Consider the following 47,149-nt stretch of genomic DNA (forward strand, 5'->3'; position numbering starts at 1 on the left):
CCGTTGAGGGTAGTAATTTCCTTGCCTGTAGCCGCATTCCAGAGTTTCACGGTATAGTCAGCACTAGCAGAAGCGATGGTCTTGCCATCGGGGCTGAATGCTGCGCTCCAGACGTCATTGCTATGCCCTTCTAAGCGATTCTGCTCTTGCATATTGTAAATTGCTTGCCTTAGTGCGACTACAGCTTGGTTGTTAGCCGTTTGTTCTAAATTGACATCTTTCCTAAGTGTTCTACCTGAAAGTTGTCTGTTTGACTGTATAGCTGCAATTAAAGCCTCAATTTGCTTGTTAGATACTAGCGAAGATTCAGAACTTTGCGCCAGAGCGATCGCAGTTTGTTCTACTGCTTCCTTGGCTTTGTTGTGGGCATTGTACCATTGATAACCCGCAAAGATAGCTACTCCAGCTAACACCATACTAAACGAAGTTACAACTCGATTTTGCCGCCGTGCTGCTGCCAACTTTTCTTGTTGGCGTTGTTTCTCTTCTCGCTCAAGGCGATTTCTTAATTCTTGACTCTCCTGAATGTACTCCTCTGCCATCCCATTCAGCATTTGCCAATCGCCAAATTTAGTTAAATATGCTTCTGCTACTGCTAATCTGTCATCTTTCCTAAGAAACCCTGGCTTTTTATCATTCCTCTGCCATTCTTGGGCTTCCGCTTCCATCTGACGCTCAATGACAATTCCCACCTTATATTCCTCTTTCCACTCCCGCAACATTTGCCAGTGGCGGATTAAGGCTTCGTGGACAACATCTAAAATTACATCCTGGGAATCCGGCTCATCCGTCTTTGTAATTAATCGTGCATCTTTATCCGCTAACTTCTCGCTCACCTGTTGCAACAGTTCCAAGGAATGATGGGAATTAACCAATTCGCCCAAACGCACGCGCCGCCGTACATCTGTGGTTTCTCCCATTTGCGTCAATTCGAGAAAAATCCGCCGCGCCACAGTTTTTTCTGTTGCTGAAAGACTTTCGTAAACTGCATCAGCGCGTTTTTGTAGCGTTCCTTCAACCCCGCCTAAATCCTGATAAGTTTTCAGGCTGAGAACCTCATCGCCGTTGCTTTCTGGTTGGCTACCAGAAAACTCGTCTCAAAATCCTGAAGATATTGCCAAAGATTGCTATTATGCTTTATCCAAAGATACTTATTGGCAACCAGAAAAAGGTACTTTTTTAGATGGAAAAGTTTTTGAAATATGGTGTCCAGAAAATGAAAATTACAGCCTACAGAAAGCAACAAATGCTCTAAATAGTCACGAACATCATGTGATTATTGCTATTTATCCTAATCGAGAGAGTGCAGAACAAGCTGCGGAATTTTATAAAGATTGGATGGGATTATTTTGTTATCGAAATAAGATTTGGTGGGCTTATTGCCAAAGTCGTTTAGTCAAAGAATCTCTGCTCAATCATTATAAACAGATTGAAGCAAATAGAAAAATTACCAATCAAAGTAATTCTAGGCAAGAAAAGCATAATATTACCATCTCTCGCCAGATTTTAAATAATATTGATAACATTCTCCAACAATATACAATCGATTTACTCAACCTCTCTTTTCAAAAACAAATTATTGAAATTAATTTATCTAATTATCAACTTCGCTTGGCTTTAATTAAAGAAAAAGCAGGTCAAAATAATCAGTTAGATTTTTTAGAAAAATTTAGCGGACTAGCCAACAAAAAATATTTACTACAAATTACCAAAGATATCGAAAATATGCAGCTTGGCTTGCAACTTTTAGAAGATACAATTAACGCTACTCGCAGTCGCATAGAAGTCGAAAAATCTGAACGAGAGCATAACTTCCAAGAACTTGTAGCTGTTGCGGGTGCAGGTATAGCAACCGTATCTCTGCTAAAAGAACCCGTAAAAGATTGTAAAGAGATTTTTAAGCAAGTTCAGCCCTTTTGCAAAGAATACCCTTTCAGTTTCAGTCTAATAGTTGGAATTATTGTTAGTTTTGTGGTTTGGAGGCTAAGAAAACGATTGCGATAAGCGAAGCTTAAGCCTTGAGGTTTTTTGGTTGCGATCGCATTTCGTAATTCAGTATGAGATATATAGACAGTTATTGGCAGAACTTGAGGCGGCTCAAATTAGTACGTTTATTTGAATTACCTGTCACTGCTTTAAGTGAATATGCCCTATGTCCCAAACGGTTTGCATATCGGTTTATACAAGGTCATCCAGGGATTGGCTCAGGTGTTGGAAGGGCAAGGCGAGTCGGAACTTTGGCACACTTGGCTTTGGAACGGGATATCCGCGACTTAGAAACACTAGCAGGATTTGACATTAGTTTGCCAAAAGAATATGTTGATGAGGCTTTGCAGCTAGCACAGCGATTCGATCAGGTGGCAGATTTTGCCTTGTTTCAAAAAGGGCAGTGGGAGTTGCCTATAAATTTGAATATTGGGCGCTTGACCTTTAACGGTATTGTTGATTTGTTAGGAGAAGACTGGGTTCTAGATTTCAAAACTGACCAAGAAATAGACCCACAACATCATCGCTTTCAGCTTTGGGCTTATGCACAAGCAACAGGAAGCACTAATGCTCACATAGCTTACCTGCGGCATGATTATTTGCACTCATTTAGCATTGAAGAATTGCAAAACACTGGTCAAGACGCAGAAATTTTAGTTCAACAGATTTGGGATGGAAATTTCCTGGCTAATTCTTCCCACACTAATTGCGGCTTTTGTGCCTATCAGGAAATTTGTGACGAACGTTATCAAGAAACTGGTGAGACAGCAGATACAGAAAGCCAAGATAAGGAAGACAGCGAGGATGAAAATTCTTCTTCATGATCAAAGTTATCGTCTGAGGTGAAGACGCAGCTTGAACAACCAAATATTGCTGAATATGAATTAATATCCACAAAAATTAGCAGCTACTTTCCCCAAGTGGTAGAAATGTACTATTGGCTGATTATAGTTCCATGTGATGCCTGCGGTGGGCAATGCGATCGCACTCAAAAAATCAACTTTCAAGAAATTGCCGAATTTAGTAATAATAGATACATCAATGTCAACTTAGAATTAAGTCGAGAGTTACTAGAGTTGACACAACGGCAGCGTTCTAAACGACCAGTTCAGGTCGCGCCTGCTCATTTCACCCCGTCTTTGCAGTTCGTTTTTTCATTATTTTGCGTAAGTCCTGTTTCTTTAGCAGGCACTGGAGATAATCGATAACTTGCTCAGAAGACAGATGGCTCATACAGGGGTGGTCTGGCACAAGACAGGACTTATTGCTAAAACTATGCTCCTGACACAAGGTACATTTGAAGGTTGAAAGCGCTAGATGTACGTGAGGTTGTCTTGGTTTCCACAAATGTATTGGACTGGCTCCATCGCCGTCAACATCATTACCAAACAGAGCAATTGTATGGCATCCCACCGCAGATGCAATATGCAATGGCCCTGCATCCACTGAGATGAAGGCTTTGGTTTGAAGAAATGCACCTGCCAATTCTAACAGAGATGTCTGACCTCTGAGATCAATCAAAGCAGTAGTTTGTAACAACTCGTCCTCTATAGAACCTGCATTGTACAGCGTTTTCTGTATTTTTGGCGCACTGCCCACTAAACCGACACTCAGTCCTTGTGCCGCACACCACTGGATAACTTGCTGCCAAGCATGAATCGGCCAGAGTTTAGCTGGTCGGGTGGCTGTCACATGAATTAGCACATCGGGTACAGGAAAATTAGGTTGTTGACTGGGCAGTTCTAGCTTGAAAAAGTCGGTTTCAACATAGGCTAAACGACAGAAGATTTCCCCAATGTAGTTGCTCTGAATCACGCCTTGATGCCTTTCGACCAATTCAGAACTATTCCAATCTTGATCCTGTAGCAGACGTTGAATTGAATTCGCATTTTCACCTCCATCAAGCTTTTTCTGAAAGTCTCGTGTCAGGGCTGCTCCTGTCACATACAGGGGACGTAGGGCAGTTGTCATCACTAGGTTGATGGGGCTGAATTCATCACAATTAATCGCTAAATCGTAAGAGCCTGCAACTTGTTGCCGTTGATGCACTACTTGCGCTAACTGCGTTAAGATATCATCGCGATCGCTATACAGAGAAAAGCGCCAATCAATGTAGGGACAATAGAGTTCAAAATCTTGGGTTACGTCACTGCCAAAAAAATCCAACGTGCAATCTGGATATTTTTCTTTCAGACCTCGCAGCAAGGGGGTAGTTACTACATAATTGCCAACCTTGCTGGAGCCGAATACGGCAAGATGGGGATGGGGGCGTAAGGATTGATCGACAAAGACTTGCATATTAGGGATTTCTTATAAATTTTTCAAGTTATTTTTAGATGATGCCTGATAACAACTTTCCCAATATTCTCTTAGTTTTATCAATTTGTGATTAGTTTACTGGGTCGATTAAAAGAGTTAAGTTGTTCAAGAATAAATTCCAAGCAGTCTTCAAGAACTTCCTTGTTTTTCTCACCAATAATAACTAGATTCTGATTTTGAGGATAAGACCATCGACGCAGATGGGCAATGCTAAATCCTTCCTGTTTCTCTTCTTCTAAAGAAGCTTTTCTCACAGCATCCCATAAAACCAGTGTTGGTTTCTGAAATGCAGTGGCAATATGAGAAGGGCCAGTATCAAATCCTACATATAAATCACTTGCCCAAATCAGAGCCATTGCTTGTCTGATGGTTGTTTTTGGTGTAAAGATAGAAAACGTCTTTTGCTCAAAGTCATTATTTCCAATATGTAAAAAACTTACTTGATTTTTCAAGTAATCGACTAATTCCAGCCAATTATCTAAGTGCCAAGGTGAGTCTTTAGTACTCGATGAAGTTCCATAAGGACAGATACAAACAACGGGACGTTTGAGGTGAGCAAGGGTCTTTAATCCCCACTGCATTTCTTCGTGAGATAAAAATAAAGAACCCCTTAATTGACGAGGGCGCAGTCCATGAGCAAAACAGATATTTTCTATGATGTGACGGCTTTGGCAAAAATTATCTGACTCAATGGTTAGTTCTACCATGATGTTCGGGTCTATCTCATCGGCATTGATAATTTTCTCAATATATGGGTTATTCTCCCAGATTGAATAGCCTTTTTCTTGAGCCTTTTCATTGTAGTTCAAAGGAGCAGTCAATAATTTTATAAGTCGCCCTTTGTTTAAAGACAATGCTTCAACTAATGGCGTATAACAGATACAACTTCCTATTCCGAGATAACTAGGTATTGCCAAGTCACAATTATATTTTTCAGTATAATATTTTGATGCAACTAATGGTTCTGAATCTCGAAATCGTGGATAGAAGATAGATTGACTTGTGCTGTTGTTATTGAACATATTTGGTTATTTTGTATTTAAGGTGTTCAATTTTTAGTAAAAAGGCAGTTTTTGATTTTGCGATCGCAACAATTGAGCATACTCTGTTTAGCGCATTCAGCCACCCAGCGACTAGGAGCCACAATCGTTAAGTTGGAGTGTTGATATGCCCAATTCTTTAACTTCCACTCTAGAGATGTGGCATCTCGTTCAATCGCAGGTAACGCATTCGGATAAGGACATTTTCCACAACCAGTTTGCCATTTTGAACAGTCGTTTTCCACATCCTGTCTGCCATCGCTGACAATCATAACTATAAGCACAATGTCCAGTAAAACTCCACATATCATGAAGTGTCCAAATACAAGGTTTATCTTTTGTTAGCAAAGGGAGAGCTAAATAAGATAAAAAATCTCCATTAATATTATGTAAATGCAGCAGGGATGAACGCCGAAAAACATCTTTATTTTTAAGGAAAAAAGCCGATAAATTAGCAGCATATTCCAATTCTAATTTCTTAAAAAGTTTACTAGATAAATTCTCGAAAAAATATCTCTTTTGAGAGAACGGTAGATAGCGATTTAGATTTTGATCTGGACTAGACTTCTCCAAATATTTATTGAGAACTGTTGATTCAACCCCTAATTTTATCAAGGCTTGATGCAGGCGATCTGTAGATATAAAAGCACCACCAGTCCCTGCTGAATTATGAAGATGTAATACACTAATTGAATTATGTGAATTATGATTCATTCTTCCGACTTCTTTGATGACTAAAAATCATGCGTTCTGTGAAATCTGGTAAGCTTGCCCACAAATTGCGATCGCTCAAAACAGTATTGAGTTCGGAACTACCAATGACAACTTTCTCTGATTGTTTCCAATGGGACATCAAACCTGCATATATAATATCGGGGTTGGCAGCTACTAAGATGCTTGCTAAGTTATGTAATTTATCGCCGGAAGCTCCTACTTTGAGTTTTGCTGGCAACATGGCATCCATAGCCGTAAAACCTCGATCCCAAGTCTGCCACACCAATTTTGTGGGGTTAAAAAACGAACCGCAGAGGCGCAGAGAGCGCAGAGAAAAAGAAAAGAGAATGAGTATAAAAATGAGTTTACCCGACAAAGTTAATATGATGAAGTGCTAGTTTGGTTACTTCTACCCCTATAGGTTAAGAATTTGCTGGTACAACTGAATGTACCGTTGGGCTTGCACCTCTAACGAGTACTCTTCAACCGCAACCTTGCGGCAATTTTGATTCATACGATCGCGTAAATTAACGTCTTCTAATAGTTGGACAATCCCATTACAGAAATCATCAGTATCTTCAGGTTTTGCTAAATAGCCAGTGATACCAGGACGGACATAATCTGGAACGCCACCAACATTGAAAGCAACTGTCGGCGTACAACAAGCTGCTGCCTCCAGACCGACTAACCCACAAACATCAGCACGGGTTGGAAACAGAAATAAATCGGCGGCAGAATAGGCAACCGCTTTCAGGCGATCGCTGCTGATATAGCCAAGGTGCAGTACTTCTATTTCTGCGAGATTTGAGATTGCCTTCGCTTGATCTCCAAAAGTCAGCAACACGATTTCAGCTTTGAGTGATTTAGGTATGCGAGAAAGGGCTTTGAGCAATAGATCGCTACCTTTACGCCGATTGGTCAAGTCTTGTGCTCCAAATATGAGAACTTTTTTATGCTGGGGAATTCCCAGTTCAGATTGACACTGCTGATGATCGAGTGGTTGATAGGCTACTGTATCAATTCCGTAAGGAATGTGATGAATAGGGAAACAATTGAGCATACTCTGTTTAGCGCATTCAGCCACCCAGCGACTAGGAGCCACAATCGTTAAGTTGGAGTGTTGATATGCCCAATTCTTTAACTTCCACTCTAGAGATGTGGCATCTCGTTCAATCGCAGGTAACGCATTCGGATAAGGACATTTTCCACAACCAGTTTGCCATTTTGAACAGTCGTAACTGTAGGCACAGTGTCCCGTGAAACTCCACATATCATGTAGCGTACAGACACCAGGTTTATCTCTCGTCAATGAGGGAAGCATGAGATAGGAAAAATAATCATCATGAATTGTGTGAAAGTTGAGTAAAGAAGCATTCTGATAACAGGCTTCATGTTTAAGAGCAGCAATTGAGGGATTGGCAACGAAATTCAAGCCAACTCGTGTTGTAATTGAGTTCGCTAAATCGACAAACTGATTGTTTCTTTGGACAATCTCTACCGTATTTTTCAAATCTTTAGCTTTTTCCCGAAACACTCCCTCAATCTCATCTTTATAGGCAAAGAAAGATTGAATACCGGCTCTGGATAAACCTTGATGCAAATTGTAGGCAGCAATAAATGCGCCACCTAAGCCAAAGCAGTTATTAATATGAAGTATATTGAGAGAATTCATTTTACTTTGTCTCCAGTGCCTATTAAAAAGTTCTCAATATCTCAGCTTGCTCAATGCAAAACTCTAGTTTTTTTGCAAGTTCCTGTACATGGGGATGATGAAACATTGACAAATGATCCCCGCCTACCCAGTGCAAATTTACTTTATCTGCTTGCATTTCCCAACCTAAAGTTGGATTATTCAAAGTAGCAGGAGCATCCTCTCTAGCTCTAATGAGAGTAACTGCACCTGGATATGCTTGAGAAAAATATTTTACTGAAGCTTGGTCATGGCTTTTATTAACTTCTAAAAGACGCTTCATTCTATCTAAACCAAAATTGGGAGGAAGACGGTTTGCTTCTTTTACTTGCTCAAAAATGTAAATGATTCGCTCATTTACCTCCATTTGGCGTAGCTTTTCTATTGGAAACTCCACCCCAAATAACTCAAAGGACAAACCAATTAACAAATTTACATCATCTTGAGGTACTTGTCCTGAGCGAATGTAAGTGTCTATCAATCCCAAAAAGGCAGTTTTTTGACCTTGAGATCGCAACAATTGAGCCATCTCAAAAGCCACTAACCCACCAAAACACCAACCCATCAACAAATAAGGACCCTCCGGCTGAACCCCCCGTATAGCTTCTAGATACTGCACCGCCATCTCCTCTACCGTTTCTTGAGGCGTTTGTCCCTCCTCAAAACCCTTTGCATCCAGTCCGTAAAGCGGACGCTCAGTATCCATACAACTAATTAAATCCTTATAAGCCAAGAGATTAGCACCACCTGGATGGATTAAAAACAAAGGAGGTTTAGTACCTTGGGGCTGAATTTTCACAAGGACAGACCAAGAGTGAGAATCAGTTTTTTGATTAAGAATTTCTGCAAATTGCTCAACAGTTGCGCTTTGAAAAATACTACTTAGTGGTAAATTTTTGCCGAATTTTTGTTGAATTCGATTCATCAAAGCGAAGGCTAAAAGGGAATGACCACCTAGTTCAAAAAAATTATTTTTAATCCCGACCACAGGTACATCTAGCACTTCTGCCCAAATTTTTGCTATCTGTCGTTCTAGTTCGTTACGGGGAGCAACAAAACCGTTATCCTGACTAATATTTTTTGTTGGTTTAGGGAGAGCGCGATAATCTATTTTTCCATTAGAAGTTAGAGGTAAAGAATCTAGTTGAATCCATGTTGTAGGTATCATGTAGTTTGGTAGCTTTTGGCAAAGAAATTCACCCATACTGCTAGTTAATAAATTTTCATCAGCAGTAATATAAGCTACGAGGCGCTTGTCACTTGGCTGATCTTCTTGAAGAGTAACAGCCGTCATGCAGATTAAAGGATGTTGAGCGATCGCAGCTTCAATTTCTCCTAATTCAATTCGGAAACCGCGAATTTTTACCTGTTTGTCAATCCGACCAATAAATTCTAAATTTCCATTTAATCGATAGCGTACTAAGTCACCAGTTTTGTAAAGTTTAGTATCTTGGGTGCTATTTGAGAAAGGATTGGGGATAAATTTTTCTTGGGTTAAATCAGGACAGTTGAGGTAGCCTTTAGCCAAAGAGACACCAGCAATATGCAATTCCCCGGGAATGCCAATGGGAACTGGTTGTAAATATTTGTCTAGGACATAAACTTGAGTATTCCCTATCGGTCGCCCAATCGGGACTTCCCAGTCTGTTGGTTCTACAGATGTGGAGTCTGGGAAAGGATAGATGGTAGTCACAATGGTGGCTTCTGTAGGCCCATAAGTATTGACTAATTTAGGTGGGTTTTTTAAGCTTTTTAAACTCAGATACCATCTTTTTAAATTCTCTGTTAGTGCTTGCTCTCCACCAATAATTACTAATCGCAAACATGAGGGAATTCTGGAATCAGATGCTTGCAAATCAGCAGTTAAGTAATGCCAGTAAGCTGTTGGTAAGTCTAACACTGTTAATTGCCAATCTTGACAACATTGCCAAAATTGATGACTAGAGCTTAACAAATCCTCTGTCCGCAATACTAAAGTTGCACCAGTAGTTAGACAGGGATAGATTTCTTCAGCAGCAGTATCAAAACTGATAGAAGCAAACTGCAAAATCCGGTCTTGCTGATGAATGCCATATTCCTTGATGGCTTGTGATGTAAAGTTAACTAAAGACTGATGAGCGATCGCAGTTCCTTTCGGTTGACCTGTAGAACCAGAGGTATAAATAATATAAGCTAAATCATAAGTAGACACCGCACTCACCAAATTTTGCTTATTTTGATTCGCGCTCGAATCCCAGTCTCTATCTAAACAAACGACCTGCATCCTGTCTGGGGAGTTATCCCTCTGTTTCAAAACATCTGGTAATTTAGCCAATAACTTTTGTTGAGTCAGGAGTATAAGTACTTGCGTATCTTGCAAAATATAAGCTACCCGTTCTGTCGGTAATTGTGGATCTAAAGGAACATAAGCACCACCAGCTTTGAGAATTCCCAAAATGCCAATTATCATCTCAATCGAACGTTCAATGCAGATACCCACCAGTGTTCCTGGTTCTACACCCGCAGTTTGTAAGTAGTGTGCCAACAAATTTGCCTTTTCGTTCAATTCCCGATAAGTAATTTGTTGATTCTGGAATTCTACAGCTATAGCATTTGGTGTTTTGTCTACTTGTTCTTCCCACAAATGATGAATACATTTAGTGTGGGGATAATCAGTTTGAGTAGTATTCCAGGTAGTGAGTAACTGCTTTTCCTTTGCTGTCAGCAACGGTAATTTATTGATGGACTGTTGAACATTAGTTACAATACCCGCCAATAACACCTGATAATGTTCTGTCATTTGGGATATTGCCTCGGTCGTAAACATAGCCCCGTTGTATGACCACATCCCTTTTAAACCTGTGTCAGTCTCTATTATGGTTAAAGATAAATCAAATCTCCCCGTTGGCGTTAATGGAGCTAATGATTTTATCTGTAATCCAGGTAGTTTCCATTCACTAGAGCTTGCATGTAGCCAATCAAACATCACTTGGAACAGAGGACTGTGGTTAATATTTCGCTCTGGGTGTAAAGCTTCTACCACCTTTTCAAAAGGTGTATCCTGGTGTTCATAAGCTTCTAGGATAGTGCGGCGTGCCTGACTTAAAATCTCCCCAAATGTAATATTACCTGCTAATTTGACTCGCAGCACTAAGAGATTGACAAAAAAGCCAATTAATGAATGAGTTTCTTTATATTGACGATTGGCAATTGGGAAACCAATAGTAATATCTTCTTGATTGCTGTAGCGATATAGTAAAGTAGCAAAAGCAGCGAATAGCAGCATAAAAGGAGTAACCTCTTGACTGCGGCTCAGTTGCTCCAAAGGCTTAGTTAAGTTAGGGTTAATTTCAAAAACATAGCAGCAGTCTTGGAAGTTTTGGGAATGATGCGATCGCGCTATGGGCAGAGTTAGTTCTGGTGTAATTCCTGCTAACTTTTGCCGCCAATAGCTCAGTTCTTCTTCCAATCTTTCACCCTTAAACCACTGTCTTTCCCAAACTGCAAAGTCAATATATTGGAGTGGTAATTCGGGTATTGGGGATGGCAGTTTTTGCAAATAAGCACCATACAGCACAGATAACTCTTGCATTAAGATTCCCATAGACCAAGCATCAAAGATAATGTGATGCATATTTAGCAAGAGTACATGGGTTTGGGCATCCAGATGTACTAAGGTGAGACGTAACAAGGGTTCGTGTGCTAAGTCAAATGGTTTACTAGCATCTTTGTTGAGCAAAAATTTAACTTCAATAGCTTGTTCATCAGCAGTTAAGCCTTCTAAGTTAATAATTGGTAATGTTATTTTTTGGGGAGAGTGAATAACTTGGACTGGTGCGCCATTTACCGCTTGCAAGTTAGTTCTGAGAACTTCGTGTCGCCGCAATAGTTCAGTAATTGTTTGCTCTAAAGCTGTGATATTTAAGTCGCCAGTTAATTGATAAGCATTAGGTACACTATAGGCGGTGTTACCTGTATCAAGTTGTTCTAGAAACCATAGTCTAGCTTGAGCAAAGGAAAGAGGTAAATTTTCTGTTCGCTTAACTGGACAAAGCGGTTGGATTTGATTTTGCTGCAACCAAGTAACAATATCTGCTTTGCGGTTAGCTAGTTGTGTTTTGATTTCTGGTGTCAGCGCTCCCTTGGGAGCATTACAATGCAGCCGTCCATCTGCTAAAGAAATATAAATATCTAAACGTTTGAGGTGTCTTAAAAATTCTTGGGTACTTTTCATTGGTAAGAATTTGAGAGTCGAAGGTTAGGAGTCAGAAGTTAGAATTTATAAAATGAATTCCTCGCGATCGCTAGACTCTAAAACCGGATTTTTCATTAAGTGTTTATCTCTACCAATTTTATTAACTAAACTAGCAGCCATCTCTGCTACTGTTGGGGTTTCAAATAAACTCGCCAAAGACAATTTGACTGCTAGACGTTCCCTGAGTTGGGCAATAATTTGTGTTCCTAGTAAGGAATCTCCGCCCAAATCTAGGAAGCGATCGCCTACACCAACTGCTGCAATACCTAAAAATTGTTGCCATACTTGAGCGATCGCTGATTCTAAAGGATTACGAGGTGCAACATAAGGATTGCTAAGTTGAGGACGTGGATAAGCGTTTGCATTAGTGTTTTCTAATGTGGCATCATTTTGAAAAGCAACTGTTTGAGAAAATTTATTTTCTTGCTTAATTGATGTTTCTAAATTGACAGTTGAAACCAATACCTGAGTCAACCCATAACCAAGAATTCGGCTAAAAACATCAACCCCTTCGCTAGGTAACAACCATTTTTGCACATTGCGTTGTAACAAGTTCTTTAAGCCATTGGTGGAACCAACAGCAGAGGTATCCTCTGTATGGGACACTGCCTTAGCTGCCATACCCACTTCCTGCCAAGCATCCCAGTTAATCGCAATTGTGTTTGTACCTTGGTTAGTTTTATAGTGAGCGAAGGCATCTAAAAAAGCATTAGCAGCACAATAGTCTACTTGTCCAAATACTGCTTGAACGGAGTTGAGTGATGAACACAGAATCAGCCAATCTAACTTGATATCCTGAAGCACTTGATCTAAAACAAGAGTACCTTTGATTTTCGGTGCAAAAATCTCTTCCGTCATCGACCGGGTTTTAAGTTGAATTATTCCCCCAGCCGGAACACCAGCAGCATGGATAACACCATGAATATCACCAAAGTGGGTTAAGGAATTTGCGATCGCCTTGTGCATCTGTTCGTGATTTGCCACATCAGCAGCAATCACTAAAACCTCAGCCCCCAATGCCTCCATTTCTTGGATTTTTTGAATTTTTCGGCTGTTAATATCTTGCTCATCGTAAGTTAACAGCCATTGTTCCCACTCAGAACGGGCAGGAAACTCAGAACGTGCAATCAGAATTAGTTTTGCTTGTACTGTTTTGGCTAAGTATTCAGCTAGGGACAAGCCAATACCACCCATACCACCAGTAATTAAATAGACACCGCCTCTTTTTAAAGGTAATGTGGTTGCTTGGGGCGTTTCCAAGCGAACAGATTCAAAGGTACGTACCCAACGATAATTTCCCCGATAAGCAATCACCTGATCTTCTGACTCAGACTGTAATTCTTTTAACAGTTGCTCAACGAGTTTAGCTTTTTGCCAAGGTGCAGGCGGTAGTACAATGTCAATACTACGAGAAGTGATATTTGGGTATTCCTGGGGAATAACGTTAATCGGCCCGATCAGGGTAGCTTTTTCTGGAGACAACCATCCTTCCGAGGCGATTTCCCACATATTATTGGAAATAACCGTAAGTTGGCAATCGTCGGTAAAGTTTATTTGTCCTAATGCTTGAGCAAGATATAGCAGACTATAAAAACCTAAATTTTGCGCTTCTTCTACCCATAAAGGATGTTCAGTAAGAGGCGTTTCCCTAACACTCCAACAATGAACCAGTTCCTTAGGAATGAATTGTAAAGCTTGAAGTTCAGTCAAAAGGCGATCGTAGTCATCGCGCTGTTGAGGATTAAGGGTATAAATTCCATCACCTTTTTTAAGAAAGGATTCCCCAGGCTTGACAATTATCACTTTTTGCCCAGCTTCCGCAAGTCTGTAAGCCAGTTGTTCTCCAAAACCAGATTCATCAGCAAAAAACAACCAACATTCTGTTACCTGTTTTGTTGATATAGGCAAAATAGAACGTTTCCAAGATGGAATATAAAACCAGTCGGCAATATCTGTTTTTTTCGCCGACAAGGATTCATCAAGTGTCTGAATAGTTGTTATTGGGTGCAGATGGTTTTGATTGTTTGTAATTGCCTCAATCCAATAACGCTGGCGCTCGAAAGGATAGGTTGGCAATGGCAAGCGATGGCGGTTTTGGTTTGCGTAAAAACCAAACCAATCTATCTCAACTCCCGCTAACCACAGTTGCCCTAAAGTGGTTAACAAGAAATCCATATCTGAGCGGACTTCTTGAGGATGACGCAGAGATGTTAGCACAACTTGGGATACTGCTGTATTGAAATGCCGTTTAGCAAAGGTGCTTAATGTCCTTCCTGGCCCCACTTCTAAGAGCAGGTGGTCAGATTTCAACAATAAATCAATCCCACAAGAAAATTGCACGGGAGAGCGTAAATGTTGACTCCAATAGTCAGGGTTAGTTGCCTGCTCTGCTGTAATCCATGTACCTGTAAGGTTAGAAATGTAGGGGATGGATGGCACATTTAAAGTGACTTTTTGCACAGCTTTAGCAAACAATTCTAAAATGGGTTCCATCATCTGAGAATGGAACGCATGGGAAGTGTGCAAGTAACGAGATTCAATTCCTTGAGATAGCAACTGATTTTCCAAGGCAGCAATTGCTGACTTGGTGCCGGAAATTACACAACGGGATGGTTCGTTAATAGCAGCTAAACTAATTTCTCTGCCCAAGAAAGGTTCAATCTCTATAGCAGATAGAGGCACAGACAGCATCGCTCCAGGGGGTAGTTGCTGCATCATGCGTCCACGTATGGCTACCAGAGACAAGGCATCTTCAAGGGAGAAAACCCCGGCTAAACAGGCGGCGACGTATTCACCTATACTGTGACCAATGAAACCTTGAGGACTGACTCCCCAGGATTCCCAGAGTTTAGCTAAAGCATACTCGATGGTAAATAGGGCTGGTTGAGTAATTCCAGTCTGTTGCAGTTGTTTTGTTGCTTCCTCAGTTTGCTCTAGCCTGGGGTAAAGAATATCACGTAAATTCAGCCCTAATTCTGGTTGGAGTAATTCTGCACAGTAATCAAATTGTTCACGAAAAATGGTTTCAGTCTCATAGATTCCCCGTGCCATGTTCACATATTGGGAACCCTGACCAGAAAACATGAAGATAACTGAAGGAGACGAAGATTTTGCCTGACCTGTAAAAACCTGTTCTGATTCTGAACGCACCAAAATCCGCCGATGTTCAAAAGCTTGACGACCGACACTTAGGGTATATGCCACATCAGCTAAATTTAATTCAGGATGTTGCTTCAGGTGGGCTGAGAGATTGTTGGTTGCTGTTTCTAAGGCAGAACTCGTTTTTGCAGATAAGACTAATAACTGTACTGGTCTTGTTTCTGGTGAACTGGTTTCTAAAATAGGGGCTTCTTCCAGTACAACATGGGCGTTTGTTCCGCCAATGCCAAAAGAACTAACTCCAGCCCGTCTCTTAATTCCATCGGTTTTCCATTCAGACAACTGAGTGTTGACATAGAAGGGAGTGTTGGCAAAATCAATTTTCGGATTGGGAGTCTCAAAGTTTAAACTTGGAGGGATTTGTTGATGCTTCAGCGCCAAAACTGTCTTGATTAAACCTGCGACACCAGCTGCGGTATCTAGATGTCCCATATTTGTTTTCAGGGAACCGATCGCACAAAAACCTTTTCGCTGGCTATTTTGGCGAAAAGCTTGAGTTAAAGCAGCGATTTCAATGGGGTCGCCCAAAGTTGTACCTGTACCATGAGTTTCCACATAGGTGATGGTTTCCACATCTATACCAGCGATCGCCTGCGCCTCAGCAATGACATCTGCTTGACCTTTAACACTAGGAGCTGTAAACCCGATCTTGTTCGTGCCATCGTTATTAATGGCAGAACCTTTAATGATGGCGTGAATATAATCTCTATCAGCGATCGCATCTTTTGCTCGCTTCAGCATGACAATACCCACACCATTGCCCCGAAAAGTTCCTTGTGCTTTGGCATCAAAAGCGCGACAGTGACCGTCAGGGGATGCAATCATCTCCTCTTGATATAAATAACCTATCTTCTGGGGAACGGCGATCGCAACACCACCAGCTAAAGCCATGTCACACTCGCCATTCACCAAGCTTTGGCAAGCCATATGAACTGCAACTAACGAAGTTGAACAAGCCGTCTGAATATTGACTGCGGGCCCGGTAAGATTTAGTTTGTAGGCTACCCTAGTTGGTAAAAAATCTTTTTCATTTGCCAGCGATAATTGATAAGTACTAACTGACTGGTTGAGTTCCTGATTGGGGTAAAGATTTTTGAGTAGATAACGGCTTTCAATCAGTCCAGCATAAACTCCGATTGACCCAGTATAAGTTTGGGGGTTATAGCCAGCTTGTTCTACAGTTTCCCAAGCACATTCCAAAAAAAGGCGTTGTTGCGGATCAAGTATCTCAGCCTCTTTCGGATTAATGCCAAAGAAATTAGCATCAAATAACTCAATGTCATCAAGTACAGCACTAGCCCTAACATAGTTGGGGTTTTGCAACAGTTCTGGCTGAACTCCATTCATCAGCAATTCTTGCTCAGATAACCAAGAAATAGTTTCGATACCATCTCGCAAATTTTCCCAAAAGGCATCTATATTTTTCGCACCTGGGAAACGCCCAGACATGGCAATAATGGCGATATCTGATTCTGAAATTTCATCTGTAGAAAAATTCATCATCTCAACTCTTAAATTCTTTAAAAAAAATTTGAAATCTTGAATTTTGGCTTGATAAAATCCAATACAGTTCAGTTAAGCATTTCTTCCTTCTCTTCCTTTGCGTTCTTCTCTACGAGACGCTACGCGAATGCGGTTCGTTAAAAAATTTGAATTTGATAAAGAGTTAAGCCTTGACTGAACTGTATTGTAATAAAGTCTCCAAAATCGAATTACCCTTTTTTCTGCGATCGATACTGTTGTCTAATATTCCTTTGTGGGTTTTGAGAAACTTGATTGCTACGAATTTCCGATCGCTCTGGAGCTAATTTCTCAGTATCTGCTTTTGGTGATAGCTGTCCGTTTAAATATTGCCCCAATGCCCTCACCGTTGGATACTGAAACATCTCTATTATTGATAATTCTTTAGTAAAGATAGTTTGCAGTTGCTCCCGCACCTGAACTAATCGTAAAGAATTTCCACCCAGGTCAAAGAAATTATCATCCAGGGCAACTTTTTCTATTTGCAGGTTTTTTTGCCAAACATCAGCAATGAGTTGTTCTGCCTTGGTTTGTGGCATTTCCAACGAAGATGTTCTCACAACTGAGTTGGGGCTGGGAAGAGCGCGACGATCTACTTTACCATTAGGTGTGAGTGGCAAGGCATCAAGGATTAAAAATGCCTGGGGCATCATGTAATTGGGTAGCTTCTGTTGGATAAATTCGCGTACTTGGGGTATCAGCTTCTGAACTAACTTGCCCCGCAAGGGATTGTTTGTATAGTGATTCCAGGGTTTGGAAGTGATTGTTTGGGTATGCCAATTTGGCTTTGTTACCTCGCTGCGAGAAAACACAACATCATAACAACCCTCTTGGCTGGCATTCCACCAACTTACGTGCATAGTATAAGCAACTTGTTCGCTCAGTTCCCAAAACTGCTCAGGATCGACACCTGCTGCTGGTAGTTGCATCAGTTGCTGTTGCAGTTGTCCTACTGTCTTAGCGGCGGGGGGATTTTGTAACCATTCACGCAATTGTACTGAGTGCTGCACCCGGCTGTTAGGAATATGCCGGATTCCTAACATTTCTGGCTGCTCCTGCAACAACCTTTGATGTATCTTTGCTAAAGTCAGGTTGTCTAGCTGCCAGTCTAACCAGGAAATTGCTGTTGTTAGGGCTGATTTACCTAAATGCAGTGTGACATCGTAACGAAATTGGGTTAGCTCATTGTGATAGTGACCACGCTTGAGTTGAATTTCTATCTGGGTTATCTGAGGAAAGTGTTGTTGTAGGGCTAAAAAGAAAGCGGGAGCGATAACCAGTTCCTCTTCTGCTGGCACACTTTGATGCACCTTCTGCTGCCATTGCTCAACAGTTAGTTCCTTAGAAGCTCTAGATAACTGAACTAAGGCGTGGTAAGCATCCAGTAACGGTAAGCTGCGGACATCGCCGATAAAGATAGTGCCGCGATCGCCAATTGCCGTCATCGCTCCTTTTATAACCCGGAGGAGATAGTCTGCACTAGGGAAATACTGCACCACTGAGTTAATAATTACAGTGTCAAATTGACCATTGACAATTCCCTCGAAGTCATCAGCAAGCTTATACAGCAATTTTACCCGTTCTAAACCCGGAACCACTTGTTTAATTTGCTCAATATGCTGGAGTGCTGGTTGAGAATAATCAATTCCCCAATACTCTTGGCAGTGGGGCGCAATGCGGCATAGCAGCAGTCCTGTACCACAACCAATTTCCAATACTCGTTGAGGAGAAAAAGCTAGAATTCTGTCTACTGTGTTATTTACCCACTCGCGCATTTCTGATGCTGGAATAGGTTTCCCAGTATAACTATTGTCCCAACCAATGATATTGAAGGTTAAGTCATCAGATGCTGCTGACAGACTATCATTTTGTTCGTAGACTTTTTGCCAAGTACTAATCTGTTCGTTTTCCCATTGGTTCATTTCCCCTGATATAGTTTCACCTTTGAGATTGACGACTAAATAAGCCACAAGGCGTTTGTCACTAGGAGCAGTTTCTCTGGCAATGACTATACTTTCCTGCACCAAGGGATATTGATTCAACGCGGCTTCGATTTCTCCCAATTCAATGCGGAAGCCCCGAATTTTCACTTGGTTATCAATCCGACCAAGAAATTCCAAATTACCATCAGGTCGATAGCGAACTAAGTCTCCTGTTTTGTAAAGGCGATCTCCTTCTATCTGTTGACTCTTGAATAGATTGGGGATAAATTTCTCTTGGGTTAAGTCTGGGCGGTTAAGATAACCCTGCGCCAGACCTGCACCACCAATATGAAGTTCTCCAGGGACACCAATCGGTACTAATTGCAGATGTGGATCTAGAACATAAACTTGAGTATTGTCAATCGGTCTTCCAATTGGTACTTCGGGTAACTCCATTGTTACAGCATCTGAGTTTGCTGCTCGCCAGAGGGTAGTCACGACGGTTGCTTCTGTCGGTCCGTAAGTATTGATTAATTCTGGGGGATTGGGCAGGTGCGCCACACTCCTTTGCCAGCGCTTCAAATTCTCTCGATCTGCCTGCTCACCACCAATAATTACCAGTTTGAGAGATTCAGGAATAATCGGATCTGAATGTGTCAATTCAACGGTTAAATTATGCCAGTAGGCTGTTGGCAAGTTTAACACTGTTAATTGCCAATCCCGGCACTGCTGCCAAAAACGATCGCTAGAACTCAACATTGCATCCGTCCGCAGTACCAGTGTTCCACCTGCGATTAAACACGGGTAAACTTCTTCTATAGATGTATCAAAACTAACTGAAGCAAACTGGAGAATCCGGTCTTGCTGATTGATGCGGTATTCCTGAACTGCTATTGAGGCAAAATTCACCAACGATTCATGAGCGATCGCCACTCCCTTCGGCGATCCTGTAGAACCGGAGGTGTAAATCACATAAGCCAAGTTAGTTGGAGATACTTCAGTCATTGGATTGGAGACACTGCGATCGCTAATTTCCTCCCAATCGGTATCTAAGCAAATGGCTTTTGCCTTGAGTTCTGGAAGCTTTGAAAGTAATTTTTGTTGCGTCAGTAGTACTGTTAACCGAGTATCTTGCAAGATATAAGCTATTCGTTCTTGAGGATAAACTGGGTCTATGGGAATGTAAGCTCCACCAGCTTTGAGAATTCCTAGCCAACCAACTATCATCTCAATGGAACGTTCGACATAGATACCCACCAGCACTTCTGGTTGCACACCCACTATGAGCAGGTAATCGGCAAGCTGATTAGCTCGTTCGTTCAATTCCCGATAGCTAATTTGTTGCCCTGAGTATTGCAAGGCTATAGCATTTGGAGTTTTTTCCACCTGTTGTTCAAACAAGTGGTGGATACATTTAGAGGTAGGATAAGTATTCTTTTTTCCTTGCCCAGCTAATAGCAACTCATGGGTTTGTATTGCAGTGAGCAGAGGTAAATGAGTAAGTGGCTGCTGTGGATTCTCCAGAATTCCCGTTAACAAAGTCTGAAAATGCCCGATCATGCGGATGATTGTCTGTGCATCAAATAAGTCGGTGTTGTAATAACAAATCCCATTCAGACCTCCAGCTACTTCCCAAAAGTCCATTTCCAGGTCAAACCGCACACCCCCCAGAGACAAAGGCATCTTTTGCACAGTTAAACCAGGCAAATCCCAAGCGTGAGTCGGAGCATTTTGGAGGGCAAACGTCACCTGTACCAGAGGGTTACGATCCAAGTGCCGCTCAATTTGTAATGTTTCAACCAACATCTCGAAGGGCAAGTCCTGGTGAACATAGGCTTCTATTGTGACTTCTCGCACCTGTGCCAATAACGCTTCAAAGTTCGGTGCTTTGGATAAATCAAATCGTAGAGCCAGAGTATTGACAAAAAAGCCAATTAATGGTTCTATCTCCTGACGATTGCGATTAGCGATCGGAGAACCGATAACAATGTCGGTTTGATTGCTTATTCGTGACAGTAAAATGACAAACGCTGCTAAGAGCGTCATAAATAAAGTTGTTCCGGCTTTCTGACTCAGTTGCTTGAGTTGCTTTGTTAAATTTTGATCCAGTTGAAAATATTCTCTTGCACCGCAAAAAGTCTGTACTGCCGGACGAGGACGATCTATTGGCAATGCCAATAAAGTCGGTGCATCTGCTAACTGCTGCTGCCAATAGCTTAAGTGATGCTCAAGCACTTGACCAGTCAGCCATTGACGCTGCCAAACAGCAAAGTCGGCATACTGAATTGATAATGGTAAGAGAGAAGATGTACCGTTGTTGATGGCTTGATAATGAGCAGATAGTTCGCGGATGAAAACCCCTAGTGACCAACCATCACCAGCGATATGGTGAATTAACACCAACAGTACATGTTCCTCTTCGGAAAGTTGCCAAAGCCTGACCCGTATTACCGCATCTTGAGCCAAATCAAATGGTTGATGACCTAACAAAATAGCTTGCTTTTCCAGTTCTTGCCAGGCGTCTGGGAAATTTTGCAGGTTTACCACTGGTAGCGTTAAGGTCAAATGCGGAACAATGACCTGCACTGGCTGGTTATTTACCATCTGAAAGTGAGTCCGCAAAACTTCATGCCGCTGCACTATTTCCTGTAGGGCTTGTTCCAGCACTTTGACATTTAATTTCCCACTCATCTTTAGAGGAAAGGGTATTGTATAGGCACTACTTTCACTTTCCAATTGATGGAGAAACCAAAGACGCTGCTGTGCCCAAGACAGGGGTAAGTTTTTCTCTCGGTCGGCGGGCAAAATTGGTGGTACTGTTAGACCGATACCTTTTTGCAACTCGGCTAAGATCACCTCACTTAACTGTGCAACCGTGGGTGATTCAAATATACAGCGTAAGGGTAAATCAATTTGGAAGGCTGTTCGCAGTCTAGAAATAACTTGGGTTGCCAGTAAGGAATGTCCTCCCAATTCAAAAAAGTTATCGTAAATCCCGACTTTCTCAATACTGAGAATCGCAGCCCAAAGGTTAGCTAAAATTTCTTGAGTGGGGGTACTCGGTAGTACGAAGCTAGATTCTAATCTACTCTTGAAATTTTCCGGTATGGGTAGAGCGCGGCTATCAACTTTTCCATTGGACGTTAAGGGAAACTTTTCTAGGACAACAAAGGCAGATGGAATCATGTACTCAGGCAGTTTTTCATTGAGATAGTGGCGAAGGTCTTGAATATATCTCTCTAAACTGTTCCAAGTCGATTGGCGATCGCCTATACTTTTTGATACCGTTTTTTGAGGGAAACGCTGCTTTATTGTTGTCCGTCTCCCATAAATATTATAGAGGGGAGTTGCTTCGAGTAATTTGTCCTGAACAATGGTCAAATCATATCCATGAAATTTCAGCAACTCCGTAATTTCAGTAAGTCTGCCATTAATATCATGAACCTCAACAATAATTTGCTGGATTTTTAACCAATCTCTCTCTTGAATTCCTGTTAATACATCCCGTTCACTTTTTTCCACATCAATTTTTAGTAAATCAATGCGCTCAATTTGATTTTCTTCGATAATCTGAGAAATTGTTTTTAACTGACAGGTAAATTGCTCACTCTGCAAACGCTCAACTAATAATTCATCCAGTACTTCCTGTGATACTGTTGTCGCATTGCCTGTTCCCGCATGTTGTTTGAGCAAAAAGGATTTGACAACTTCTTTTTCCTCAGATGCATCAGCAAAACGCCCAGAAATAACGGAAACATTGGGATAATAAGTAAATTCAGCAGATTTAGTTTCCCCCGAAAGACCAATGTTAAAGACTTTAGCATCGAGATTGTAAAGTTCTGCATTCAAGCGTAACAATTCAAAAACAGGGGGAATAGGTTCAAAAGCATAGATTTTTACCTTTGGGCAAGCTTGAGCAGCAAATAAACTAAACAAACCGATATTCGCCCCGACATCAAAAATGCAGTCTCCTTCATCAAGGGTAATCCCATGCTGTAAATAGGATTGATCAGTAAATATTTCTTGATAAAGAAATTCTGTTTCCGTTTTATTGAGATGAGCGATCGTCATCCCATTGGGTAACTCATAGAGAGAGCGATCGCCCTTGGCGGCTCCTAAAGGAGCATCGCTTAGTATATCCTGCTCTCTTAAACTCACCAAATTGAAAATAGTTGAAGCTTGGGTACGGTCAGGAACAATATAGGCTACTAATCGCTTATTATTAGGTTCATCCTCTCTGGCAAGTACAACACATTCTCGTACAGCTTGGTGCCCAGAAAGTAGTGCTTTAATTTCTCCTAACTCAATCCGAAAGCCCCGAATTTTGACCTGATGATCGATACGTCCTTTATACTCAAGCTCACCTGTAGGCAAATATCGCGCTAAATCCCCCGTTTTGTATAGACGCCCTTGCTGATGATTGCTAAAGGGATTGGGCACAAACCGCTCCTCGGTGAGTTCACTGCGCCGCCAATACCCCCTCGCCACACCACCACCGCCAACATAAAGTTCTCCTACCACCCCAATCGGTACAGGTTCTTGGTATTTGTCCAGAAGGTAAATTTGCAAGTCGGAAATTGGCAGCCCAATTAAGCTACTAGTGGCTTTTACATCAGCTAAGGTTAAACGACGGATTGTCACATGAACCGTTGTTTCTGTAATGCCATACATATTTACCAACTGGGGTAGTTCATCCCCATGTCGCTCAAACCAAGGTTGCAACAAAGGTAACGAGAGTGCTTCTCCGCCAAATATCACCACCCGTAAACTCAATTTTTCTGTTGTCTTGGAGTGTTCATCAACTTGAATTAGTTGGTAAAAAGCGGATGGAGTTTGGTTGAGAACAGTCACTTGTTCAGCAACCAGTAAGTTGTAGAATGCTTGCGAGTCCCGGCTCACCTCGTAAGGCACAACCACAACACACCCGCCATACAGCAACCCTCCCCACAGTTCCCAAACCGAAAAGTCAAATGCAAATGAGTGGAACAGCGTCCATACATCCGTTTCATTAAACTGATACCAATCTTCCGTTGCTTTGAATAACCGAACGACATTGTGATGAGTGATTAATACTCCTTTAGGCTTTCCTGTAGAGCCGGATGTATAAATCATGTACGCTAGGTTATCATCCTGCACGCCACTGACTAGGTTATTTCGAGGGTACTGAGCAATTTTGTCTGCTTGTTCATCTAAATAGACAACAAAATTCCTCTGATCTAAAGTGTTGCGTAATTGAGAATTCGTTACCAACACTTGCATTTGTGCATCTTCTAGTATGTGGTTCAACCGTTCTTGCGGATTATTGGGGTCTAGTGGTACGTATGCCCCTCCGGCTTTGAGTATTCCCAATATGCCCACGATCATTTCTAGTGAACGTTCTACGCAAATGCCTACCTTAGTTTCTGGTTTTACCCCCAGGGTTTGCAAGTGATGTGCCAGTTGATTAGCCTGCTGATTCAATTCCCGATAAGTTAGCTGTTGTCCTTCAAACTTAAGTGCTACAGCTTCGGGTGTCTTCTCCACCTGTGCTTCAAACAACTCATGCAAACACAAAAACTCAGATTCAATTCCCTGTATTTCTTTCCCTAGCAACTGCTCCCTTTCTGTAGCGCTGAGTATTGACAAATTGCCGATACACTGATTCGGAGATTCAACAATTCTTGCTAGCAAAGTCTGAAAATGTCCACTGATGCGCTGAATTATTTCCTTATCAAACAGAGAGGCGTTGTACTCTAGTTTCCCTTGCAGTTCTGAGTTTGTTTCCCACAAGTTTAAGGTTAAATCAAAGGTTGCTCCGGCTGTTGGTTTACTCAACTCCAGTTCTGTTGTGATGACTCCTGGAAGTTGCAATTTCTCCTGATTGATAGTTTCTAGAGTGAACATTACTTGCAAAAGGGGATTATTACCCGATTTGCGATCTATTTTCAGAGCTTCAATAACTTTAATAAGGGGAACCTCACTATGAGCATACGCTTCTAAAACAACCTTTTGTACTTCAGTTAACAGTTCTCGAAAGGTAGGATTATCAGGAATCTGAATACGTAAGCCAAGTGTATTGACAAAAGCACCAATAAGTGGGTTTATTTGCGCTGAGGTGCGATTAGCAATACCAGTTCCAATAACTAAATCCTCCTGATGGGTGTAGCGGGAAAGTAAGATAGCGAAAGCAGTCAGGAGGGTGGTAAAAAGGGTTGTCCCAGACTGTTGACTTAACTGCTTCAACTTGCCAGTTACCTCAGCACTCACAGACAACGGTACTATACCAGGTTGAAACGCTTGCTTTACGTTATCATTGCGATCGCTTAAATAGGGCAGTTCCAAAACAGGCACAACGTCTGCCAACTGTTGCTGCCAGTAGTTTAACTGTCGGTGAAAGTTCTCAAGAGTGGTCTGTTGATTTTGCCAATGAGCAAAATCAGCATATTCAATAGGGAGTTTTGGTAAAGAAGCTGTTTTTCCTGTTGAAACTTCTTGATACAGGGCTGATAATTCCCGCAAAAATATCTGGATTGACCAATCATCACAGATAATGTGGTGCAGATTGAACATCAACAAGTGAGTCTGAGGATGAAGACGGATTAAAGTCACTCGCCACACAGGAGACTGATTCAAATCAAAAGCACGGGTACGCTCTTGCAAAAGAAGTCGTTGTGCTTGAGAAATACGCTCAGTTTCTGATAAGTTCTGCAAGTCAATTACAGGAATGTCAAAGGTCAGGTGAGGTGTAATAACCTGTACTGGCGAACCATTCACCACCTTGAACCCAGTCCTAAGAATGGAATGACGCGCAATTAGATATAGGATTGCTCGCTCGAAGCTGGGAATATCCAGGTCTCCTTCTAAGCGAAACGCCCTCACCATGTTGTAGATATAATTTGATTCTTCTAGGTGATGGAGTAGCCAAAATTGTTGTTGAGTAAAGGATAAAGGTAAACCATCATTTTTTATAGTTGCATCAACGGGTTTAATGATTGATTGTGATTCAAGTGCTGATTGATTTAGGAATGCTAAAATTTCTGTTTTGTGTATTTTTATTTGACCCAGTATATCTGAAGTTAAGATACCTTTAGGTGCTTGATAGCGAAGGTTGTTGCCATCAGTCCAGACTTTGATATTGAGGCGACCAAGTTCTAACAACAGTTCATCAAGTGTTTTCATAGCATCCCTTCTTCACAATCATCTGTGCTATTATCAGGCACATTCTTTTGTACTAATGTTATCCGACAAGTGTTTTCAATACGTTTGGCTAGTTGAGCGATCGTTGGTAATTCAAATACAGTAATTAAAGGAATATTGATTGAAAAAGCGTTAAATAATTGTGCAATAACTTCATTAACAAGTAGGGAATGACCCCCTAACTCAAAAAAGTTATCATGAATCCCAATTTCTTCTATTTCAAGAATTTGAGTCCAGATGTCAACTAGTATCTGCTCAGTAGGAGTCTGAGGCAAAACTAAACTTTCTAACTGCGCTCTTTGCACCTGATTGAAAGCGGGTAAACCCAAACGGTCAACTTTGCCATTGGGCGTTAGGGGTAGCGCTTCTAAAGTCATAAAAGTTGAGGGAACCATGTAGTCTGGTAGGCTTTCTAAGAGCAGACTTCGTAGTTCTCGCAGTGAGAGTGTTTGTTGGGAAGCGAGCGGCACAATATACGCTCTTAGACCTAAATTATCAGGTGATGCAACGACAGCAGCCTCTCGGATGAGGTTGGTATTGATCAATGCCATTTCGACTTCCGAAACGTCGATGCGGTAGCCTCTAACTTTCACCTGGAAGTCTTTTCTGCCTAAGTGCAAAAGGCAGCCATCTGGCAACATACAGCCTAAGTCGCCCGTTTTATATAACAGCTTATTTTCTTCTTGGACATTTTTTAAAAGTACTGCTTCGGTCAAGTCTGGTCTTTGCCAATAACCACAAAACAGATAACGACTTCTGACTACAATTTCACCAATCTGATTAAACTCAACTGGTTTACCTTGATCATCAATTAACAAAACCTCATGATCCTCAACTGCGTAGCCAGCTGGTACAGTACTGCCAATAATTTCCGTTTCCTGATCAACGAAGTACTGCCGAATTGGGCTAATTTCCGAACCTCCCAAATTGGCAACAAAAATACAGTCATCAGAGAAATGCTGCTTGTAAAGTTCTACATCTTTTTTGTAGACTGTCTCACTCCCTACCTGAATCAGGCGCAGTTTGGGGAACTTCTCCTGTTGAGTTAAGGTGTTGACAAAATGGCGAAACATAGTCGCCACTGCAAAAAAGATGGTTATTTCTTGCTGGTTCAGCCAGCTACTTAAACCTATTAGCCCTTCTTGTTTAACGTCATATGGCAGAAGAGTTGCACCATTGAGCAACGAGCAGAAGATATCCCTCACAGCACCAGCAAAATTTGGGGAGTACAAAAGCGCTAGCCTGTCATTGGCACAAATATGACCGCTGTTGGTATAGTTCATCGTCAGATGCAGAACATAACGATGGTTTTGGATTACGCCTTTGGGCTGCCCTGTTGAGCCAGAGGTATAAATGATGTAGGCAAAATTATCTGGTTGCAGAGGTAAATCTAGATTTTCACAAGAAATGCTGGAATCTATCTCGTCAATATTGAGTATTTCTAATCCACTAATTTGCAATTTTTTAGCAAATGAGATATTTCTGCTATCTGTTAGTAATAAACCCGCTTGTGAATCTTCCAGAATATAGCTAATCCTTGCTTGTGGCAGCGAGGGATCTAGTAGTACATAAAACTTACCAACTTTCAATACACCCAGAATTGCAGCAATTATCGGAGCACCACTCTCAAATAACATTGCAATCGGTTCTACTTGGCAATCGCGCTTGATTAAAATGGCCCTAGCTATCCGATTGGCGAACTGATTCAGGGCATTATATGTGAACACATGCTCCCCAGTCTTAACAGCAATCTGCTCAGGATGCATATCTACTTGTTTTTGAAAGCGCTCAGGAACCGATAGTTCAACATCTTTCTTGTCGAACTTTATAAAAGGGTTATTTGGGTGGACATTATGTCTCTGAATTAACTGTTGCAAAGAGTTATTCATCGTTGATTTTCATGATTAGGGCTATTTAATTTTTCTCGGCGTTAATGACTGACTGTCCTCAAATGCTGCAAGGATTTAAGTCTACTATTCAAAGTTAGTGTTACAGGATCAATAATTTCCACTTTTGATAAGAACCCCTTCAATTGCTTAGAAGAATTAGTTTTCAACCATTCCAGCAAGTAGGGAATTTCGCTACATCCAGCGATGATACAGTCAACATTAGGCTGGAGCTTGAGTAGTTCAGCGAAAAAATGTTCACCGACTTTACAAGCAAAATTGTAGTCAGAAGTTTTTACTCCTTGATAAATAGATTGCATTAATATTGATTGCAACTCATCGTTGGGTTCTAAGTAAACAATGCCCACTTTTTGAAGTGGTCGAGAGTAAACACACCCTAGTCGCGTTGCTGTAGTACATAGAATTAAAGGCTGACAAAAGTTTCGTTGTTGCAAGTGCTGTATTGTAGTGTCAATTAAAGAGATCCATTGTAGTCTGAAAAAAATCTTTGAATAATTAAGCAGGAGTTGCTGCATCACTTCAGGTAAGAAATAATGAGCGCCATTGCACAGAACGATCAACTCAACAGGTTCAACCCTAGAGCAAATATACTGCATTGCTTCTCGGATAGCGATCGCCAACATGATCGCTAAATCCGGCTCTTGAGATGCACCAATTTGAGTCTTTTGTTGAATGGCGGTAGTCCGATTAGGCAGTGAACAAGCTTGAAACAGAACAATTTCCCTACTGTTCTGGAACATCTGACAGGCTACCTCAAAAGCTCCCAAACCTGCTAGAGGCCCCATTCCGCCCAACAATAGTAAAGCAGGCGCTTGAGTCTGTTTTGGTCTCAGCACAATCACTTCATTGGGGTAACTTTGATCCTCAACAGGCTCTGAGCGTAGCTTTTTGTTTTGAGCGATCGTATACAGATGTTGTCGAAAATCTAAAGTTGCAGCAATAGCTTGTTGAGCATTGTCAAAAAAATGTTGATCTTGAGGTTTAAGACACGGATAGCAGATGTTTTGCTGCATTTATTTCTTGTCTCATCTCTATAGTTAGTGCTTCCATTACAGTACCTAACCGAGTCAGGTACTCCTTAAATAAAAGTTTTGCCTGTGTATAGTCAATTGGAGTATTAGTAGCTTTGCTATACTCATTCAAGGCTTTGACGACCACTTGAAAGTGAGCCACTTCCGTTTCGTCTGCAACATGAACACCGATATAGAACAGAGCTTTCTTTTTTTCTTCAGGGGAAAAGTGGTAATACTTCTCAATTAATTCTGAAAAAGCAAATAAGCCTCGCGTATACTCCCCGTGGTTGTAAATTTCTGAGAACATATTTGTGAATAACCCCTTGTAAATATCATTTACCACCATGTTGTGATATATCCATTTCTTAAAATCACCCGCTTGGGGTAAACAATATTCATCTAATTGCCAAGGGTAATTTCCTAAAAAGCTGTTAGCAAAATCTTCATAGAGTGCAGCGTGAGTTACACCCTCGTAGTCTAATCCCAAATCTTCATGACTAGTTTCAGCATTGAAGGCGCTAGCTAATAATAATTGTTCCCGTTCTTGAGAATCTCTGGTTAAAGCAAGACGTTGTAAACGGCAAGATAGACCATATATACCTAACATTTTCAAGTGCGTAGCTTTCCAGGAATTAAAGAATGTAGCTAGCATTTTGCTTGACCAGGAATGGGTAGGTAACAGCTCAAAAAAGTTTTCACAATGTTGCAGTGCTTCGCTTGCTTCCAAGAAACTCTGACTCAAAGCCTGTTGCAACTTTTCGTCAGAAACCATGTTGATAATACTGCTAACCGTACTGATAATGCTAGATGTTGACGCGCTCATAAAAATAGATGTTAAAGGTTAAAGACTCCCTTTTTGCCAGAAAGATTGTATCAATCTCTTTCAAGCTAATATTGAGCGTATTTTTCAGGTTGTCAGCAATAAAATCCATTACAAAAATTCATACTTACAAAGGTTTAGAAATTCTCATATAAACGAATAAAAACCAAAAAAGTAAATATGAATTTTTTGGATAACTTTTGCAAATACCCTTGCTCTAGAAGTTTATTAAAGCATTTTCATTTGAAATCAAACAAGTACATAAATGTCATATATTTATCTCTGCTGTAAAATATTTTTAGTTAGTGCATCACAGATTAGTTTTTTGTCAATATATAAGTATCACAACTTTGAACATACAATGTCATAAATATTATTTTTACACATATAATGAATAATTTGTCAATAGACAAAAATCATAATTTTAGTTAAAATGTATTAATTTTGATAACAAAAAATTAAATATAAATTATTAATTAAATATTGCTATATTGAGAGAGAATTCATTGTAGGCGGTAGTTTATTGTTATTTAAACTAGCTCAAAACAATGATTGCCCAAGAAATTATCAAACGCTATGCAGCTAAGGAAAGAGATTTTCAACACCTGAATTTAAGCCAGATTTATTTGCAGGGTGTTGATTTTAGTGGTGTTGATTTTAGCTATGCTAACCTAAGTAGTGCCAATCTCAGTGAGGCTAACTTGAGTTGTGCCACCCTGGTTTGGACAGATTTAAATCGAGCGGACTTCCAAAAAGCCAATTTGCAAAACGCAAATCTATTAAATGTGAGTTTATTGTGGGCAAACTTGAGTCACGCTACTCTAATTAGAGCGAACTTAAGCGGTGCTCACTTAAATTATGCCAAGCTTGATTCTGTCTGCTTACGAGAGGCAAATTTAACAGATACTGATTTAGAAAATGCTTGTTTGACTCAAGCAGACTTAACTGGGGCAAATTTGTTTAAAGCAAGTCTCAAAGCCACAGATTGCACTGGCGCTAAGTTTGATGATGCCAACCTTCGCCAATCCAATTGGGAAGGGGCGATTTTATGTGCTGCTTCTTTACAACGAGTTGATTTGGAAGGAGCGCAATTACAGGATACTATTTTAAAGGGAGGTGACTTAACAGAATCAGATTTAATTAAAGCGGACTTGAGTAGTGCAGATTTGAGTGATGCAATTTTACGTCAAGCTGCCTTAGAGTTAGCCTGTTTATTTAATGCAGACTTGAGTCGTGCTGATTTAAAGTTAGCTTCTTTGTTTAACGCCAACTTAGAGGAGGCGGTTTTAAATGGGGCAAATTTGAGTGATAGTGATTTAAGACACGTAAATTTCACAAATACCCAATTAGAGTTGGTAAATTTTTCCGGTTCTCGCGTTAAGGGAGCGCTATTTACTGATGCTATTGGGTTAACCCTTCAACAAAAGCAATGGTTGAAGAAAAATGGAGCATTGAATATTTCTGATTTGTAGAAAGAATCTCACACTATGCCAAGAGAGGCGCAGAGAAGAAAAACAACAGAAATATTTAGTGTTCACAAACAATTTAGAATTGCTGTATAAAGAAATGGAGCTTTAAATACCTTTAGTTTTAAAGAGAGATGAGGAGCATAGAACAAATTATCAAATGCACTGAAACATTAATTAATGATAAGACAGGAAAATCGCTATCATTTATTCAAAAAGCTGTCTTGTCAGCATCTCTATTGGAAACAAAAAAAAATTATGCACAAATTGCTATAGAAAACAACTACTCAGAAAACTATATTAGGCAATTGGTTGCTCCTAAATTGTGGCAATTACTTTCTAATAGTCTTGGCGAGAAAGTTAATCGCACTAATTGTCGTGCTGTGCTAGAGCAACGACTAAATAATTCATCTTTGCAAACAATATCTCAGCCTACACATATGTGGCAAAAGATAAATTTAGAACCTCCAGATGGACAAGTCCCGCTTTCTTCTACCTTGTATATTGAGCGGGGTTTAGAACAAGTCTGTTATCAAGCAATTCTTCAACCTCGTGCGTTTATCCACATCAAAGCGCCGCGAAAGATGGGGAAAACTTCTTTAATGACTAGAATCCTTGCTTATGGTAGTTCGCATGGTTATCATACTGTAAGGTTAAGTTTACATCGTGCTGAAACAGAAATTTTTAGCTCATTAGAAAAATTTTTACGCTGGTTTTGTGCAAATGTTACTCATCAGTTAGGAATAAAGTCGAAGCTAGAGGAATATTGGGACGAGGATATGGGTGATTTGATGAATTGTACTATCTATTTTCAAGGGTATGTTTTACAGGAAATCAATACTCCCTTAATCTTAGCGTTAGATGAAGTGAATAAGTTGTTTGAATATCCTCAATTGACTCGTGATTTCTTGGGACTATTGCGCTCATGGTATGAAGAAACTAGAGATATATCAATTTGGCAAAAGTTACGATTGTTAATTGTTAAATCTACCGATATTTATATTAATTTAGATATTAATAAATCTCCTTTTAATGTAGGATTAACAATTGATTTGCCTGCTTTTATAAGATTGCAGTTAGAGGATTTAGCCCAACGTCACGGACTCCAACTTACAGCATTGCAATTTGAACAATTAATGGCGCTTACAGGAGGATTTCCTTACTTGGTGCGACTAGCATTTTATCATAGCGTTCAACATCAAATTCCTGTGGACGATATACTACAAGATGCCACGAATGATACTGGAATTTTTAGTGAGCATTTGCACAATCAGTTACACTCTCTTCTGCAAAGTCCTGATTTTGTTGATGCTTTTCAACAGGTTATCAGGTCAACTGTACCGATTACCTTAGAGCAAGAAGTAGCATTTAAGTTAAAAAGTTTAGGGCTGATATATCTAGAAAATAAAACTGCAACAGTTAGTTGTGGGTTATATAGAGAGTATTTTAGTCATTACTTTATTAATAAAACAGCAATTTTAAATCATTCGTAATAAACAATAACACAAGATTACCGACTTATTTAAGAAGTTGGGGATCTGTAAATTTGAATAAAAAATAAGTTGACTTATGTTGAAAGTAGTAAATATTTCTAGACAGTACTCTTGGTATTTGAAAATATACATAATCTTATTTTTTAGTAATATATTTACTTATTTTCTTAACGATTTTCACCCAGCTAACGCTCAAATAATACCCGATAACACTTTAGGAACCGAAAAATCTACCATTACACCTCAAAATCTTCATGAATTAATTGGTGGAGGTGCAATTCGGGGTGAAAATCTTTTCCATAGTTTTCAAGAATTCAATGTAAATCAAGGACAGCAGGTTTATTTTACTAATCCGGCGGGCATTAATAACATCTTCACTCGCGTTACCGGAAATCATATATCTAAGATTTTCGGCACATTAGGTATAGATGGTACCGCGAATTTATTTTTGATTAATCCTAATGGGATTATTTTTGGTAAAAATGCTCGGTTAGATATCGCAGGTTCTTTCGTCGCTAGTACTGCAAATGCAATTAGATTAGGAGAAAATGGGTTATTTAGTGCAACAGAACCGCAAAATAGTAATTTACTCACAATTCAGCCAACAGCTTTATTTTCTAATGCCTTGCACCAACCGCAAGCAGAGATTAGTGTAGAAGGAAATTTAACAATAGGTAGTAGACAAACTCTTACGTTACAAGGAGATATTGTTACTAACACAGGTTCTTTGACTGTACCAGGGGGAACGGTGCAGATTTTAGGAAATCAGGTGAGCTTATTAAATAATTCCACTATTAATACTGATGCTATTAATAATGGTAATGGTGGCACTGTAATTATTAAAGCAAATGATCTAACCCGTTTTGAGGGTAATATTAGTGCTCGTGGCGGTGACAATTCTGGGAACGGTGGTTTTGTAGAAGTATCAGGTGTCAGAGTGGAATTTGCTGGTACTGTGGATACTAGTGCTGCAAATGGTTTTGGTAGATTACTGCTTGACCCGAAAGATATTCTGATTCAAGCAGGGGGCACTGTTAGCGGTCAAAGTTTGAGCCAAGCGCTAGCACTTAATAATGTCAGTTTACAGGCTAATAATGATATTACTGTTGATGATGATATCACAGGCATTAGGGCAAATAATCTTAACTTAGAAGCGGGGCGATCGCTCGTCATTAATCCCAACCGCAGTATTATTCTCAATGGTGGTAATTTTAACGCCAAAATTAACGATGAAAATGCGATCGCAACCCTTAGAGATCCTGGAGTGGCGCAGTTTCTCATGAACCCAGGTTCCCAAATCCTCACCAATGGCGGGAATGCAACAATTACATCAGGAAAGTTTGGCCAAACCAGTCAAATTCATACTACCGATGCATCTATCATTTCTGCGAAAAGTAACGGGAATGGTGGCAACATTGCCCTAAACGCCATCAATGATATTACAACTGGTAATTTAATTAGTGGGTTTTTCAACATACCCAATATCATCGACTCCATAAATAGCGGTGACATCACTATCAACAGCACCGCAGGCGAAATTACTACTACTAATTATCTGTTAGCTAATGCCCAACAGCAAGCAGGAGACATTTCCTTGTCAGCCGCAGGTAATCTTAGCCTCAATGCCGCAGGAGACTTTCCTCGTTCGGGTAATATCGCTTCTATTGGAGACACACCAGGGAAAATTACATTTACTAGTGGTAATATCCTCTCTGGTAAAAATATTCGCATCATCAATGCAAACCTAGGTGCTGACAGAGGCAATGATATCACCCTTACCGCCGGCTCAATCTTTCTGGACACTACATCTATTTTCGCCCTGGCTAGGGGTAAAGGTCGAGGAGGAAATATGATCCTCAATGCTACAGATGATGTAGTAATGCGGACAAGCGATATTGGTACAAATTCTGATGCGGCGTTGGCTGTAAATCTTCCTACTGGTGCTAGCGGCGATGCTGGGGATTTTACTCTCAATGCTCGTCGGTTGAGCATTAGCCAAGATCCAACAGCTTTTTTCCCTTTTAGAGCAACTTCCATAGGTACTGGTACTGACGCAAACACAACGGGTAATGCCGGGAATTTAACAATCAATGCTTCAGAATCCGTAGAAGTTACCGGTCGTCAACCCACAACCCCAATACTTACTCCTAGTCAATTGGTGAGCCAACTTCTACAAGGAACAGGAGTAGGTATAAGCACAAATGCTTTCGGGAGTGGCAACTCTGGCAAACTAACAGTTAATACTGAGCGCTTAGTGCTTCGAGATACAGGTGGAATTACCACGTTCCCAGTATCAGGTAATGGCGGAGATTTAACAATTAATGCTACAGAAATATTGTTGCAGAATTTTGCTGGGATTCAAACAGCAACAGCTGGTTCAGGGCAAGCCGGGAATTTGACAATTAATGCTGATAATGTAACGCTCACCAATAGGTCGATAATCGATGCAGCGGCGCTAGCTGGTACGGGCAATGCTGGCAACTTAACTTTATCAGTTAAACTACTAAATGTCCGTGATGGTTCCATCGTTTCCTCAGCAACTACAGGAGAGGGGAATGCAGCAACATTAAATCTCAACGCTACTGACAAAGTAGAAGTGGTGGGGACTTTTGCAGATAATAGCAGTCTTCCTAGTGCGATCGCAACGGCTTCCTTGAGTCCGATTGGTAATGCTGGGCCTTTAAATATTACGACTGGGGAGTTAATTGTCCACCAAGGGGGAGAGATTACCACTGGTACCGTTGGTAAAGGAAATGGCGCACCCATTACAATTAATACCCGCACGTTGCAATTAGATAACGGCAGAATTAACGCTTCTACAACTGGTGCTGGTAATGGAGGTGATATTACTATCAACGCCACCAAATCTGTAGAAGTTGCTGGAAATGGATTTGCAGACTTGCAAGAAAAAATTATCAATCCAGCTTATGCGGGTACTCTCAGCGTTAATAACTTTGACCAGGGAATCGTTGCTGTGAGTGCACGCCAAGGTAAAGCCGGAAATGTTGTAATTCAAACTCCGGATTTTCTTAGCCGCAATAGTGGAATAATTGCTACTACCGCCTTGGGTCAAGGACAGGGGGGGAATATTAACATCAATACCAGTAATACTTTCGAGTTAGATAACTCTTTTATTGGTACAGGAACATTAACCAATGCCGAATCTGGCAATGTTAACTTAACAGCGCGTCAACTTACAGCTAAAGGGGGCGCACAGGTATTTACTACTACCTTTGGTTCTGGAAAAGCAGGGGATTTAACAGTTAATGCTTTAGAGTCCATTGATTTAATTGACCCCTCCCAGCAGGGTTTTGGCTCAGGCTTATTTGCTTCTTCGGCTCAAACTGCTTCGGGAAAGGGGGGAGACATTAATATCAACATTCCCAATGGTGACTTAAATATCCGCGATCGCGCAACCATTTCAGTTAGTGCTTTAGGAACAGGTAATGCTGGAGATATCAATATTGATGCCCGTGCAATTTTTCTTGATCAAGGTTCTATCACTGCTACCAGCGTTTCTGGACAAGGAGGTAACATCAACTTCAAGGTAGCCAATAACTTATTTTTACGAAATAATAGTCAAATTTCCACCCGTGCAGGAATAGAAAACAGTGGCGGTGGTAATGGTGGCAATATAGATATTAATAGTGGATTTATTGTTGCTGTCCCACAAGAAAACAGCGACATCACCGCCAATGCTTTTGCTGGAAATGGTGGGAATATCAGCATTACTAGCCAAGGTATTTTTGGCTTACAGGTTAGTGATAAACTCACCCCAAATAGTGACATCACCGCCAGTTCTCAATTAGGCATCAACGGCATCGTTAATATCAACACTCCAGATGTTGACCCTACCAGAGGATTAACTCAATTGCCTTCTGTGCCTACCGACCCTGCAAATCAAATTGTCGCAGGTTGTCCCAGTAACGAAGAGGCGAATTTTGTGATTAGTGGACGGGGAGGCTTACCAGAAGACCCCCGCCAAGTATTGCGTGGTCAGGTAGTTTTACAGGATATGCGAGTAAGTGCAGATTCCCCAAATAAACTTTCAGAGCAAATCAGCCATAGAAAAGTACCAGATATAAAAGGGCAACCACCATTACTAGAAGCTACTGGATGGATGATTAATCAACTAGGACAGGTGGAATTGGTGGTAAATACTACTACCCAAATACAATCTGATGGTGGGAGAAATAAAAGTGATTGTGGGAATTTATCAGAATTTTAGAACACCTATCATAGAAGTTGGGCTTGGCTGCATAATCTCAGCTTTCTGACAATGCGTAACTTCTATTATATCTGAGATTTGAACTATCAAAGCTACTACTAAACCATCAACAGCTAAGTGTGACCTTAAGGCATTTATGAGACTTACGAACCTTATCGCGAAAATCTTCCCACGTGGTTTTGTGAACGTGAAACCTCTGTATAATAATCTTACCATCTGTCGCATTATTTTTTCAAATTGGTATTAAATTCTGAAACTTTTAAGATCATCATAAATAGATTCCATAAAGTTAAGAGTGTCATTACAAGCTTGGAAAAATCCTTGATGTAATCGTTGATAATCTTGCTGATTATTCAGAGTTTTTTCAATTGTATGAACTGCCATGTTAGCGTGTTCTTGTTCTCCAGTATCGCTTAGATGAATTTTAAACCAATTCGTTGTTACCAGTTGTTCTGAAAACACTGGCGACTACTTCGTTCAATCAGATCAATTTGATAAGCGCCTTCTACTTCAATACCAAGAGAATATCCTAATGAGAAAGGAATATCAGCAGTAAAACCCTTTAGTAGTGCATTAATAAATGTTTGTGCACTGACTGATTCTTCAATTTCTAAACCACAGCTATCAATAAATTCTTTTAATAAAACAAAATGTGAGCTAGGAGTTTTTTCTTCTTTAATCATAGCTTTAATATAATCGCGCCAGTTCTTATCTTTATGTACATGAAGCGCACGCGGTAACACTGTACAGCAAAAGCCACGACAAGAAGCATGATAGTAGTTACTAAAAAAAGTTTGCCATTCTGCTTGAGACATTTCACCACTAAGCAGTTTTAAATACATACGATTTATGAGTACTGGATGATTTAATATTGCAAAACGGTGTAACTCATCAACTGTTTCTTGTTTCGCAATTCTTTGTCTTGGTTTTAATCTGTGATTCAAAATTGCATGAATTTCTTGAAATACTTGTTGATTTATTTCTTTTTTAATTTGAAGATTAAACCCTAACATTTGCGAATTAGCCAAATTCAAAAAACCCATTAGTCTCACTTTAACAATAATTAACTTAGATTATCTCTAAATGTTTAATTCTTTTAAGTAATCAGCAATAAAGTTACCATATTTTTTGCTGATTTGAGTAGAACGAAACTTAAACCCCAAGGTTTTAATTCTACAGTTATAAGCGTTACAACAACATTCTGGAATAGCAATAGAAATGTATTCTGTTGTTTCATAATCCCATGTAATTTCACTTACTTCATTTATATCTATCAAGGCGACAAAATTATATCCTCCAAATTCATTATTCTGAATTCCTGTGTTTGGATTACAAGAGTGATTGATTAGTCGTCCTGGTTCATCTAGTTCTATATGTAAATCAAAGTCTATTTGGAAGGAGTGATTAGTTCTTTCTGGTAAAATCTGGACTCGGTGTCCAATCACCACCTTCTCACCTTTACAGAAATTCCGGTTGGCAAAGACTCCTCTTACTTTATTTGTAATCTCTATTTTGACTTCGCTTAAATTTTTTACTTTCATGCTTACACCAACAATAAAATGGGAAATATTTCCTTATCCTTGAAAGCTGTTTGAGCAGTCAGTCAACGCAACTCAGCTTTTCTTCTCCCCATCTCTATGATGAACTCGGTTGAGGAGTTTTTTGGCTCCAGTGCGCTCTGGAAGCGAAGTGCATCTAACGTATTGGTGACTGGCATTAGTGATTGTCATTATTTGTAAGTACTGCTTCTTACAAGATATTATCCCACTTTTCGTCCAAGTAAAATACATAAAGATCATATTGTGATCGCAAAAATATTGATCTGCACACAATAAAATAGATTTGTCAATATAGTAATCTTAGATTAATTTTTAACAAAAATACAATGAGTTTTTAAAAATAAAACAACTATATTATTAACATTATTAATTGACTAATAACAAATTAGATGCATCAAAAAAGTATAAGAATGATATATTGACATAGGAAACCGAGTGCAATTCTTTTATAGTGTCTAATTTTAGAATGTTAATAGCATGATATTAACCTTGTTTTATCGGTTTAAGATAACTCAATTGCTGAAAGGCTTTCAGAGCTTTACTTTTCAATTTTTGGCTATAAATTTTAGTTAATGTTAGAAAACAAAGTCTCAAACCTTGGTTAAATCAAAGTTCCAGAATCTAACTTCGATTCTGACTTTCTAAGAGTGGAAAACAAGATTAAGTACGGCTCAGTAGCGTTGTGGATGCTCCACCCCGCAAGCTCCAAGTGATGTCTACTAAGTTTTTACTAATACCTCTTATATAGATGCTCTCTAGCATTATGTGTAAATATTAGCCAGATATATTTACTTAAGCAGACTGGATGTGATTAATCAACGCTAAAATTCCGAACAAACAGTTATAAATCGTAAATTATTATGACCATTTATGCTTATTCATCGTCACCTAATTTTAGCCCTACTAATCTTTTTCTTAATCACAACTGTTTTACCAGCCACTGCTGAGTATTCTCTTTCCCCAACTCAATCCCCAGTCACCCTACTCGAACAAGGAAAACAACTTTATGATGCCGGAAAGTTGGTAGAAGCTGCACAAATTTGGGAACAAGCAGCCCAGATATTTCAGCAAAGCAAACAGCAGCACTATGAAGTATTAAGTTACAACTATTTAGCGATCGCTTATCAAGACTTGGGCAAGTGGGAAGCAGCGCGATCGCTAATCACCCAAGCAAAGAATATCCTAAAAACAATAGATGATTCCTTCCTTTACGCCCAAGTTCTTAACACCCAAGGAAGTTTACAATTAAATACTGGTCAACCAGAAATAGCCTTAGAAACTTGGCAGCAGGCAGAGAAAATCTATCGTTCCCTCAAGGATGTAACAGGGATTGTGCTGACGCAGATTAACCAAGCCCAAGCATTGCAAACTTTAGGAGAGTATCGTCGGGCACAAAGGCAACTAGAACAAATCAATCAAGACCTTGCTATTTTACCTGATAATCTCCTAAAAGCCAGGGGATTGCGGAGTTTGGGGGTAACTCTGCAAGTAGTGGGAGATTTAGAGCGATCGCAACAAGTATTATCGCAAGGTTTAGCGATCGCAAAGCAAGTAAATTCTACCGCAGATATTGGGGAAACCTTCTTAAGATTGGGGAATACCGCTAGAGCTAGGGAAGATTTTAAAGCCGCCTTAGAATTTTATCAACAAGCAAGTAGTAGTGGTGGCGAGCGTACTCAACTAGAAGCACTCCTTAACCAACTTAGCCTTTTAATAAAAACTGAGCAAAATCCAGATGCACTAGTATTATTACCCCAAATTCAAGAACGTCTTGCTAATCTTCCTCCCAGCCGTTGGGGAATTTACGCGCAAGTTAATTTAGCAGCAAGTTGGATGAAACTGTCATCATCAAAAACAAAAGACATTGCTCAACTTTTGGCAACAGCAGTCAAACAGGCCAGCGAATTAACAGATGCAAGAGCGCAAAGTTATGCTTTGGGAGAGTTAGGACATCTCTACGAACAAACTCAGCAATTCTCAGAAGCCTTAAATCTCACCCAAACAGCACTATCTTTGGCACAAGGAGTGCAAGCAGATGATATTGCCGTCAATTGGTTGTGGCAGCAAGGACGAATTGAAAAAGCTAAAGGCAACATTGAGACAGCAATTACAGCTTATGAACAAGCTGTTGATTCCTTAACATCTCTGCGTCAAGATTTAATCCAAACGAGTCCTGACGTGCAGTTTTCTTTCCGCGATCGCGTTGAACCAGTGTATCGGCAGTTAGTACAATTACTTTTACAAGATGTAGACAGCCTACCACAAATCATCAAGCAACAACACTTAGAGAAATCTCGCAAAACAATTGAAGCACTGCAATTAGCAGAATTAGAAAACTTCTTCCACCAAGCTTGCTTAACTTATAAACCGCAACCAATAGATAAAATCGATCCAAAAGCCGCAGTGATTTACCCAATTTTGCTAGAACGTCGCTTGGAGGTAGTTGTTTCTCTCGCTGGACAACCTTTGCAACATTATGGAACAAACCTTTCATTACAAGAGGAATCAAAGGTTTTTGATGAACTGCGCCAATCTTTAAACCTTGCTTTCTTGCCTGATGAAGTACTACCTTCTGCTCAAAAATTGTATGATTGGTTGTTGCGTCCTGCCGAAAAAGAGATAGAACTTCAGAAGATTAAAACCTTAGTGTTTGTCTTGGATGGTTTTTTACGCAGTGTACCAATGGCAGTTTTGCACGATCGCCAGCAGTTTATCATCCAAAAGTACAGCATAGCATTGACCCCTGGTTTACAACTATTAGAGTCTCGGCATCTTCCTAACCAACAATTTCAAGCCTTAACTGCCGGTTTAGCAGAAGCACGGCAAGGCTTTGCTGAGTTACCTGGTGTCAAGCAAGAAATTAAACAAATTACAAACTATGTCCATGCAAAGATACTACTAAATGAAAAATTTACTCGCGCCAACGTCCAAAAACAAATAGAAGAAGTTCCCTTTTCTATAGTTCATCTTGCCACCCACGGAGAATTTAGCTCCAAAGCCGAAGACACATTTCTTTTAACTTGGGAAGACCGGATTAATGTTAAAGATTTAGATAGATGGTTAAAAGGTGCATCTTCAAAACTGAGCAAAAATGCTCCACGCCAACCAATTGAACTGCTAGTTCTCAGCGCTTGTCAAACTGCTAAAGGCGACAACCACGCTGCTTTAGGATTGGCAGGAACTGCCGTCCGTTCTGGTGCTAGGAGTACTCTAGCAACCCTCTGGTCAGTACAAGACAAATCAACTGCTGACTTGATAGCAGAATTTTATCGTTTGCTTGCTCAAAAGGTCGTCAGCAAAGCCGAAGCATTACGTCAAGCGCAGCTATCTCTATTAAATTCTCCTCAGTACAAACATCCATACTATTGGTCTCCATTTGTATTGGTAGGAAATTGGCGTTAACTCAGGGATGAGGGAGATGAGAGCGGAGGCGCAGGGGAGGCAGGGGGAGATAAGGAAGAAATAATAACTACTTCTGCCTTCTGCCTTCTGCTTCCACAACTGATAAATAAATTCTTTATTAAGAATTTTCAGAAAATGATAGTAAATAATGCCTCATATCAATTTAAATTCTTCACTCTTGGCTTATCCCTACAACTGTTAATGTTTGCCTTACCTAGTTTGGGACAATCAGAATCAGTCACATCAAAAGTCAACCTACCAGAGCAATTCGTTTTTCAAGAGAATTTTGAACCACCGGGGGAGCCAGAACCAAAAAGTGACACTGCTGGTGCAGGTTCTCGTGATGGACTGAGGTGTTCTGAGAATGAACAGCCCATTAGACCTTTGATGCCAAAGCGTAACTTTGGGTTAACCTTCCAAGACCATCCTTCCGTATTCATTTCCTTACCCAAAACTTCAGCACAGAAGGTTGTACTGACCTTTAGAGATGAAACGGGTAACTATTATGAAAGAACTTTTTTACCTATTACTATTAGTGGAGGGATTGTTAGTTTCACTCAACCTAAAGAAAAAACGCCGCTAACTGTAGGTAAAAATTACGAATGGTCATTGGTAGTTGTCTGTGGAAAAACTGTGCAACCAGACAATCCTATATTTAAAGGTTGGGTACAACGAGTTGCAAAAACGACCAAAGTAGATAGGGAGTTGAGCCAGTTGACTACCATCGGTCAAGCAAACTGGTACGCACAGAGAGGATATTGGTATGAAATGCTTATGGCCATAGAGAAAGCTAGAAAAGCTGAACTTAAGAATACCCAATTAAAATAATTCGTAATTATTTTGTTGTAGTATCTTGTCAATCAACTGCTGATTTTCTTTGCCTTCTGCTTGTTTGAAATATTCAATCGCGATTTTTCCAGCAGCAGGTTGCTCTTTTGCAACCGCAAGTAGTAACTTGAGAGTTTGCTGGAGTTGGATTTTCTCAAGCTGCTTAGTTGCAAACATAGGTAGGATAATCGGAGCAAGTATTAATCCCAATAATGGGGGAATAATCGGAATCCACCAACCTTGTAAAAATGCCAGATAACTAAACACGATTAATCCTAGTCCAGTGCTAGTGACGACAAACATCAATTGTCTAGGTGATTTTAATCGCCAAGCAATTAATGTTCCTATCCCAGACCAAAGCAAAATCCATAATATCTCCCATATCTCAGACCAAGTTTGCAGCATTGCTCTTCCTTGCAGCGCTGCGGTTAATATTTGGCTGGTAATATTAGCATGAACAAATACTCCTGCCATTTGTTTTGATGACCCAAATAGCCGATTGTTATAAGGTGTTTGAAACAAGTCATTAATACTTTCAGCTGTTGCACCAATTAAGACAATACGATTTTGGATTTTTTCTTTTGGTATCCGTTCTTGCAACAAATCTGTCATGGAGAAGCTTTGAAAATTTTGTTCTGTGCCGTGATAACTAAGTAAAATTTGATAACCTCCAGTATCAGCTCGAACATAGCCTCCGTCAAAAGGCTGCAAGGGTGTTATTAAGGCTTTGCCAAGCTGGATATGATGGCGATTTTCAGGATGAGGATGGGGAGTGATGCCAACAGTTTTTAAGTATTGTAATGCTAATTGTAAACCCAAACTCTGTCGTAATTGATTTTTTGGCGATCGCGCAGCGGTAAGGCAGTCGCAGTCCTGGACGCCACTTGCTTCTCCTAAGGGAGACGCTGCGCGAACAAGTCGGGAAACCCGACGGCAGTTGTTACAACGGAGGGAACCTCCGCAACGCACTGTCTCCCCAACGCAGTGGCTCTGCTTCCCGTCGGTTGCGAACTGCCGAACCCGAAGGGTGGCGAGTCTGCGTCCCTGGCGCGTCTCGTAGAGAGTGTCTGGCTGCGCCAACGTCTGCGATGAACGCACTGTCAATAAGGCACGACGTACCTTACCGTCTCCATCCAATACTTGGTCACTAAAACCCACCTGACTTAATTGGGCTAATACTCTTGGCGGTGCAACCTTAGTACCTACAACTTTATCAACACCAATAAGATTGGGAGTAGCTTTGAACAATTCTACTAATTCTTGATATCCTGGTTCTACTGGCAAATCTCGATATAAATCCAACCCAATTACTTTAGGTTGATAAGTTTTCAATTTGTTGAGCGCTTCAACCAAAATATTATCGGGTATGGGGTATTGCCCTATTTTTTGCAAATCTGGTTCATCAATTGTAATTACAACAATACGAGAATCAATTCCTTTTTGGGGTCGTTGTTGCAAAAAGCTATCAAACATATTCCATTCCATTCCCTGCAACAAACCAATGAAACGTAGCAGTATAATAAAACTAGTAATACCGATTGCAAAGCTGACAATACACGGTTTACCAAAGTGTAATACAGCATTTAATTTAGCAGCTTTTCGGGCTTGGTTCAAAATCCGATTCGCTTCCTTCGCAGCTGTCAGAGTAAAATGTGCTTTTTCTAATTCAACTTTTTCGGCGTTTAAACTTATTTCAATTTCTTGTTTATCCAACTGCTGACTAGTAGCAATAAACCGATAATCTATATTAGAAAGTTTTTTAGTTTCTGACCAAGCTACTGCTTCTTTTAATTTCATGCCTCTTAATAATTGAGTGTTATCTTGCTGATTACTAGCAACCCAATTTTTGAGGCTTTGAGAATATGGACGTAAATTTTCTAGGTTTTTAGCAACCCAATCTAAATTAAATATAGCTTGACAAATTTTATTTTTTACTTGAATTTTCCCTTGATATCTGATAATTAAACCCGATAAAATTAACTCATTTTTTTCTCTAATATCATCAATTGTGACTTCTTCACCCATTAAAATTTGCTGATAGACTCCCAACAATCTTCCTGCTGTTTGCTCATTCTCTAGAAGACGTGAGCTTATAGTTCTTAAATGTTCGGGTTCATCTTGAAACTCCCAATTATTTATAATATGTGACCTAACTAAATTACTAATAAATAATTGAGAATTATTTATTAGTAATTTATCTCTATCTTTTAATTGTTCATTTACCACAATTTGACATAGCTTTTGAGTAAGAAATGGTTGTCCACCAGTCCAAACTAATATCTCTTTTAAAATAAGTTTTGGATTTACTACTTTTCCTTCCAATCCTTTTATTAAAGCGAGAGTTTCTTGTAGCTTAAAACCCTGAAGTTCTATTGATTTACCAATATTAAATGGTGTACGTCTTTTATCTTGAATCAAATCTAATGGAGTTGCCACTCCGAAAATAGCAAAGGTAATACGTTTATATTCAGGATTGATTGCTCGTTGATTATAGCAAAACCGAATCAGTGCAAAAAAATCATCAACTGAGAAATCTAAACTCAGAATACTATCAATTTCATCAACAAAGATAAATAATCGTTTGTCAGGAAAATGAAGCTGTAATAATTCCTCAATAAACCACCTTAATCTTTCCAGTAAAGATATATCTTCTTGTTCACGCCACCAAGTTTTTAAGTTGATTTTATTTAATAAATTAAAACCTAACCATAAATCACCAACTACACTCTTATACCACTGGAGTGGGGTGATATGTGAAGTACCAATAATCGACATATCAATGCTACTGCATTTAAATCCTTCTTGTTCCAAGCAATGTTTTGTACTTGCAAGTAGAGAGGATTTACCCATTTGTCGAGAGTTCAGTATATAGCAACACTCTCCCTGCTTGAGAGCCTCATAAAGCAGGGTATCTGCTTGTCTTTGCACATAACTAGGTGCATTAACTGTCAAACTGCCACCGACTTGGTATTTATAATCAGTCATAGGTTTAGTAGTGACTTCACTATCTACAGGACTTACGCAACTGTCATAAGCAATGGCGCGGTTACACCGCGCCGCGCGCCAAAAAACTACGCGATAAACATGGTAACAGCAGGACGTTTTAGTTGCTGAACTAAATAATTTGATAACAATCCATGCTTGATTTGATAGATTGTTTGACCAGTATATGGCGCTAAATCTTTGAGTCTAAACTAGACTAAAATAGCATAAACAATATGGTTTATTTGAATAAAGATAAAACACCAATTGGTATCCAGGTACTGTAGCGAGGTTGGTTAAAATTACATGACCTTTGTGTTCGCGTAGCGTCTCGTAGAGAAGGTTGGCAGCTTGCAAAAGAGACTTAACGGGAAAAGTCAGGTCGCTTAATTTGTTCGGTTACATAAACCCAGATTCCGCACTTTATCGTGTAATACACGAAGATTTCCAACATCTGGCTAATAGTGGTTAAATAGCAATCATAAATCCCTAACAATTCTCAGTATTAATACTTAATAAATGAATATTATTAGGAAATATTCTTGAATATCGATGTATTACATCTTGAAGTGCGGAATGTCGGTTATTTATTTCTGGGAAATACTCTTAAACTTTTATTGGCTAGTAGTCAAAACCAGCTTTAACTTGCGTTTCCCTTTCTCTTCACTGGCACAAAAATGCCACAGCCCATCTTACGCTTTCCCCCAATGCCATATCTCACTAATGTTAGCGAATCTTCATTGCTGAGATTAATGATTTCTAACCCAAAATCCACAACCGTAAAGCGCTTGATTTTGATACTTCTACGTTTTGGGCTACCATCAGTATTTTTGGTAATAAAGGCTTTTCGCTGGATACCCAGTTGTTCTAACTGACGCTGTGCTGCTGCTAAGAATGACTCCGGTTCTTGATAACCCTGGATAATCACTATACGCGATCGCAATCTCTCAGCAGGCTCAAGCAAATAAATTTCAGGAATCCCCAAGCGAATTGTATGCTTGCCAATTCTCAGAGGCTTACCTGCTAACGGATAAACCAAACGCACTTGATCTACTGGTAGCCGAATCCGAAGCCTAGAATTTTTAGTTAGCTAATTACGCCTTCCTTGGGAATACCTGCAATAGTATGAATTCCAACTGTATTTAACTTATGAAGTTCAGCTTCAAAATGGGCGATCGCAGAAAATAACTCATAGCCGTGGTCGAAAGGTACTGCCTCGCCAATCAGGTTACAAATTAAATCTATGTATGGTAACTGAGATGTTAGAAGGACTCCTACAGTATTGTCCTTAATTTAAAATTTTTTCCACAATTTCCTGGCATTTTGTGACATTTCTGAAGATATTTGCCGGATAGGAAGTTGGAAATAGGTTGCTACTTTCACTCATAATACTACCCAAAAACTCTGAGGTCATAGATTGAATATCATCAATTTGTACTGGGGTTAAATCAGATGATATGCTAAAAAAATTCTCTGGTAAGGCTTTGTAAACCAGGTGTAGTAGGAGACGTTTACTATGAGTAGCAAATAACTTTTCTCTTCCATCTCGTTGTTTTTGTACTTCTGATAATTTATTCTCTACTACTCTTAAGATTTGAACTAATTTCCAAAGGTTAGAACCATTTACTGATCTCTTAAGTAGGTCAACTTAATTAAATATAAGATAGAGATACTCTTCCCGTTGTATGTC

At 40.0% G+C, this 47,149-nt stretch carries 26 protein-coding genes; 8 read left to right on the plus strand and 18 right to left on the minus strand.

Going from position 1 to position 47,149, the window contains the following annotated elements; all coding sequences use genetic code 11:
• Positions 1–1,046, minus strand: a 1,046-nt coding sequence (locus PUQ00_RS16545) for a WD40 repeat domain-containing protein (protein ID WP_366145962.1), incomplete at its 3' end; no start/stop codon positions are given.
• 19 nt (positions 1,047–1,065) lie between these two features.
• Between PUQ00_RS16545 and PUQ00_RS16550 the strand changes: the two genes are divergently transcribed.
• The 3 genes from PUQ00_RS16550 to PUQ00_RS16560 are packed head-to-tail and all read left to right on the plus strand — an operon-like array spanning position 1,066 to position 3,194.
• Positions 1,066–2,004 (plus strand): hypothetical protein, encoded by a 939-nt coding sequence (locus PUQ00_RS16550; RefSeq protein WP_300418644.1) that lies wholly within the window; start codon positions 1,066–1,068, stop codon positions 2,002–2,004.
• Between the two features lie 53 nt (positions 2,005–2,057).
• Positions 2,058–2,810, plus strand: a complete 753-nt coding sequence (locus PUQ00_RS16555) for a PD-(D/E)XK nuclease family protein (RefSeq protein ID WP_300418646.1) — start codon at positions 2,058–2,060, stop codon at positions 2,808–2,810.
• An 18-nt stretch (positions 2,811–2,828) separates the two neighbouring features.
• A complete protein-coding gene (locus tag PUQ00_RS16560) occupies positions 2,829–3,194 on the plus strand; it encodes a hypothetical protein (protein ID WP_300418648.1) in 366 nt (121 codons plus the stop codon).
• On the opposite strand, the gene PUQ00_RS16565 is transcribed toward PUQ00_RS16560, so the two are convergent.
• From PUQ00_RS16565 to PUQ00_RS16615, 11 genes are all read right to left on the minus strand, one after another.
• Complete coding sequence (locus tag PUQ00_RS16565; protein WP_300418650.1) at positions 3,115–4,284, minus strand: glycosyltransferase family 9 protein; 1,170 nt, start codon at positions 4,282–4,284, stop codon at positions 3,115–3,117. The genes PUQ00_RS16560 and PUQ00_RS16565 overlap by 80 nt on opposite strands.
• Before the next feature lie 80 nt (positions 4,285–4,364).
• A complete protein-coding gene (locus tag PUQ00_RS16570) occupies positions 4,365–5,327 on the minus strand; it encodes a glycosyltransferase family 9 protein (protein WP_300418652.1) in 963 nt (320 codons plus the stop codon).
• Positions 5,328–5,516: 189 nt separating this feature from the next.
• Positions 5,517–6,059 carry a glycosyltransferase gene (locus tag PUQ00_RS16575; protein WP_300418654.1) on the minus strand — a complete coding sequence of 181 codons (543 nt, stop codon included), beginning with the start codon at positions 6,057–6,059 and terminating at the stop codon, positions 5,517–5,519.
• Positions 6,049–6,342, minus strand: a complete 294-nt coding sequence (locus PUQ00_RS16580) for a hypothetical protein (RefSeq protein ID WP_300418655.1) — start codon at positions 6,340–6,342, stop codon at positions 6,049–6,051. Before PUQ00_RS16580 ends, PUQ00_RS16575 begins: the two co-directional genes overlap by 11 nt.
• Positions 6,343–6,474: 132 nt before the next feature.
• Positions 6,475–7,731 carry a glycosyltransferase gene (locus PUQ00_RS16585; protein WP_300418656.1) on the minus strand — a complete coding sequence of 419 codons (1,257 nt, stop codon included), beginning with the start codon at positions 7,729–7,731 and terminating at the stop codon, positions 6,475–6,477.
• 22 nt (positions 7,732–7,753) lie between these two features.
• A complete protein-coding gene (locus PUQ00_RS16590) occupies positions 7,754–11,962 on the minus strand; it encodes an amino acid adenylation domain-containing protein (RefSeq protein ID WP_300418658.1) in 4,209 nt (1,402 codons plus the stop codon).
• 45 nt (positions 11,963–12,007) lie between these two features.
• Positions 12,008–16,645, minus strand: coding sequence for a type I polyketide synthase (locus tag PUQ00_RS16595; RefSeq protein ID WP_300418660.1), 4,638 nt, complete (start codon positions 16,643–16,645; stop codon positions 12,008–12,010).
• A gap of 209 nt (positions 16,646–16,854) precedes the next feature.
• Entirely contained in the window at positions 16,855–25,743 is an 8,889-nt protein-coding gene (locus PUQ00_RS16600) for a non-ribosomal peptide synthetase (RefSeq protein WP_300418662.1), read from the minus strand.
• Complete coding sequence (locus PUQ00_RS16605; protein WP_300418663.1) at positions 25,740–27,650, minus strand: non-ribosomal peptide synthetase; 1,911 nt, start codon at positions 27,648–27,650, stop codon at positions 25,740–25,742. The genes PUQ00_RS16600 and PUQ00_RS16605 overlap by 4 nt, the downstream gene beginning before the upstream one ends.
• A 41-nt stretch (positions 27,651–27,691) precedes the next feature.
• Positions 27,692–28,681, minus strand: a complete 990-nt coding sequence (locus tag PUQ00_RS16610; protein WP_300418664.1) for an aspartate/glutamate racemase family protein — start codon at positions 28,679–28,681, stop codon at positions 27,692–27,694.
• The gene (locus PUQ00_RS16615; protein WP_300418666.1) at positions 28,650–29,453 is read right to left on the minus strand and encodes a hypothetical protein; all 804 of its coding nucleotides are present in this window, start codon (positions 29,451–29,453) and stop codon (positions 28,650–28,652) included. Before PUQ00_RS16615 ends, PUQ00_RS16610 begins: the two co-directional genes overlap by 32 nt.
• Before the next feature lie 596 nt (positions 29,454–30,049).
• On the opposite strand from PUQ00_RS16615, the gene PUQ00_RS16620 reads away from it, so the two are divergent.
• From PUQ00_RS16620 to PUQ00_RS16630, 3 genes are all read left to right on the plus strand, one after another.
• Positions 30,050–30,973, plus strand: coding sequence for a pentapeptide repeat-containing protein (locus tag PUQ00_RS16620; RefSeq protein ID WP_300418668.1), 924 nt, complete (start codon positions 30,050–30,052; stop codon positions 30,971–30,973).
• Positions 30,974–31,101: 128 nt separating this feature from the next.
• Positions 31,102–32,460, plus strand: a complete 1,359-nt coding sequence (locus PUQ00_RS16625) for an AAA-like domain-containing protein (RefSeq protein WP_300418669.1) — start codon at positions 31,102–31,104, stop codon at positions 32,458–32,460.
• 76 nt (positions 32,461–32,536) lie between these two features.
• Entirely contained in the window at positions 32,537–36,688 is a 4,152-nt protein-coding gene (locus PUQ00_RS16630) for a filamentous hemagglutinin N-terminal domain-containing protein (protein ID WP_300418671.1), read from the plus strand.
• Positions 36,689–36,931: 243 nt separating this feature from the next.
• On the opposite strand, the gene PUQ00_RS16635 is transcribed toward PUQ00_RS16630, so the two are convergent.
• The 3 genes from PUQ00_RS16635 to PUQ00_RS16645 are packed head-to-tail and all read right to left on the minus strand — an operon-like array spanning position 36,932 to position 38,229.
• Positions 36,932–37,072 (minus strand): hypothetical protein, encoded by a 141-nt coding sequence (locus PUQ00_RS16635; RefSeq protein WP_300418673.1) that lies wholly within the window; start codon positions 37,070–37,072, stop codon positions 36,932–36,934.
• A gap of 56 nt (positions 37,073–37,128) precedes the next feature.
• Positions 37,129–37,716 (minus strand): hypothetical protein, encoded by a 588-nt coding sequence (locus PUQ00_RS16640; RefSeq protein ID WP_300418675.1) that lies wholly within the window; start codon positions 37,714–37,716, stop codon positions 37,129–37,131.
• A 51-nt stretch (positions 37,717–37,767) separates the two neighbouring features.
• Positions 37,768–38,229: an SET domain-containing protein-lysine N-methyltransferase gene (locus PUQ00_RS16645; protein ID WP_300418677.1), complete on the minus strand. Its 462-nt coding sequence runs from the start codon at positions 38,227–38,229 to the stop codon at positions 37,768–37,770.
• Positions 38,230–39,117: 888 nt separating this feature from the next.
• Here PUQ00_RS16645 and PUQ00_RS16650 point away from each other — a divergent pair.
• The gene (locus PUQ00_RS16650) at positions 39,118–41,649 is read left to right on the plus strand and encodes a CHAT domain-containing protein (protein ID WP_300418679.1); all 2,532 of its coding nucleotides are present in this window, start codon (positions 39,118–39,120) and stop codon (positions 41,647–41,649) included.
• A gap of 135 nt (positions 41,650–41,784) precedes the next feature.
• On the plus strand, positions 41,785–42,477 hold the full coding sequence (locus PUQ00_RS16655; RefSeq protein WP_300418681.1) for a DUF928 domain-containing protein: 693 nt from the start codon (positions 41,785–41,787) through the stop codon (positions 42,475–42,477).
• On the opposite strand, the gene PUQ00_RS16660 is transcribed toward PUQ00_RS16655, so the two are convergent.
• The 3 genes from PUQ00_RS16660 to PUQ00_RS32835 form a co-directional block, all read right to left on the minus strand.
• Positions 42,469–45,462, minus strand: a complete 2,994-nt coding sequence (locus tag PUQ00_RS16660; RefSeq protein ID WP_300418683.1) for a CHASE2 domain-containing protein — start codon at positions 45,460–45,462, stop codon at positions 42,469–42,471. The genes PUQ00_RS16655 and PUQ00_RS16660 overlap by 9 nt on opposite strands.
• A gap of 637 nt (positions 45,463–46,099) precedes the next feature.
• Complete coding sequence (gene cas6, locus PUQ00_RS16665) at positions 46,100–46,504, minus strand: type I-MYXAN CRISPR-associated protein Cas6/Cmx6 (RefSeq protein ID WP_300418685.1); 405 nt, start codon at positions 46,502–46,504, stop codon at positions 46,100–46,102.
• A gap of 41 nt (positions 46,505–46,545) precedes the next feature.
• Entirely contained in the window at positions 46,546–46,752 is a 207-nt protein-coding gene (locus tag PUQ00_RS32835) for a type I-MYXAN CRISPR-associated protein Cas6/Cmx6 (protein WP_366145963.1), read from the minus strand.
• Positions 46,753–47,149: the final 397 nt, after the last annotated feature.

This window comes from Nostoc sp. S13 (genome assembly GCF_029379315.1).
GTDB lineage: Bacteria > Cyanobacteriota > Cyanobacteriia > Cyanobacteriales > Nostocaceae > Nostoc.

Coding starts and splice junctions, on each gene's coding strand:
- PUQ00_RS16555 (WP_300418646.1), top strand. CDS start 2,058: ATGAGATATATAGACAGTTATTGGCAGAACTTGAGGCGGCTCAAATTA.
- PUQ00_RS16565 (WP_300418650.1), bottom strand. CDS start 4,284: ATGCAAGTCTTTGTCGATCAATCCTTACGCCCCCATCCCCATCTTGCC.
- PUQ00_RS16570 (WP_300418652.1), bottom strand. CDS start 5,327: ATGTTCAATAACAACAGCACAAGTCAATCTATCTTCTATCCACGATTT.
- PUQ00_RS16575 (WP_300418654.1), bottom strand. CDS start 6,059: ATGAATCATAATTCACATAATTCAATTAGTGTATTACATCTTCATAAT.
- PUQ00_RS16585 (WP_300418656.1), bottom strand. CDS start 7,731: ATGAATTCTCTCAATATACTTCATATTAATAACTGCTTTGGCTTAGGT.
- PUQ00_RS16590 (WP_300418658.1), bottom strand. CDS start 11,962: ATGAAAAGTACCCAAGAATTTTTAAGACACCTCAAACGTTTAGATATT.
- PUQ00_RS16595 (WP_300418660.1), bottom strand. CDS start 16,645: ATGATGAATTTTTCTACAGATGAAATTTCAGAATCAGATATCGCCATT.
- PUQ00_RS16600 (WP_300418662.1), bottom strand. CDS start 25,743: ATGAAAACACTTGATGAACTGTTGTTAGAACTTGGTCGCCTCAATATC.
- PUQ00_RS16605 (WP_300418663.1), bottom strand. CDS start 27,650: ATGAATAACTCTTTGCAACAGTTAATTCAGAGACATAATGTCCACCCA.
- PUQ00_RS16610 (WP_300418664.1), bottom strand. CDS start 28,681: ATGCAGCAAAACATCTGCTATCCGTGTCTTAAACCTCAAGATCAACAT.
- PUQ00_RS16615 (WP_300418666.1), bottom strand. CDS start 29,453: ATGGTTTCTGACGAAAAGTTGCAACAGGCTTTGAGTCAGAGTTTCTTG.
- PUQ00_RS16620 (WP_300418668.1), top strand. CDS start 30,050: ATGATTGCCCAAGAAATTATCAAACGCTATGCAGCTAAGGAAAGAGAT.
- PUQ00_RS16625 (WP_300418669.1), top strand. CDS start 31,102: ATGAGGAGCATAGAACAAATTATCAAATGCACTGAAACATTAATTAAT.
- PUQ00_RS16630 (WP_300418671.1), top strand. CDS start 32,537: ATGTTGAAAGTAGTAAATATTTCTAGACAGTACTCTTGGTATTTGAAA.
- PUQ00_RS16635 (WP_300418673.1), bottom strand. CDS start 37,072: ATGGCAGTTCATACAATTGAAAAAACTCTGAATAATCAGCAAGATTAT.
- PUQ00_RS16645 (WP_300418677.1), bottom strand. CDS start 38,229: ATGAAAGTAAAAAATTTAAGCGAAGTCAAAATAGAGATTACAAATAAA.
- PUQ00_RS16650 (WP_300418679.1), top strand. CDS start 39,118: ATGCTTATTCATCGTCACCTAATTTTAGCCCTACTAATCTTTTTCTTA.
- PUQ00_RS16655 (WP_300418681.1), top strand. CDS start 41,785: ATGATAGTAAATAATGCCTCATATCAATTTAAATTCTTCACTCTTGGC.
- PUQ00_RS16660 (WP_300418683.1), bottom strand. CDS start 45,462: ATGACTGATTATAAATACCAAGTCGGTGGCAGTTTGACAGTTAATGCA.